The following is a 57,671-nucleotide window of genomic DNA, read 5'->3' on the forward strand; positions in this document are numbered from 1 at the left end:
ATTAGGGCCCAAAAAAGAGAGCAGAACGAGAATCATCTCTCGTCCTACTCGGGGTGTCGTTTTTTAGCCGATGTTTATCATAACATGAAAAAAAACTGCTTAGTAGTCTAGATTTTTTTTTCTTAAGCTATCACAGCATTTTTCGCTCTCTACTGTTTCTTCTATTTCAACATCCGCGCCGATCTCTTCTAAAACCGCCTTCAAAGCAGTGATAATTGACGCTTCTCTGATTAATTCTTTTCCGTTCACAATGATACTTGTTCCGTATTCATAGCAAGAATCATCTTCGCAAATTTCTTCCCAATGATTCACGATCACTTTATGCTTCATGTTTTCACCCTCTGTTTGATCTGTGTCTGTATTTAGTTTAGCGGCTGGCATCCGCTTTGTAAATTCGAATGCTTGTGAATTTTATTCAAGCTCATCATCCGCGTATTCTTTCTTCAGCTTTACCTCATTGCGGGACTCATTATACTCATAAATTTTGATATAGCCGTCCTCCATAACGCCAAAATGGTTATGTTCAAGTGGAAACGAGGTGGGCTGAGGCGTTTCATAGTCTGAATTGCCGCTGTCTGTTTCAATAATGGTATCTTGATTCCCGCACGCCCCGAACAGTAAAAAGACAGCTATCCATACAAGTGCAATCCTGATTCGTCTCAGTTCTGCTTCACTTTCAAACAAGGTCGATCACCCCCAAATTCATTTTATACATAATATACCATTTTTACTTCCGTATGTTGTTCTCATAAAAAAAGACCGTGCCTTGGCATGGTCAGCTTACACAAAAAGCTTGGAGCAAAAGTGGATTCATGTTAAAAATGGCCGCCGGGAACCCCCGGCAGCCTTTCCTCATGTCTTGACATGGCATTTTTTGATCTATTCGAGTTCAAGCTGGACGTTTTTTTGCGGCGCAAACGTTGAGATCGCATGTTTATATATAAGCTGCTGCTTACCTTCCGATTCCAACAATACGGTAAAGTTATCAAAGCCTTTCACCTGGCCCCGCAACTGAAAGCCGTTCAGCAAAAAAACAGTGACATACGTATTTTCTTTCCGGATTTGATTCAAAAACTGATCCTGAATATTAATCGGTTTCATGTTTCGTCCTCCTTGATTCTCTATATCATACAGTTTCGATTAAAGTTCGAGTTTTCCTGCTATATGTGTGAAAATTTCCTTTTTTTTCAGCTCCATATCAACAGGCGGTGTCATATCGAACCATGTGACCTGCATTTTGTTGCGAAACCACGTCAGCTGGCGTTTCGCATACCGCCTCGAGTTCTGCTTTAGCTGTTCGACAGCATCGGAAAGTGTCACAAAACCGTCAAAATATGCATACAGCTCTTTATAGCCTATCGCCTGTATTGATTGACAGTCTCTCACGTTCTTGTCGTATAAGCGTTTCACTTCCGGAAGAAGGCCTGACTGCATCATCATATCGACCCGCTGATTAATTCTTTCGTAAAGCGTGTCTCTATCCATTGTCAGGCCAATTAACACTGCATTGTACAGAAGTTCTCGTTTTTGTTCCTTCAAATGCTGGGACATCGTTTTTCCGGACGTATGTAAAATTTCCAGTGCGCGAATGACTCTTCTCGTATTATTCGGATGAATCGCAGCTGCTGCCTCGGGATCTGCTGCAGCAAGTTTGGCATGAAGAAAGTCAGCGCCTTCCCGCTCAGCGGCCATTTGCATGCTCTCTCGAAACACGGGATCATTTGCCTCTTCCGTAAATGTATAATCGTAAAGCACAGATTGTATATAAAGCCCTGTACCGCCGACAATCATCGGAAGCTTTCCTCTATTTGCAATCTCGCTGATTTTATTTCTTACTAAGCTTTGATAATCGGCAGTAGAGAAAGAGTCTTTGGGATCTAAAATGTCAATCAGATGATGGGGCACTCCCTCCATCTCCTGTTCGGTAATTTTAGCTGTTCCAATATCCATCCCTTTATAAATCTGCATCGAATCTCCGCTGATAATTTCTGCGTTTAAGGATTTGGCTAGCTGAATACTTAAATTGGTTTTCCCCACTGCCGTCGGTCCGACTAAAATGACAACGGGCTGCTTCGTATTATTCAATATGTATCACTCTCTTTTATAAATCTCCCCCCATTATAGCATTCAACATGGACAACCACCTATCCATTTTGCCCTTTTTTTGCATCGGTAAACATCCTTCTACCAGCCGAGCGGCTCATTGCCGACAATTTCCCTTGTCTTTCCTTTCAGGGTATGACGATGCGTTTTTCTTCTGTCATCTCCGGGATCGTACACAACCCCTCCGTACTGGATCTCAATCGGCTCGTTATAGGCCAGATATGTCGTTTCTTCGATTTCATGATAATGTGTGCCATCTGCTAAGGGAATCGCTGGCCCTGAGATTCCGTAATACCGATGAAAATGGCCGTTTTCAAATGAAGTGATCCCTGTATAGTAATGTGTATGCTGATCGGTATTTGATCCGTTTGCCGGCTGAGTAAACCCTTCAATGAGATGATAATGGCCCTGTTCTCTCGTTGTTTTGACATGATAAGCATGTGCGTGGGGCGGTGCTTTTGACCAGTCAGACTGATACAGGCCCAATGTGTTCACATCCTCCTTTTTCCTCGATTCGCCCAATCAAATCCGGGCAGGGTGAATACACTGCATCATCTACACTTTATTACAGGAGGAAAGAAAACATGAACGAGTTAGAGCATTTCAGCCCTGAAGATACAAGAATATTTGGAAGACCTTTCGGATTCGGGAGACCATTTGGGTTTGGAAGACCTTTCGGATTCGGTTACGGGTTTGGAAGACCCGGATTTGGCTATGGATTTGGGTTTGGCCGGCCATTCGGATTTTTTGGAGGACCGTTTATCGGCGGCCTTGCAGGCGGGCTTATAGGAAGCGCTTTATTTAATCCTTATTTGTATGGCGGATACCCCTATTATCCGTATGCCCCGTTCCCTTATTATTATTAAACGCAAAAGGCCCCTTAAAAAGGGGTCTTTTTAAGTGTGTGAAAATGAATCTCTTGACTCATACATAGGCATACACTAATATTTTTCTAGCTGAAGTTTTTTTCTAATCTAAAAATATAGTGAGGAGAATTCATGATGTTGATAGGATATATATTCCTCACGATTGCCATATGTTCGGAATCGATAGGAGCAGCCATGCTGAAGGTATCTGATGGCTTCAAAAAGTGGAAGCCAAGTGCTTTGGTCGTTATTGGCTATTCCCTCGCCTTTTATATGCTGTCCCTGACTTTAAACCATATTCCCCTGAGCCTCTCCTATGCGACTTGGAGCGGGGCGGGCACGGTGCTGACGACAGTGATCGGAGTAAAATGGTTCAAGGAAGATCTGAATGCCAAAGGGCTTCTCGGAATTCTTTTATTACTATCAGGAGTCGTGTTACTTAATTGGCAGTAAAGGAGTGATGAAGATGAGAGGATTGCTTTATTTGGCTCTCGCCATTGTATCTGAAGTGTTTGGGAGCACGATGCTGAAGCTTTCAGAAGGATTTACACAAGCCTGGCCCATTGCCGGAGTCATAGTCGGATTTCTTTCTGCTTTTACGTTTCTAAGCTTTTCTTTAAAAACAATTGACTTATCAAGCGCGTATGCAACATGGTCGGGCGTTGGTACCGCGCTTACAGCAATTGTCGGGTTTTTGCTTTTTGGCGAAACCATCAGTTTAAAAGGTGTAATAGGTCTCACGCTTGTCATTGCAGGCGTGGTCGTGCTAAATCAATCGAAAGCCCACGCTGAAGATAAAAAACAGACGGTCTGTGAGTGACCGTCTGTTTTCTTTATTCTCCACCCAGTTTCACAGAGGCTTCAAGCTGCAGCTCGACATTTCCTTGAATTGCACGCGAAATCATGCATGACGACTCCGCTTTTTTACAAAGCTTGTGCGCCAATGCGACGTCGTCTTGTGAAGCATCATGTTTAAGCACGACAGAGGGACGGTGAATGATCTTTTTGTATGTAAAGACTCCTTTTGTGACGTCGACAATGCCTTCTGACTCCATCTGTAAGTCTTCTTTTTCCAGCCCGCTTCTCTCCATCATCGCTGCAAGTGTAATAATGTAACAGGTCGCTGCCGCCCCGAGAAGCATTTCATCTGGGTTGGTCCCTTCTCCCGGGCCATCCATTTCTTTAGGAATGGAAATCGATGTAATCAGGTTTCCGCTTTCAATCGTACCGACATCATTGCGGTTACCCGGCCAATTCGCTTTTAAATAAAAATGATGATCTGCCATTGTTTCGCCTCCTTTTTTATCCTATTTCAGTCTACTGATCTTCTCTTATTTTGTCTTCTGATCTGCTTGTTACGAATACTCTTTTTCCAGGACACCTTTGATCGCACTGACATAAGCATAAAATTCACTGTTCTTTGTGTATTTTCTATTTTTATAATAAAAATCATCAAAAAATGCTTCTCTCTGCTCACGGCTGATTTCCAGCTGGATACTTAGCCCCGTTTCCCCTTGGTTATTAATGTTTTCGGCATTCAATCCAGCAAGACCGCTTTTAGACGACGCTAACTCAGCGGAAAACCCTCTCCGCTCAAGGGCTCTCACAATCATTTTCGCCCGCTTTCGGTCTGTTCCCCCTACAAGCGTATTCTTGTTCTCTCCTTTATATCCGTGAAAAGCCACCACATATTGATGCTCCTTGATTTTCTTTTTTGCCAATGGCTCATCAAAGTTGGTGCTTGTAATGTGCAGTGTTTGGTTATCATGGGACTTCAACCCTTCAAACAGGTATGTAGAGTATTCATTATTGAAATAACGCACAAGCTCACTTACTCCGCCTTCAATTCTTCCGCCATGCGGAGACATAATTAAGACTTTGCTTCCTTTTTTCTCATTATATGAAATATCGTAATCGGCTGGGCTCTCATTCTCTGCCAAGCTGCTGAAATTTGAATATGTATCTGGCTGATTTGATGGTTCTGGTTCCAATGAGTAATGAACATATCTCAAGAACAAGACAATGGCTAAGACTAATATGACATTTAGTAAAAATCTTCTCATGTTTAACTCCTTTCATAAGAATGGCGCGGTTCATTATATGAGGTTTAGCCAATAGGTTTTATCTTACCATTGTATACACAATATCATCAGTGAAAAAGTTCCCGGTTTCAAAAAATCAATTGATTGTCACGGTTATTAGCGGTTCATTTCAAATAAGAGTGAAAAAAGGTTGAGAGGAAAGACAAAAAAGGTAGGAACAACCTCACTTGGCAAATAAATGTATATAGGTTTAAGGAGGGTTTTAGTAACAGGCTGCCCGGTTGCTGAGACGGACAGCTGTTACCGGCCTGCAGAATAGAGATTTTGCTTATTTGTTCTCACAAAATCACAGGAGAGGATAGAGTCCAATAAAAATGTTCTGATCTGTTGTTTCGAAAAACAAAATGCTTTGATTTTCGTTTTGCTTTTCTGTCTCACAATAATCGTTCTTTTACTAATCGTTCCGTCTTTCTTCATATATATAATGCTGATTGGCATTTGGCTTTCCAAAGAACGGTGCAAGTAGAAATTCATACGGTTGCTCTCCCCTTCCCAGTTTGATATGATCACATTATAATACGAACAAACGTTCTTTTTCAATCCCCAATGATTTCCTCAGCTTCTGAATCTATCGTATCTAATGCGAAAGATTCAGAAAAACAAACTCTTGTCTGTCTCTTACAGAGGACAAACAAACTTACCAAACCTATCATCTGTTCATAGAGTATACAGAGAACCTTATAATAGGAGGAAAATACATGTTTGGGTACTCTATGGTACAAATGGTGAGAGCAAATGCTCACAAGCTAGATTGGCCGTTACGGGAAACCGTATTGCAGCTTTACAAGCCCTTCAAATGGACTCCTTGCTTCTTGCATAAATTTTTCGAAACCAAATTGCAAAACAGAAAAAAAATGTCAGTCATTATCGAATTTGAGGAAGGCTGTCACGAGACCGGCTTTCAAATGGCTGGAGATGTGCTGCAAAAAGAAAAACGCAGCAAGCTAAAAAGCCGCTTCAACAAAATCAACTGCTGCAGCGCCGAGGTTACTCCTTCAGCATTACATTCCCTTCTCTCTGAATGCAGCAATATCCGTAAAGTGTATTTAAACCGCGAAGTCAAAGCGCTTTTAGACACGGCAACCGAAGCAAGCCATGCGAAGGAAGTCGTCAGAAACGGGCAAACCCTGACAGGAAAAGGTGTTACTGTCGCTGTTGTCGATACAGGAATCTACCCGCATCCTGATCTAGAAGGCAGAATTATCGGATTCGCGGATATGGTCAATCAAAAAACAGAGCCGTACGATGATAATGGTCATGGCACACACTGTGCAGGTGATGTCGCAAGCAGCGGCGCATCCTCTTCCGGTCAATACCGCGGACCTGCACCGGAAGCCAATCTCATCGGCGTAAAGGTATTAAACAAGCAGGGTTCAGGAACGTTAGCAGATATTATAGAGGGTGTTGAGTGGTGTATTCAATACAATGAGGACAACCCCGATGAACCGATTGATATTATTAGCATGTCGCTCGGGGGCGATGCCCTTAGATATGATCATGAACAGGAAGATCCGTTAGTCAGAGCGGTTGAAGAAGCGTGGAACGCAGGGATTGTCGTCTGTGTCGCTGCCGGAAACTCAGGCCCTGATTCGCAGACCATTGCAAGCCCGGGCGTGAGCGAAAAGGTGATTACAGTAGGTGCGCTTGACGATAACAATACTGCAAGCAGCGATGATGATACTGTCGCTTCCTTCTCAAGCCGCGGCCCGACAGTATACGGGAAAGAAAAGCCCGATATTTTAGCGCCGGGTGTTAATATTATTTCCCTTCGCTCTCCGAATTCTTATATTGATAAGCTCCAAAAGTCAAGCCGTGTAGGGTCTCAGTACTTTACAATGTCAGGAACCTCAATGGCAACACCGATTTGCGCAGGAATCGCAGCTTTAATTCTTCAGCACAACCCGGATCTTACCCCTGATGAAGTAAAAGAGCTTTTGAAAAACGGCACGGACAAATGGAAAGATGAAGATCCGAATGTGTACGGAGCGGGCGCTGTCAACGCAGAAAATTCCGTTCCCGGCCAATAAACATCATCAAAAGCCGGCAATTCTCTCTCAGCAGAACTGCCGGTTTTTTGTTTGAATATTCATAATCATAAGGTAAAATAATGGAAAATAGATGAAGGAAGTGAAGAAAGTGCCATATTATATCTGCAACACATGCGGTGTGCAACATGCACAGACTGTAGATCCGCCCAACTCGTGTCTGATTTGCGAGGATGAAAGGCAGTATATTCATCCCGATGGACAAAGTTGGACAACCCTTGAAGACATGCGTGAGAAAGGAAACCTTCAAAACAACCTTAAAAAGGAAGAAGAGCATCTTTACAGCATCAAAACTGAACCAGAGTTTGCGATTGGACAAACAGCCCATCTTATCCAGCATAAGGGCTTCAATGTGCTGTGGGATTGCATGACATATCTTGACCAAAAGACAATTGACCAAATCAACGAATTAGGCGGTATTCAAGCCATCGCCTTGTCTCATCCACATTATTACTCTACTCAAGTTGAGTGGGCTGAAGCGTTTCAGGCGCCGATCTATATCCATGAGGATGATAAAGAATGGGTGACAAGGCCAAGCAATCACATTCACTTCTGGTCAGGGGAAACGCTCAACGTGAAGCCGGGACTGGACCTTTACCGACTGGGCGGACATTTTAAAGGCGGTGCTGTTTTGCATTGGAGCAAGGGCAATGAAGGGAAAGGCTGTCTATTGACCGGAGATATCATTACGGTTGCGGCGGACCGAAACTGGGTCAGCTTTATGTACAGCTACCCAAATCTCATTCCCCTTCCCGCCTCCAAAGTTGAAGAAATAGCAGCCAAAGTAAAACCGCTTCAATTCAACCGGCTTTACAATGCTTTTTCTAAAGTTGTCAAAGAAAATGCCGGCGAAGCGGTCCAGCGTTCTGCCGTACGCTATATCAAGGCTCTCAACAGCGAATTGTTTCATACATAAAGAGTGAGGCGGCTCTTTTCCGTGTAAAAGATACAGCAATTGGGAATAGTATCGTGTAGATCAAAAGGAGGAATATTGATGGCACACACGAATACACAGCTTTCTCAATGGCTGGAATCAAAAGTCGGCCAGACGCTTGATATTAGAAAAGGTGAATTGACCCATGATGAAGAGATATCAGACTTGGATCAGATTGTTCTCCACCTTCAAAAAGTGGCTATACGCAGTACGAATCATCCTGATGATTATGTTGCGAAAGAAGAGCTTGTTTTAGAAGGCGAAGGAACAACATTCACTGAGGACGGAAACGTACCGCTTCCGCAAAATGCCTATGAGATTCCTTTATTAGGTGACATTCATATTCACCAAGAAAACGAAGGATTGAAGGTCGTAACAGATCGTGCAGTATATACAATTGATATCCAGCACAGCTGACAGCCACTTTCATCAAAATAATACAGCGTAGCGCCTTTGAGCTTTCGTTCAAAGGCGCTGCTTTATATCGAGCCGTTTTTTCACTTTTTTCGTTCTTCACCCTATTGAATGACGCCTAAAATAGATATATAGTTTTTAGAGACAGGATTACATTTCAAATCATTCTGTTTTTTGTAAACTAATTCAGCAATTTGATTCATCTATTTACCCTATTAGGCGAGGAGAATGCAAATGGAAAAATTGATGTTTCATCCGCATGGTAAAGAGTTTCATCACAATCCTTTTTCAGTTTTAGGACGATTTAGAGAGGAAGAGCCCATTCACCGATTTGAATTAAAACGGTTCGGAGCCACATATCCGGCCTGGTTAATTACCCGATACGATGATTGTATGGCCTTTTTAAAAGACAATCGAATTACAAGAGACGTAAAAAATGTGATGAACCAAGAACAAATCAAAATGCTCAACGTTAGTGAAGATATCGATTTTGTATCCGATCATATGCTGGCAAAAGACACACCTGACCATACCCGCCTGAGATCACTTGTTCATCAAGCATTTACTCCCCGAACCATTGAAAATCTGCGCGGCAGCATTGAACAAATTGCTGAACAGCTTTTAGATGAAATGGAAAAAGAAAATAAAGCGGATATCATGAAATCCTTCGCTTCCCCTTTGCCTTTTATTGTTATATCTGAATTGATGGGAATCCCAAAAGAAGATCGGTCACAGTTTCAAATCTGGACCAATGCGATGGTTGATACCTCTGAAGGTAACAGAGAGCGGACAAATCAGGCCCTTCGTGAATTTAAAGATTATATCGCCAAGCTGATCCATGACAGAAGGATAAAGCCAAAAGACGATTTAATCAGCAAACTTGTGCATGCTGAGGAAAACGGCAGCAAGTTAAGCGAAAAAGAGCTCTATTCGATGCTGTTCTTGCTCGTTGTAGCCGGCCTTGAGACGACTGTTAACTTACTCGGCTCAGGCACACTCGCATTGCTGCAGCACAAGAAGGAATGTGAGAAGCTCAAGCAGCATCCTGAAATGATCGCTACAGCGGTTGAAGAATTGCTGCGATACACCTCACCTGTCGTTATGATGGCAAATCGGTGGGCCATCGAAGACTTTACATATAAGGGGCATTCGATCAAAAGAGGAGACATGATTTTTATAGGGATCGGATCTGCCAATCGCGACCCGAATTTTTTTGAGAACCCCGAAATATTAAATATAAATCGGTCGCCTAACAGACATATTTCTTTCGGTTTTGGCATTCATTTCTGCTTAGGAGCGCCTCTTGCCAGGCTGGAAGGCCACATTGCATTTAACGCACTTCTGAAGAGATTTCCTGATATTGAACTTGCGGTTGCACCTGATGACATTCAATGGAGAAAAAATGTCTTTTTAAGAGGATTAGAAAGTCTCCCTGTTTCACTTTCAAAATAACATTCAAAACGCCCCCTTTTAAAAGAGGGGGCGTTTGTGTTTTCTCAGCGCTTCACCAATTCATCTGTTTCTTTTTCTTCCCTCGCTTCATGTTTCTTCCGGAAAGCCTTAAGGAAATTCGCATTCACTACTCCCCTGTTTGAATAAAGCTTTTCGCAAAATTCTAACATGGCTGTTGACGCTTTCGGTTCGGTTAGTATCATGAAGTGGTTGCTAGAATCGACATCCACCAGGTGGAAATGGGGAATTTGCCGCTCCCATTCCTCCCAATAGGCAGCTTGATCAAACGGTTCTTTTTCATTTGATAAAGTGAAATAAGTGTCTAAATCACCAAAGAAAGACCTGCTTTTGTTGCGGAAATAATAACATTTTACCGTCTCAGGATCAGGGAGAGGCTTAACAGTGTACGACTCCAAATCATAGGCGCGCTGTGTTTTCATCATTTGCTGAGCCTGCGCACGTATTTGTTTATCTGGTTTGTTTAGCCCTCGTTCTTTTGCCAAGTCAATCAACTCAGACAGGAATTCTTCATCCTCTAAGCTTATGTCCACCTCTTCACGGCTGATGAGAACATCCGTAAGCTTTTCCCGTTTCGCAATCGATGCCAGCATCGTATTAATTGTTTGCAGCATTGACGTTTTCATAGATGCCTCATTCTCTTTTGTCTCAGAACGATATGGGGAGTCAATCATCATCATGCTTTTGACAGCAAGGCCTTGGCTTTGCAGCTGGCGAGTGACTTCATATGCAATCATCCCGCCTAAGGAATATCCGCCTACATCATAAGGACCTTCAGGCTGTATGGATCGAATGATCTCTATATAATAGGAAGCCATTTGTTCAATTCCGTGCAAAGGAGCAGAATCAGTCATGAATCCTCTGGCTTGAATGCCGTAAAAAGGGCGCTGGCTCTTTTGTGCAAATTGCTGATAGATTTCAACTCCTCCTACTCCGCCATGGAACCAAAAGACAGGGCGCCCCCGCTTGCCGTCATTTAACGGTATCAATTCCGGAAACGTGCGAGCTTGATCATTTTGTAAGGATGTATCCTCCTTTTTCTTTGCGATCAAGTCCATCATGTCCTGAACAGTATGGCATGCTTGAAGCTCCGTCAAGGCAATGAGAGGGTCCACCTTTGATTGCAATTGCTGTAATAACTGTATGCAAGAAATTGAATCAAATCCATACTGCTGCAATGGCTTATGAGGCTGCAGTTCATCCGGAGCCATCCCTAGTACATTTGCTAATATGTGATGATCGCTGCTGTTGTTGATACGCTCATCCTGTGAAACAGAAGGCGTATTCTCTACTGCTTGAAAGCCGTTCCAGCAGCTTCTCTTTTCAAATGGATAGGTTGGCAACGGTATTCTGCGGGCACCTTTTCCTTGATAAAGCTTTTCCCATGGGATTTGCACCCCTTTTGTCCAGCAAAACGCGATCTTTTCAAGGTTGTTTTCAGACAACAAAGTCTCGATCACCATTTCTCTTAATGGACCATCCAGCAAGGCTTCGAGATCTGACGAGCCATTTTCTGCATTTCCGCTAAAGACAGGTACAGAACTCTTCAGCTTATCGCCTTTTTCTGCTAAGCAGGCTTGCAAGCCGATTACCAGTTCTTCTTTACTGCGGACGACGAGCGCCAGGCGGTCTTCCATTTCCTCTCGGCCGGTTTGAAGTGTATAAGCATAATCTTGTAATGACAGTTCTTGTTGTTTATTCACATAGTCAAGCTGCTGTTGAGCAATTGCTTTTAGCCTGTCTTGATTCTTTGCAGAAAGAACTACAATGTGGGCACCATTCTCACTCATACTAACCGGTGGTTTTGGTAAAGGAATATATTCTTCTAAAATGACGTGCGCATTTACGCCTCCAAAGCTATAGCTGTTGATACTCGCTCTGCGCGGAATTTTTTTGCCTGCATCGTCACTTAAATCCCTCCATTGCTGATTCTCGGCAGTCACTCGGAAACGGGTGCCCTTTAATGACACCTGGTCATTCAAAGACGAAAATCCGGATATGCCTGGTATTGTTTGATGCTTCATCGCCATGCTGACCTTCATAAGAGCAGCCATGCCTGAGACGAGTTCACCGTGTCCGATGCTCGGCTTTAAGCTGCTGATATAACATGGCGCTTCCTCCCGTACTTCCTGTGGAAGTTCCAATTCGAGCTGACTGCAGCCTGACTTTAACGCCTCTATTTCTATCGCGTCTGCCAATGGAGAGGCGATCCCATGCGCTTCTATATAGGTCACCGTTTTGGGATCAATTTGCGCTCCTTGATAAGCCTTCAGCATTGCATCCTTCATGCCGGCCGGATTTGGCGCGTGAAGTGACATTCCCCTGCCGCCATGCGATACACCTGAACCTTTAATAACCGAATAAATATGATCAGAATCTTCAATGGCTTTTTGCAATGGTTTAATGATGAGAACTCCTGCTCCTTCACTTCTGACAAAGCCATTTGCATCTGCTTGAAAGGATTTGGCCTGTCCTTTCTCACTCAAATAGCCCATTGAGTCGAAGCCAATAAAGCCTTTTGGTGAAAGCAGCAAATTCACAGCCCCGACAATGGCTTGCTCACATTCGCCGTTTCGAATGGATTGTACAGCTCTGTGCAAAGCCACTAGAGCTGAGGAACAGGCAGCTTCATAATATTCACTTGGACCTTTTACATCAAGTGCATAGGATATACGGTTTGGAATTAGGGAAGGAACTACAGCTGTATCCGTATTGCCGGCTGCGACAAATACTCCTGTCGGGCGGCTGGATACAACCTGCCCTGTTAAGCCTGCATCTTCCATCGCCTTCCATGCATGTATCAAGAGCAGAAATTCCTGTGGGTCCATATGCGCCGCTTCTTTAGGCGATATGCCAAAAAACAGGGGATCAAACTCACCTATTCCTTCTATAAAACCGCCCCATTGAAGACTTGATTGCCCTTCCTTATCAGCTGCGGCATGTTTGCGCCAGTCCCAGCGTTCTTTCGGCACTTCAGAGACACAGTTCTTTCCTTGGATAAGGTTATCCCAAAATTCCGTTACGCTGTTTGCTTTCGGAAACTGTCCCGACATGCCGATAATGGCTATGCCGTCTGCCGCGTGTTCGATTGTTTTATCCGTGTTCGTCTCGTATGCCGGAATCTGTTTCATTTGGTTTTCGATTTGAGCTAGGCGTTCTTCCTGCTGATGAGCTTCACCAAACAGCTGAGCAAAAGATGCTTCATGTTTGTCCGCAAAAAAGTCGATTAGCTCTTGAATAGTCGGATACTCAAAAAACAGAGTCGGATTTAATTCGATCTTTGTCTCTGCTTCCATCTCCCTTGTCAGTGCAACCAATTGAGAAGAATCGATTCCAAAATCCATGATATGCGCTTTTGCAAGAGACAATTTTGACGGATCGGCCATGTTTACTGCCAGTTTATCTGTTACATAGCTTCTGATACGAGCTTTCAGATCGCTGGCTTTGATGGCCTTATTTTCATTTCCTCTTTGATTCGAAATACGAAGCTGTTTAAGCGAGTAGCCCGAGTAGTGCAGCACTGTTTCTGACGACTCATTGATCACATCTACATCAAACAGCAACATGTCACCTGTATTCTTAACCAATGTAATCAAAAGCCAGCAATCCCCTTTTATCGTTTGCTTTGTAAACTGGATATCATTGATTCCAAACGGCAGGAAGCCGCCTGTCATGTCAAACTGCTCTAAGAAACTGAGGATAGCCAAGTACGCGCTGTTTGTCATCAATGGGCTTACAGTGTAATGGTGCCCGTTTGCCAGCCCGCTTTGGGGCAGGCGAATTTTTGCCAGTATAGACTTGTGATCTCTGTAGAGATGAGTAATTGTCTTAAATAACTCTCCCCATTCAGGACCGTTTCCGGTTTTATACATCTGATCGATGTGATGAAGCTTAGTTAATGAATGCTTAACGTTCTCGATATTGACTTTTTTGGGCTCAAAAGAACCGATTCCGCATTGTCCGATTGCGGCAGGCTTCCACAAACCAGAGGACGGCTCGCGATACATGATTTGCAGTTCTATGACTTGATCTTTTTGCAGCGGCTTTGCCTGAAGTTCAATGGTCTCGCCTTGTTTGATGACAATTGGACTGATATAACTTAATTTGCTGATACGGCCGCTGTTTTCCTCAGGGAACAGGTTAAAAAATGCTTCAATGGCCAGACTGCCATATGTGGCACCGACAAGCACCCGTTCATTGTTGAAGACGTGTCCTTGAACGTAAGGCTCATCATAAGTGAATTGATCTTGAATGACCGGCTGATTGATATTGTCTTCAACATCTGACGATTTCTCATTGATAGACGATACATCGAAATGAAATGATGTATTATGGTCAAATGCATAGTGAGGCAGATAAACCCAGCCTGTTCGGTTCCCTATATCAGCTTCTTTAAAAGCAATCGATGCCCCTTGTGCCCATTGCTCTGCTGCGTTTATTTCTCTATCCCTAGATGCTGATTCCGCACATGGCTGTAAATCGAATGATGTATAGATGCCTTGCTGGAGTGAGCTTTCTCTTGATGTTCGGAACACCTTTAGTTTTTCGATCAGCTCTTGAGTCGATGCCACTGTAAATGCAGCCCTATGCTCTAAATTATGGTTTCTCCTGTGTAAAGCCTGTACAACGGGTTCAATATCCAGAGAAGCTTCCTTCTCTAAAAACAATTGCATATTTTCTAGATAGCTAAGCAGGCTCCATTTTGTTTTGGCTGAAAAAACGGCAGTGAATTCCTGCTGGCGGAGAGCGATATGTTCTTTCTCAGGGGCCGTCTCCATATATTCTTCTATAATAAGATTGGCATAGGCTCCCCCCGCTCCGAAGGAATTGATCATGCTTCTGCGAGGCAATTGTTTTCCAGTTTCAGGATCATTCAAGCGATGCCATGGCTTTGTTTGTTCCTGAAGATAGAAAGCCGTGTGCTCCAGCTTAATATTTGGATTGACAGGCAGCGCGTTAATTGTCGGCACCAGCGTCCCTTTCTTCATCTGCAGCAGCACTTTTGTCAGCTGAGAAATGCCGGAAGCCGCCTCTAAATGCCCCAGATTGGATTTGACAGAGCCTATCGCACAAAACTGTTTCTTGTTTGTATATTGTTGAAACGCGTTTGTTAAGGCAATTACTTCAATAGGATCGCCCAGCGCCGAACCATTTGCCGCCGATTCAATATAGCCGATAGTCTCTGGATCAATGCCCGACTGCTGAATCGACTTGACAATTAACTTTGCTTGCTGTTTCGGGTCCGGAGCTGTATACATCTGTCTTCCGCCGCTATGGTTGGCAAAACTGCTTTTGATCACAGCGTAAATATGATCCTGATCTTCCATTGCCTTCGAAAGCGGTTTTAACAGGACAGCTCCAATGCCTTCCCCGGGAATAAGCCCGTTTCCTGTGCCAAAACTTTTGCTTTGATTGCCGCTTCCCAGCAGATTGGCACGCTCCAAAGAATCATATTTAGAGAGATCGAGTGTTAAATTGACACCCCCAGCAATCGCCATTGAGCAGTTTTTCAATTTCAGGCTTTCACACGCAAGATGTATGGCGTTTAATGAACTAGAGCATGCTGAGCTGACAGCGATACTCGGTCCGGTCAGGTTAAAAAAGTGGGAAACTCGATTTGCAATGTGCCAGTCTCCCCCATTTGAGCTGAGGACTGCCTGCTCTAAAGATGGGATATTCCAAAAATACTGGTTATACATATTCCCTATAAAAACACCTACTCCGTCATCATCCCGCAATTTATCCAGCCGGGTTCGCGTATAGCCGCCGTCCTCAAACGTTTCCCAGACGGTTTCTAAACATAAACGGAGTTCAGGTGTCATTTCCATCACCCGGTTTTGCTCCACCTCAAAAAGCTGATGGTCAAATGCCTCTATATCTTGTAAAAATCCGCCATAGCGTTTCTTATTTGCCGGCTTTTTTGGATCTTTTGATAATGTTTTCAATAAAGATGTGCGCCATCTGGATTCCGGTGCCTCTGTAATACAATTGTCTCCGGCGATTAAATGCCCCCAAAGCTCTTCTAAACTGTTAGACATCGGATAGCGCCCGCTCACCCCGATTATTGCGATATCTTCTCTACTAGAATCATTAAAATGTGTTCTTTGCAAATTACTTGTCTTTTCTTTTTTTAGTGGTTCGGTATTTGCTAGCTGAGTTTCAGTGACTTCCTGCTCTGTAACAAAGCGGCGTGTATGAAAAGTAAATGGCTTATTAGGATCTGTACGCTCTGTTTGAAGTGGAGCTTCATTTTTTGCAGGCTTCGTTTTTTCCTTTAACAATGCTGTCCGGAGCTTATTTTCATGCCCCTTTACTAAATATTCGACGAGTTCTTTTGTGTTGTTATGTTCAAATAAAATGGTTTTTGGAAGCTCTCCCGTCACTTTTTCTAATTCACGAATGAAATTCACCTGCAAAATCGAATCAATTCCATACTTCTCAAATGTCGTATCTTCGTGAATACGTTCTGGTGATAGTTTGATTGATTTTGCCAGCGTATGCTTCACAAATTGTGCCGTTTGTTCGATGAGAGAATCGCTTTCCTGTGAATGATCGATTTCAGCATTCATTTGTATATGGCTTGGATCTTCTTCTGCCTCCGTTCTCTTCTTTTGACGGACGACTCCGTTACTTTCAGCGGCAATGATCTGCTGGCCGAGCTGATGCGATTGTTCAGCCATAAAGGAAACATAGCGAAATCCTTCACTCTCAAGCACCGTTTTCCAAGTATCCGGATACAGGCCCGGGCAGCCCGGTATGCGGAGATCAGGATCCTCATACAGCCACCAGCCCTCTAAAAGGCCGAACGTCAAATGCGAATATATATTATGATTACTTATTTCATTTAAAAGGAGCAGCCCGTTCTTTTTCAAAACTGCTTTTGCATTTCGCAATGTTTGCCGGATATTTTTTGTGGCATGAAGCACATTTGCCGCGATGACCACGTCGTAGCCTCCCGCATCAATATGCTGTTCAGACGCCGGCTCCTCGACATTAAATCGTTTATATGTCAAATATGGATTGTCAGGACCATACTTATTTTCTGCATGCATTAAAAAAGCTTTAGACAGATCTGTATAACAATATTCTTTTATATGTGTCTGCCATGCTTTCAATTTTTGAAAAACAGCCGCGCTTGTCCCGCCGGTCCCGGCTCCGATTTCTAATATTCGAATCTTCGCCTCAGGCTCTTGCTTCAGACGTTCTTGCAGATAGGCTGTTAACGTATCTGCAAGAACATCATTAAAATAGTCTGCGACTTGATTGTTTTTATAGATCCCTTCTACTAAATCCATAGATGAATTCGGAAACAGGATATCGGTGGCTGACGCCTTGCCGGTCAGAATCTCCGGCAAGGCTTTAAGTGCTGTCTCCACCAATGTCACCATGGCTTTCATATTATTGTCTTGAAGCAGGTCAGATTTTTGTTCATTCCATTCTTTCCACAGCTCGCTCATGGTGCCTATTGAGCGTGTTGGAACATATCCGTTCTCCGTTCGCTTCAAAAATTGCTGCCGTTCTAAAATTGATTGGCTTTCTTCGAACCATCTGCCATAGAAATTCTCCAATACCGGCTGGGATTTACTTTCTGTGAAAAACCCTATGGACTGTAATTGTGCGAAAAGCATTTTACAGAGAATGTCTTCTGTGTTCAGCATTGGCGCTTCCCCTCCTATAACAGTTGTTGAATCTTTGTGCTGTCACCCGGGTGATAGCTTCGCAGCTTTTGCATGGCGGAGCCGTGAGTTTCCGGGTACACTTCAATCGTTTCTTCTGTCTGTTCCGCTTCATCATTCGTTTCGTTTGCCATTTTCATCATTACTAGCTGCTTCAGCGGTCCCCCGAGCAGCAATTCCAAAGCTTCCATTGCTTCAGGGGCTTCAATTGAGCCTATGCCTGCCTGAGCCATTCTCTTTTGGTAATCCGGTGATGAAACAACACCAATGCTTCCCCAATAACTCCAATTCATCACGGCTACTGTACAAGGCCATACTTGAGACAGCCGCTGTGCAAAAGCATCCTTAAAACTGCAACCCGCAGCGTAATTGCTTTGTCCGGAAGCTCTTGCAAACGATTGTACGGAAGAGAAAAACAAAACAAAATCCAGTGGTTCATGCCGGAAAACTTGGGCCATTCGCACGCTTACATCAACCTTTGCAGCAAGAACGTTTCTGAAACATTCCTCACTCATATTCATCAGGCTTCGGTCTTGTAAGACAATCGCAGAATGGATGATGCCGTTGATTTCATGATGCGTTTGTTTCATTGTTTCATACGCGCGTTCTAATTCCTCTCGGTTAGCCGCATCTGCTTGAATGTAATACGGGGCTGGCCCTAGACGTGCAAGTCTGTCCAGCTTGCTTTGAATGGCTGCATCCTTTTTCCTTCTGCCAATCCAAACGATCTGCGCCTGATATGTTCTGATCATATATTCACTCCACGCCTCACCAATACCGCCAGCTCCGCCTATGACAACATAAACGCCTCCGTGCTTATACTTCGTGTGCACCGGTTGATTGTTGTGTACTGGAATTAGACGAAGCTTATGCCAAATCTTGTTTCGATAGGCCCACGTATTCCCTTCTTGATCGGCAGGCAAGGAAAGGAGTTGAGATAACGGCAGGTCTTCGTATTTTTTAACATCGATCAGCTTTGTCTGCCAATTTGGATATTCTTTTGACATTGAACCGATCAGGCCGTGTACCCCGGCATCGACCGGGTCGACAATATCATGCTGATCAACATATTGTGTGTTCACCGTCACGACCGTCCAGCTTATCTCCTTCTGTCCATAGCCTAAAGAAAGCATTGCCTTAATGAGCCTATACATTTGAATGACGCCTTGATCTTGGGCTTCAATCATTTCATCGCCGACTTCGCACTCTGTCACACGAGAAGGAGACATCCACACGATGTGGTCAAACGATCCGAGTGCTTCAAGCTGGCCTGTAATTCTATGAATTGATGCGTTCGGCTCAATGTACAGCTCCTTGGCAAACGGAAACTCCCTTTGAACAGCTTTTCTGCTGTTGTCATCCCCTCCGAGGATGACAACACGCTCATCAGCAGGCGAAATGCTCCTCTTCTCCAGCTGCACTCGATCCCATATCGGCGCCATAAGAAGCGCTCCGTTAAGAGTTGCTTTGGAGTTTCCTAGTGATGTCGGCCCGTCTGGCGGTTGTATGCCTTCTTCCAGCAGCCTTGAGGTAATCCCCTTGATTCTTACACACACTCGGCCTTGTTCATCACACAAATCAATATCCAGTCTCTGTATTTTGTCCTCATTAGGACGAGATGTCACAGACACCCACATTTTATTTGTACACGGGCTGAATATTTCTAGCTCTTGCAGCGCAAAAGGCAGAGAAAGCTGCTCGTCACCGGAATTCAGCTTTAGCCCGATCGACGCTTGTAAAGCAGAATCGGCCATACTTGGATGAAGAACGAATTCATTCAGTGTGTGAGTTACACCAGCAGGCAGAGAAAGCTCTGCCAAGGCTTGATTGCGGCCGATGTAAAGCCGATCTATCCCTTGAAAACCAGGTCCGTAGTCAATGCCGATCGCCTTAAACAATTCATAACATTGGTCGTGTGAGAGTGTGCTTAAACTGCATTGGTCTTGAAGCACGCTGATATCCTGGACCGGAATGTCTCCTGCCCCGCGGATTGAAGCACTGCCTTGACAATGTATCTTTCGATCATTGTGTGCAGCCTCTGTATAGACGTTAAAAGCAATCTCGCCGTCCTGCTGGGGATTTAGACTGATATCCACTTGAACAGGCTGGCCGTCCGCCACAATCGGCTGCACCCACACAACATTTTTGATGTGAATAACAGATTGTTGATCTTCGGTTCTTCTCACTGCTCTTATAACGGCAGCATGAACCATCTCAAGATATGCCACGCCCGGCATAACCGGTTTTCCCTTCACCTTATGATCGGCGAAAAAGAACTCAGCACCTGTAAAGGCCGAGCTGAAACGCTGCTCTGACAAATCAGATGTGTTGACATGTATCAATGGATGCAAAGCTGCTGATTCGACTGTTTTTAAAGCTGTTTGATGGGCGGCTGCCTCCTCTTTCGTATCCGTTATCCAGTAGCGTTCTTTCGCAAATGGATAGGTAGGGAGGCTGATGCGTTTCGGCTGTTTGCCGTCATACAGTTTGCTCCAGCCTATTTCCATGCCTTTTACCCATAAATCAAGAAGTCTTTCATATATGTGAGGCTCCCAGCTATTGTTGAGCGTTTTCTGTACTTCGTCATCTGATCTCAATGTTTGTGCGATACCTTTTTCTGCTCTGCCTCTGTACATGTACTTCGCATTGGTGCCCCCTTCTATAAAGAGGTTCAGTTTTTCCAGCAAGTCCCCAGTCGAGACAGCGATAATCCCTAATCTCTCCTCCATTGCATCACGCCCCTCTTGGAGTGTATAAGCAATATCAGTGAGGTCACGAGCAGTGATAGATCGCTTGCTGATAAAGTCTGCTAATTGCCGGGCTTGGTCTTTCAGACGATCTTCATCCTTTGCCGACAAAATAAAGATGCCCGGGTGCTGTGCTGTCACAGCTGGTGCTGTTGCAGGATGGGTTGTTTCTTTCGGAATATATTCCTCAATGACCACGTGGGCATTGACGCCGCCTATCCCGAACGAACTGATGCCTGCGCGGCGCGGCAGCTCTCGGCCGGCTTCATCCCGAAGCGCCTGCCACTCTCTCGATTCCTGCACAATATAAAACGGGCTGTCATCCAGTTTGATATATGGATTAACAGTTTCACTGTACAGACTTTTGACAAGCGTTTTATGCTTGAGCTGCAATAACACTTTAATGACACCCGCCACACCGGCCGCCAGTGATAAGTGACCGATGTTTGTTTTCGCTGATCCAAGTCCGCAATGGCTGCCATGAACAGCCGGGTCCCCCGTTTTTTCATACAGCTCTTTAAATGCCGCTTTTAAGCCGTTGATTTCTACTGGATCGCCCAGCTTGGTTCCAGTCCCATGCGCTTCAATATAAGTTACGGTTCTTGGATCAATTCCCGCTTTTTCATATGCTGTTTTTACGACATCCGCCTGAGCTTTCGGATTAGGAGTCGTTAGAGAATTTGCACGGCCACCGTGGTTTACCGCACTTCCTTTAATGACACCGTAAATATGATCACCGTCTCGTTCAGCCGCTGTCAGCTTTTTTAGAAAGAGAATGCCGGCACCTTCACTGACTGCGAATCCATCGGCTTTGTCAGAAAATGTTTTGCATCTTCCTTCTTTGCTCAGCGCCCCGGCTTTATCATAGGCGATATGGCCTTGCGGAGTTACGACCGTGTTGACCCCTCCCGCAATCGCCATTTCACAGTTTCCATTTTCAATGGCGCAAACCGCATGATGAATGGCGACCAAAGAGCTTGAGCACGCAGTGTCGATCGGTTCACTCGGTCCATGAATGTTCAGGAAATAACTGACTCTATTCGGTCCTGCAGAAGGACTCATATTCGCAGCCGCTGAGCCTTCGATGTCTACATTTGACAGAAGTGAACTGTACCCTGTGTTTCCTGTCCCGATGAAGATGCCCGTTTTGGTTCCTGCCAGGCTTCTCGCTGAGTGTCCCGCTTCTTCTACCGCCTTCCACGCATAGGTCATTAACAGGCGCTGCTGAGGCTCCATCTGCTCAGCCTCCAGCGGAGATATGCCGAAGAACAATGGATCAAAGTCAGCTACTTCATCAATAAAACCGCCCCATTTGACGTTTGTTTTATTCGCTTCTTTCAGAGGGTCTCCGTAATACTCCTGCCAATCCCAGCGGTCTTTTGGAACCTCTGTAATACAATCTGTGCCCGATGACAGGTTCTTCCAATATTCCTCAACGTCTTTTGCCTTTGGGAAAACGCCGCTCATTCCCACAATCGCAATAGGCTCAGGCTTGGGATCAGCTTCCTTTTGCATTGGTGTTACCGAAGGTTTTACAAAGCGGTTTTCAGTCGAAAACGTCATATTTTTTATATTCTGTTCGACAGGCTGCATTAGCACCCCAGCTTTGGCAGGCGTTTGAGCTGTAAAAGCATTTGGATATTCTTCTGACAGATACCCTGCAAATGCATAAACAGTTGCGTGCTCAAAGAAGATCGTAGGCGTAAGATCCAGCTTGTACTTCTCATTCAGTGTATTTGCGAATTCAGTTAACGTAATCGAATCAAATCCATATTGATTAAACTCCATGTCCGGGTCAATCTCTTCAGGTTTGATTTTGAGCAATTGAGAGATTGTTTGCTTTAAAACTTCTTGAATGTGGTCGCACATATTTCCTTGATCCATTCTTGCTTCAGATGTCACCGGTACTTGCACTGTTTTCATTGGTACATCATCAGAAGACGGCTTTTGAGTCAGCTTTTCCCTCATCATGTCTTTGATTCCTTCCATGACGATGACTTGATCTTTGCCAAATGCCAAAGCTTTATACAGCGCTTGAATGCCGGTCTCGGTCCGCATTGGAGTCACACCTGTGTTTTTCAACGTCATGTTTTCAATTTCTTTATTCGCGCGCATGCCGCCTTCTTTCCAGAGCGGCCAATTGATTGACAACGTTTGTCCGTGCCTGTACATGGCGGTTACAAGCGCATTTCGATAAGCTGCATAACTGTCCATAAATGCATTAGCCATTGCATAATCGGCCTGTCCCGCGCTGCCGGCAACACTTGATATTGAAGAAAAGAGGATAAAGAAATCTAACGCAAGATGCTCGGTTGCCTCATCCACATTCACAAGCCCTTTCACCTTAGGAGCGAGAACTTGTGTCAGCTCTTCATTGGTTTTGCTCATAAGATAGTTATCTTTAATCAGCCCAGCGCTGTGAATGACACCATTCAAGTCTTCGTAATCAGACGTAATGCTTGTGATAAGCTCGGAGGCTGCTTCCGTTTGTGTCACGTCAACCTGCCTGTATTCTGCGCGAGCCCCTAATTGCTGAAGTTCGTTAAGCTCCGCCTGCTGATCCGCATTCAACGCGGATCTGCCTGTCAGAATGAGCACAGGCTGTTCGGCTTGGCGAGCAATCTCTTTTGCAAAAATAAACCCAAGTCCTCCTGCGCCGCCCGTGATGAGGTATACACCTTTATCTCTCCACGGCATGCTTATTTCCCGATCATCTATTTGCATTTCATCCAGATCATTGATGTACCGTTTGCCTTTTTCATATTTGATGTGCTGATCTTCTGTGTGCCTTTTATTCTCTTTCAGTTTTTCTATTACACTTTCAACATTTTCATGTGAATCGATTTCAATCGTCTGGCCGATTAGTTTTTTATTCTCCAGGCCGGCGGTTTTAAGGAGCGCCGATAGCCCTGAGAATGAGTACTGCTTTCTTTGTGCAGAGGTAAGCAGCTGGATCAGAACATTGCCCTGAGGTCTGCTTTTGAGAAGACCCTGGACCGTCTCAAGCGCTTGTTCGGCATAATCTTGGAACCTCTCTGCAAGTCCTTCGCGGAATGACTCCAAAACGATGCATTCCGCTCCTGTCATTCTTGATTCAATGCGATCTTTTGAGAGGCCATTCATGTCGCAAAGCATGACAATGTGCCGTTCGTAATGAGGCTCAGGACTTTCTTTTTTAAAATCCTTGGGCACCCATTTTTCTTCAAACATCAGGGTTGCCAGCGTTTGATCAGATTCCGCCGATCCAGAGCCGCCTTCTGCTGCTCTGAAAGATAATCCTTTCATCCGTACGCAAACATTGCCGCTCTCATCTAAAATATCAATATCGCGCTTTTGCACCTTATCAGTTGCCTTGCTGCCTTGGCTGTATCTTGCGTATACCCACATTTCTGACGAACATGCTCCGAAGACTTCAAGCTCCTGGACCGCAAAAGGCAGTGTCAGCTGGTTATCCCCGGCTCCTGTCAAAATGCTTGACGCCTGCAAAGCAGAATCCATCAGCCCAGGGTGCATTTTGTATTGGCTGAGCGTATCTGCAGCTGACGGATGCAATGACAATTTTGCCAAAACAAATTGTTCAGCTGTATAGATTTTTTTCACTCCGCGATAAGCAGGACCATATTCAAATCCAATCATTTGATAGGTGTCGTATACTTCGTTTACGCTGAAATGACTTTCCTGACACTGCTCCCGCAGAGATTGCAAATCAACCGTGGGCAGATTTTCAGCAGGATTCAATATCGCGCTGCCTTGACTGTAGACGATTGACTGTTCGCCAGTAACGTCTGAATGACCATAGATTTCATAAGAGATCTCACCATTTTCTCCCGGTAAAAGCCTAATGTGTACTTGCTGCGGCTGATCCTCTACAACAATAGGCCGCACCCACACCGCATTCTTTAGCTTCATGATGCGCGGTACATCTTGTACCTCTGCGGCCTGCTCAACAGCTGCCCGCGCCAATTCAAGATGAGCCACTCCCGGCAAAATCCGTTGGCCTTTCACAACATGATCAGCAAGGAAAAACTCTTCTCCCGTATAAATAGAGCTAAACCTTTGTTCCGAGAGATTCGATGTGTTTTGATGCATTAATGGATGCAGCATGGCTCCGCCAAGGCGGGAGGCTGCTTGATTTGCATCAATGCTGCCGCTTTTTTCAATATGATCAGAGATCCAATAACGGTCTTTTGCGAAAGGATACGTCGGCAAGCTGATGCGCTTTGGCAGATTCTCGCCATACAATTTCGTCCAGTCTACATCAAGCCCTTTTACCCATAATTCAAGCAATTTTGCATACTTTCCCCGTTCCATCCATTTCTCGACGGCTTCTTGAATCTCTTCGTCCTCTGTCAGCATTTGGAGTGTGCCTTTATCAATCCTGCCTTTAAATACATCCTCCACACCGCTTTTGCCTGCTGCAAAGTCTTTTAACTTTTGCTGTACATCCTCAATGGAACCGGAAATAATCCCGAGACGTTCTTCCATCGCATCCCGTCCGGCTTGCAGTGTATAAGCGATTCGGGCGAGATTTACGTCACTATATGATTGCTTATCAAGCGCATCTGCCAGCTGCTGTGCATGTTCTTTTAGCCGCGCTTCATTTTTAGCCGATAAAACGAAGATACCCGGATGTTCCGGCGTGATGGATGGTATATTCTCATCGGATGCTTCCGGAATATATTCCTCGATAATCACGTGGGCGTTTACCCCGCCGATTCCAAATGAACTGACACCTGCCCGGCGAGGAAGCTCTTCTCCCCGTTCATTTTTCAGCGCTTTCCATTCTTCCGTTTCCCGTACGATATAGAACGGACTGTTTTTCAGCTGAATGTATGGATTCACGTTTTCGCAATGCAGACTTTTCACTAAGGTTTTATGCTTAAGCTGCAATAATATTTTAATAACTCCTGCTGCACCGGCTGCCAGCGATAAGTGGCCGATATTTGTCTTTACAGACCCTAATCCGCAGTAAGGATTGGCTGATGTGTCTCCTTCATTTACACCCAATGCTTTAAAAGCTGATTTCAAACCGTTAATTTCAACCGGGTCTCCAAGCTCCGTCCCGGTTCCGTGGGCTTCAATGTAGGTCACGGTTTTCGGATCGATTCCCGCTTTTTGATATGCCGACTGAATAACATCTGCCTGCGCCTTCGGATTGGGAGTCGTTAAAGAGGCTGCACGGCCGCCGTGATTGATTGCACTGCCTTTTATGACTCCGTAAATGTGGTCTCCCGCTTCTTCAGCCGCTTTTAATTTTTTCAGGAACAGTATGCCGGCACCTTCCCCATGCGCAAAACCATCGGCTTGATTTGAAAACGTCTTGCATTTTCCTTCTTTGCTCAGTGCTCCCGCCTTATCAAAGCTGATATACACCTCAGGAAGGATAATCGTATTTACACCGCCGGCTAATGCCATGTCACAAGTGCCTTCCTCAATTGAAGAGATGGCATGGTGGATCGCCACTAGTGAACTTGAGCACGCTGTATCAATCGGTTCGCTCGGCCCGTGCAGATTAAGGAAATAACTGACCCGGTTCGGACCGACCGATGGGCTCGTATTGGCTGCCGCTGATCCTTCTATTGCCGAGTTCGCTTTAGATAGAAGAGAGCTGTATCCTGTATTTCCCGTTCCGATGAAGACGCCGGTCTTTGTGCCTGACAACCTTTTCGCCGAATATCCTGCATCTTCGATCGCTTTCCAGGCGTAAGTCAGCAGTAAGCGCTGCTGAGGTTCCATTTGTTCAGCTTCACGCGGGGAAATGCCAAAGAATAATGGATCAAAATCTGCAATACCGTCAATAAAACCGCCCCATTTCACGTTCGTTTTATTGACTTCCTTCGCCGGATCACCTTCATATTCACGCCAATCCCAGCGATCTTTCGGGATTTCCGTCATGCAGTCTTTGCCCTCTTTTAAGATGTTCCAGTACGCCTCAACGTCTTTCGCCATAGGGAAAATCCCGCTTATGCCCACAATGGCAATTGGCTCAGGCCCAGCATCACTCTGTATGGCGTTTGGCAGCATGACTTGCTGCTTTCTGCGTCTTTTAGCTTTGGCACGCACGGCTTGTTCCTGTTTCGCGGCAGGCTGAATCTGAGCCGATACAGCGCGCACAGCAAATGTCTTCGCAAATACCGATTGATATTCTTCTGACAAATGCTTGCCAAACGCATGAATCGTCGGGTGGTCAAAAAATACGGTTGGCGTCAGCTCTAACTGATAGGCGCGATTGATATGGTTGGTGAATTCAGTCATGGAGATAGAATCAAAACCATACACCGTCATCTCGGCATGATCATCAATCGTTTCAAGCTTGACCTTTAACAGCTTGGCGATCTCTCGCTTTAACATCGCCTTTACTTTATCCAGCAAACTGTCTGCATCAATGCTATTTATTTGTTCAGTCATGTGTTCTGCTTCCTTCTTTTCCATAGGTGCTGAGGCGTTTTTGGCCAGCATGTTTTGTTTTATTTTCTGCACATCGCCTTCGATCACCATTACTTGGTTTGCCTCTGAATGAAGTGCTTGATATAATGCCTGAATTCCTTTTTCCGCCCTCATAGGAACAATACCGGCAAGTTGCACAAGCCTTTTCTCAGTTTCTTGATCGACCTGCATGCCTCCATCTCTCCATAAAGGCCAGTTTACAGAAAGCGTCTGCCCATGCCGCTGGCTGAGGTCGGCAAGCCTATTTCGATAGCCTGCATACATATCCATAAATACATTGGCTGCCGCATAGTCAGACTGACCAATGCTCCCTAAACTTCCTGAAAGAGATGAAAAGAGAATAAAGAAGTCTAAAGGCAAATCCTTACTCGCTTCGTCTAGATAAACAAGCCCTTTTACTTTAGGCGCCAGTACATCGTGCAGATCTTTTGCCTGTTTATTAACCAGGTAGCTGTCCTTGATGATTCCGGCACTATGAAGAATACCGTTCAGACGGCCATATCTTTTTTGAATGTCGTCAATGAGCTGATAGACTTCAATTTTATTGGTAACATCTGTTTGCCGGTAGGTGATGTCAGCCCCCTTGCTATGAAGCTCTTTCAGCTTTTTGCTTTTGCTTTCGCTAAGAGGTGAGCGGCCCGCCAGAATGACTGTCGCATTTTTCGTTTGTTCCGCAATTTCCTTTGCAAAAATATGACCTAGTCCGCCGGCACCTCCTGTAATGAGATAAACGCCATTGTCTTTCCACGGTTTGCTGCCGTCTCCTTTTGCCTGTTTGATTTCACGCCAATCAGCAATATACCGTGTCCCGTTTTGATATTTGACATATGAATCGCTGCTCATTTGATTTTCTAACAGTTTGCCAGCAATGCTTTCTCCACTTTCTTCACTGCTGACTTCAATCATTTGGCCGGTTAGTTTGGCATTTTCCTGACAAGCTGTTTTCAGCAGTCCTGTCAACCCTGAAAACAATTGCTGTTCTCCCTCGGCAGAGGTCACGATCTGAACGAGAATGCCGTCTTTCGGTTTCGTACGAATGATCTCTTGTACCTTTTTAAACACTTGTTCTGTATAAGAATGGAAACGCCCATCTACTGAAGAAGGCCTTGCTTCCAGGCTGTATACATGGACATCCTCGATGGCTGCTTCAATTTGTTTTCTCGTCTCATGATCATATTCACATAGGAATACGAGATGCTCTGCATATTTTTTTGCAGCTAAGCTGTTAGCAGCCTTTTGTTCTTGCCAAACGGGCTGAAGCAATAAAGTTTCAGCGTTGATTTTTGATGGTTCGGTTTGTATATCTGCCTCCATCACTCTCGTCGAAAATCCTTTCAGCCGCACACAGATCATGCCATGCTCATCACATAGGTGAATATCGACTTTCTGTATCAAATCTCCTGGTTTGTTTTTCGAGTTGAATTGAACATAAACCCACATGTCAGAAACGCACTGACGAAAAACCTCAAGTTCCTCCAGTGCAAATGGCAGTGCTGCCTTAAAGTCTTCAGTGTCTGAAAGTTCCGCTCTGACGACATTTTGCAAATATTCAGCCGCCTGTAACGCCCCGTCCATTACACTTGGATGAAGAACATAATCGCCCAACGTATGTGCAACAGATTCTGGCAGTGATAATTTGGCAAGCAGCTGGCCGTCGCCTTTATATACGGCCTCTACACTCTTGTAACCTGGACCGTAATCGGCGCCGATCATCCCTTCATAAAACGAGGCAGCATCCATTTTGCTTTGATCACATTGTTTCTTGATCTTAGAAAGATCCAGTGCTTTTTCTCGCTTTAACTGAATCAATTCCGCTTTACCTTGGTTATATACAACTGGTTCTGCATCAGCGTATTCCGGATCACCATACATCCGATAAGCAATATGTCCGCCATCTTCATCGTAAAGTCCGATATTTACCTGAACCGGCTCACTTCCTGCTACAACCGGGCGAACCCACACGACATTTTTCAGCCTGATTCCAGTTTCATGATCCTCCAATCCGCCAATTCCTTGTTCTATAGCGGCTCTTGCCATTTCAAGCGTGACCGCCGCCGGCAAAATCGCCATGCCTTTAATGATATGCTCAGCAATAAAATACTCTTGTCCTGTGAAAATGGAGCTGAAACGCTGCTCTGACAGAACCGATGTATTATGGTGCACCAAAGGATGCAAACGAGATGGTTCAATTGTTGTGATAGCGCCGGTGCTGCTTTCAGGCCAGTATCGTTCTTCGGCAAAAGGGTATGTCGGCAAGCTGATGCGGCGTGGCTTTATATTTGGATAGAGCCTGCGCCATTCAACGTGAAAGCCATTTGCCCACATCTCGGCAAGCTTTCTCAATTCTTCTTTTGATATCCGCGATGAAGCCATATCATCTGCTTCAGCATTTCCAAGCAGCTGTTCAGCGGATGTCATTCTCGTTTTTTCTCCTTGAATACAGCCTTCTGCGAGCGGCTTTCCAGTCACAAAAGCTTCCAGCTGATGTTTCCACTCTTCCAGATCGTTCACTATAAAAACGATCCTGTTATCCATTGCTTCACGGCCGACTTGGAAGGTATATGCAATATCTCTTAAAGAGAAATGCCTTTGCTCGTCTTGACTGATATAGGACAGCATTTCCTTCGCGTATACTTGGAGCCGTTCACTATTTTTTGCTGATATAGGAATGATGTAAGGCTGATTGCCTTCGTTTTCGGTACCTGCATCAGAAATGTTTTCATATTGCTCAAATATTGCATGGGCGTTAGTTCCGCCAAGGCCGAATGAGCTCAGAGCCGCCCGATGGACACCTGCGTGTTTCTCTAACGATTTTCGTTCACGGACAACATAAAAAGGAGAGCTTTCAAACTTTATATCCGGATTCGGCTCCGTACAGTTGATGGTCGGTGCAAGTTCATTATGGTATAAACTCATCGCAACTTTAATGCATCCGGCTAACCCCGCAGCTGTATCCAAATGGCCAATATTCGTTTTCACTGAACCAATTCCGCAAAATTGTGTTTTGTCTGTGTATTGCTTGTACACTTTATTTAGCGCAGACATTTCAATAGGATCGCCTAATTTCGTTCCCGTCCCGTGCGCTTCAATATAACTGACCGTTCCAGGATGAACCTTGGTTGTATCCAATACATGCTGTATCACCTCTGTTTGGCCTTTTACACTTGGCGCATAGAAGCCGGCTTTTTCTGCCCCATCATTATTGATGCCTATTCCGCGCATAATCGCATAAATATGGTCTCCGTCTTTTACGGCATCCACAGCTTTTTTCAGCAGGATGACCGCTACGCCTTCGCCCCCGGCCATTCCGTCCGCCGAAGCATCGAACGCCTTTACATGCCCGTCGCTTGAAAAATTCAACCCGTTTTGGTGCACGTAGCCGATCGCTGATTGTGCGTGCAATGTTGCGCCTCCGACAAGCGCATATTGTGATTCGCCCGATGTCAGGCTTTTGTATGCTTGATATAAACCGACTAGTGATGAAGAACAGTTAGAATGAACAAAATAGCTTGGCCCTTTTAATCCGAGCTTATGTGAGATCATTGTGGGAATGGTTCCGCTTTGGGCTAAAACCCATGAGACATAGCCATCCGGTGATTCATGTCCTTCTGTTGTCTCCTTCGGCAATAACGTTCTATATGAATTGCTGCTTGCAGACATATATACACTTGTTGCCGGAATCTCCTTAGCCACATATCCTGCATCTTCAATCGCTTTCCAGGAGTGCAGCAATAAGAGGCGGAGCTGAGGGTCCATATACTCAGCATCTTTTGGCGAGATTTGAAAGAAACCGGGATCGAATAAGTCTTTCCCTTCGATCACAGATTGCACAGGCACATAGTCAGGATGCTGTATCAATTCTTCGGGAACTCCATTTGCGCGAAGCTCTTCTTCAGAAAAGAATCGTATGCTTTCTTTGCCTTCTTTGATGTGGTTCCAGAAGTCATGATGATTTTTCGCACCCGGGAACTGGCAAGATATCCCCACAATCGCAACACTGTCGTCAAAATAAGGGGGAATCTTCTGTTTCGGGTATTTTCCATCTTTTTTGTCATCATGATCATCTTCATTTTGTGTCCCGGCTAGATCTGAGTTTTTCATCTCCAAAATGTATTCACTGATTGCACGGATCGTGGAATACTCAAACAGCTCAGTAACATGAAACTCACAATCGAATTCTTTTTTGATTCGTTCAGCCACAGCTACAGCCAGAAGCGAATCGCCGCCCGCATCGAAAAATCCGTCATCCGGCCCAAATCCGCTGACCTTGAGCGTTTCCTCCCAAATGCGCAGCACCTGATCCTCTATTTCCGTTAATTGCAAGTGATTTGGTTTCCTTCTGTTGAACACGATCTCGCGTTTTTCTAATTCTTTACGGTTCACTTTTCCGCTGGGCGATAATGGAAGCTCATCTAAGCGGATAAAGTGTGAAGGTATCATATATTCGGGCAGACTCGATTTTAGATGAAGGCGCAAATCTTTTGGATTGGCAGAGGCATGTCCGCTTTCCTCTGTATAATAAGCAGCGAGCTGTTGATGGCCCTCAAGCTGCTTCACCACTACCGCCTGATCTAAAATGCCCGGAAATTCACCCAGCTTTGTTTCTATTGCGCCCAGCTCGACGCGAAAACCGCGTATTTTGACTTGGCTGTCAATCCGTCCCAAGTATTCTATGTTGCCGTCAGGAAGCCACCTTGCTGAATCACCCGATTTATATAGCTTCGTCCCTGGTTCAAAGGGATTATCAATAAATTTTTCAGCCGTAAGCCCCGGCTTTTTAAAGTAGCCTCTTGCTAAGCCGGCTCCAGCGATGCAAAGCTCACCTGGCTTTCCGATCGGGACAGGCTTCAAATGCTGGTCCACAATATAAATTTTCGTGTTGGAAACAGGCTTTCCAATCGGTGTATGGTGACTTGCGATATCTCCTTTTCCGCATCCGAAATACGCAGCGTAAATGGAGGCTTCCGTCGGTCCGTATATATTTTCAACACGGCAGTTTGTAAAGAGCGATACCGCCTTTTTCACTAATTCTTTAGGGAAGGCTTCACCTGCAACCATCATATACTTCAGCGGACCATCCTCTGTGAATCGCTTGTTGTCTTTCGCCATTTCTAAAAAAACATGCAGCATGGCCGGCACAAAATTAATGTGAGTCACTTTATATGTTTCAATATAATCCATGCAAAGCTGCGGTGATTTCTCCCCATTAGGCGGAAGAATCACAAGACGGCCGTCTCCAATAAACCATCCGAATAATTCTGAGATCGATACATCAAACACATAGTTCGTCTTCAATAAATATGCATCCTCAGCCGTTACAGGATAGTGAGATTCTAGAAAATTCAGGGTATTCATAATGCTCCGATGCTCTACCATAACCCCTTTAGGCTCTCCAGTGCTTCCCGATGTATAAATAATATAAGCGAGGTGTTCCGGTTTTACTTCCCGCTTTAAACCGCTGCTTTGCTGGTCTGTATAATCGTTTCGGCAAGCTAACTCGATATTGATCGCTTTTACATGGCTGCCAGTTAATCCGCTGATCCTATCATGAACGTTAGGTTGGCTGAGGACAATGGATGCCTGACTGTCTTTGAGCATGTACTCTAATCGTTCTTGCGGAAAACTTGGATCTAACGGCACATACGCTCCGCCAGCTTTCAGTATTCCTAAAATTCCGATGATCATATCAAACGAACGCTCTGCACAAATGCCAACGGGCTGTTCAGGTCCAACACCCTGATGTTGAAGGTAGACTGCAACAGATGTGCTTTTTTCATCTACTTCTTTATATGTAAGTGATCTGTCTTCAAACATCACAGCAACCGCATCGGGGGTTTGTTTCGCTTTTTCCTCAAACACCTCATGTATACACTTGTCATTTGCGATGTTTGTCCCTGTCGCATTCCATTGTTCCAGCAAACTAGTTTGTTCTTGATTTAATTGCAAAGAGTAGGCTTCAAGCGGCAAAGACGGGTCCTCCATCATGTGCTGCGCGAGCTTCATATAGTTCTCCATCATGCTTTCAATGGAGGACAGTTCGTACAAATCAGGGTTGTACAGAAGATGAAGCACTGTTTCATTTTCTTGCTCATATATTTCGAGCGCCAGCTCAAATTCACCCTCTTGCCGAATGTCTTCAATATATTCGATGCCAAGCGTTTGATACGGTTCAAGCACTTTTTGCAAGCCTGTTGCCTGAAAAAAGTTTTGGTACAGAAAAGCTGTTTGAAAAACCGGAGAATCCGCGGCCGAGCGGTCTACATTCAGCTCTCTTACCAATGCAGGGAACGGAAACGCCGCATGATCCAGGCCGTCAGCCACTGTCAGCTGCAGTTCCCGAATAAATGCTGTTAATGGCTGAGATCCGATATTCTTGCTCCGAACAGCCATCATATTGATAAAATAACCGATTAGGGTTTCAAATCTGTCTTCTTGCCGACCCATTGTCGGAACGCCAACAATGATATCCTTTTGTTTTGTATAATGATGCAGCAGTACTTTGTAAATGGAGAGAAACACAACCGATTCATTCACATGATTGGTGCGGGCAAACGATTTAATTTGATTTCTCAGGTGATGGGGGAGCAAGCTTTTATAAGCTTGCCCCTTGAATTTTCGTGATGAAGACCGCGGACGGTCAGCAGGCAAATCAAGAACTGGCAGACTCCCAGACAACTGTTCTTTCCAGTAAGCGAGATGCTCTTCCCCTTCTCTGCCAGTCAGCATCCGTTTTTCCCAATTGACAAAATCGTAATAATCAGCTGTTAATGGCTGCTGCAAGGGCTCAATCCCATTCAGCAATTGTTGATACGCTTCGAATAGCGCCGATATCAATGTCAGCATCGACACACCATCAAATATGATATGGTGAATTGTTATAAGAACAATGCATTCTTCTAACAGATGAAAAAGGTGTGTGCGCCATAACGGACCAGCTTCCAACTGGAAAGGTTCTTTTGCTTTTTCTTTTAGAAAAGGAAAGATATCTGCTGATTTCATTGCTGATATATCCTCTTCCACAAAATAAAGATCCTTTGATAACTGAACCGATTGAAATGGAATGCCATTTTCTTCTTGAATCACACTGGCTAAGATCGGATATTGTCTCTGTACAAACAGAAGGGCTTTCTTGAACGTCTCTGCATGTATTGGTTTGCTGAAGCGAAAGCATAAAGGAATATTATATGCACTCATCCCAGGAGACATTTTTTGAAGCATCCACAGCCCTTTTTGCCCTTCTGAAAGCGGGCTTTTCAACTGCCGCTTCATGCCTTTAAGATGTTCTTCCACCTCAGAAATGGTTAATTCTCCTGATCTGAAGGCATCGAGAATTTCTTTATGATTCATACGATTTACTCCCTTCTATGATGTTTTGCACACTCTTAAAATCCAATTTCCCTAGCGCCACCTCTTGCATCAATCCGATGATTTGCTCGTCTGTATACGTGCCCTTTATGTGATGTGCTGCTGCGCTATAATTTTGTTTTTCCGCTTTTAAGGCCAAATGGTCAGATAGAGTTTGGACTGTCTGACATTCAAGGATTTCCCGGCCGGCCATCTTCAGCTGCGTGGTTTTTTCGATATGCCGCATCAATTTTCGGCCAAGAATTGAATCCATCCCATAATCCAGGAAGTTTCTTTTGAAATTGATTCGATCCTCAGATATGCCCAATTCTCGTGCTAAAAATTGAACAATGATCTTTTGAATATGGGTTTTGCCATTCGGCTCGTCAATCTCTGTTTTCATATCTTGTGAATGCTGTTTAACGGCCTCTGATTGCTGAGTGCCTGACGAAATCCAATACCGTTCCCTTGCAAATGGATAACCAGGTAAAGAAACCATCCGAACGTGATCGCCATCATGAAGGAGTTCCCAAGGAATCTGATATCCTTTCACCCAGCATTCCGCGATGTTTTCCAAATTTCTTTCTTTTGCGAGAGCTTGCAGAACTGCTTCATCTTGTTCTTCTAAAATCCCTTCTGTATATCCTGAATAAAGGGATCTCTGTTGGCCTGATACCCCACCATTCTTCATTGCTTCCACATATTCCTTCAATTTTCGCACCAATTGCTTCTGATTGTTTGCAACGAGCGCGAGCCTTGCTTCCATGGCTTTTCTCCCAACCTGAAGCGTATATGCCACATCAGGTAAAGAAAGGTTATGATTCTGCTCCAGATACGCAATCATGCGGCAGGCAGCATCCTGAAGCCGATCGTCATTTTGGGCTGAAAGCACAATGATCTGCGGTGACCCTTGATGCCGCTGTGTGGACGGCTGATCATCCGGAATGTATTCTTCAATGACTGCATGTGCATTGGTGCCGCTGATTCCAGTCGTGCTGATCGTTCCCATCCTCGGCTTCTGATTTTTCCTGATCCACGAACGGTTTTCTTTGCAAAGCACAAATGGGCTTTCTTTAAACGGAATATACGGGTTTTCCGATTCACAGTGATGAGTGGCCGGAATGATCTGTTTTTTCATAGCCATCAGCATACTGATTAAAGCAACCGTTCCTGACGCTGCAAATGTATGTCCGATTAAAGGTTTAATTGAGCTGATCATACAGAATTGCTTCTGCTTCGTATATTTGCTGAACACGCTCGTTAACGCTTGGACCTCAAGCGGATCACCAAGATTCGAGCCGGTACTGTGCGCCATCACATATTGAATATCGAGCGGATTGATTTCATTTTTTTCATAAATGTTTTCGATCAATTCTGCCTGGCTAAAAGGATTTGGCGCAGTAATGCCGTTGGTTTTGCCATCGTAATTCACGCCGCTGGCCTTGATGCAGCCATAAATATGATCTTTATCTTCAATTGCCTTTGATAATGGTTTCAAGAGAACAGCAGCCACCGCTTCACCTGGCACAAGGCCATTGGCATCCTGGTCAAACACTTTGCATTGTCCGTTCGGAGACAGCATTTCGGCCCTTGTCAGCGCCTCAAAAGACATGTGAGAAATATTCAAGCTGACGCCGCCGGCTAAAGCCATTTCACAATCCCCCTGACGCAGAGCTGAACATGCCTGGTGAATCGCCACCAGTCCAGATGAACATGCTGCTGTCAAAGCCATATTAGGCCCTTTTAAATCCAATGCGTATGCGATTCTCGCAGACAATGTGGCGTTTTGTGTTCCGTTAATGTAATCCGTATCTCCGGTTAGATGCGCATATTCCCCTTCTTCCACACCTACATAAACACCGCAGGATTTTCCTTTTATCCGATCTCCCATATAGCCGGCGTCTTCAAACGTGTGCCATGCTTCCTCTAGAAAAATGCGCTGGCGCGGATCCATGCTTTCGGCTTCTTTAGGCGATATTTGAAAAAACAGCGGATCAAACCGGTCTATGTCCTTCAAAAATGCCCCCCACCTTGGCACTGCTTTTTCTGGATCTCTGTTAGCTCTCCCCCAGTCCCGGCGTTCGCCCGGAATGTCAGAGATACACGATTTACCGTTTTTCAGATTATCCCACAGCTCATGGACCGAATCAGCTTGAGGGAACCTGCCGCTCATGCCGATAATGGCAATAGGCTCATCGTGAACCTGCCGAATGCTTTTTTTACTGGCTTCTGGTTCTAAAGCTACAGGAATTGCTGCATAAGCTTCAGGGGGCTTTTGCGCCTCTGATGCATCATCCCGGTAAAATGCTTCAATCAGCTCTTTATGATCGGTTAAGAAAAAGCCGATCAATTCTTGTAAAGTCGAATAGCCGAAAAATAAAGCCGGTGTCACTTCGATGTTGAAATGCTTTGATAACACATTCGAAAATTTAGCCAAATAGATTGAATCAAATCCGAAGTCGGCCCAATTTTTGTTCAAATTCAGCTTGTCCTTTGAAATCTTAAGCAATGTGTGAATATGCTCTTTCAAGTCGTGTTCTAAACGCTTTTCAATGCTTAGTGTTTTTACCTCATCCTTGTTTTCTTGTGCTAGAGGGGATTGAGTGGCCGGTTCTGGAATAGCTGGTTCAGTCATTCCTAAAAATCTGCTGACACGGCTGGGCTGACCGGCTATCACGAGATGCTGAGCATCCTGCTGAGCTAGGATGTGCTCAAACATACGGATGCCTTCCTCGGCTTCTAGGAAGCGTTGGCCGCTTGATTTTAGGTATATATCCGTTGTTTCTTCATCACCGATCTTCATTCCGCCATCCTTCCATACAGGCCAGTTGATGACAAACGTTTTACCGTTATGCAGCTCATTTCTGTATTGTGCGTAAGCCATCTGAAACCTGTTGCCAATCGCATAATCACAACATCCAAAATCCCCTAAAACCGCAGAAGAAGAAGAAAAATAACACATAAAATCAAGGTCTTCATTTTTAAGCCATTCATCAAGCGCTATCGTGCCGTTGATTTTCGGTTCAATGATGCGCTGGAAGCTTTCGATCTTTTTGTCAAAAATAGCAGAGTCGCTCTCGATTCCGGCTGCATGAATAACACCGTTGATGGCACCGAATCGGTCTTTCCCTCTTTTTACGCAGTCTCCCATTGCGATAGGATCAGACACATCTGCTTCTGCATACATCGCTTCGCCGCCTAGATCCTTTAATTCTTTTATTTGCTTTTGCTTCTCATCATTAAAAGGCGACCGCCCTGTCAAAATCAGGTTTGCGGCATAGTTTTTGGCCAAATGCTTGGCAAATAAATAACCAAGCCCTCCTACACCGCCTGTAATCAGGTAAGTACCGCCAGACTTCAATTTGCTGTCGTCCGGTTGTATCGTTGTCTGTTCAATGTGATTTACATATCGTTTCGCATTCTGATACAAAACCGTTTGTTCAGTTGAAGCCTGTAATTCTGCCCATATATTACGTGTCCAATCATCCATCGATCCTTGTTCCGCCGGCTGAAAGATTCCAGTCACTTTTGTGTGCGGAAGGACAAGCCCGAGTGAACGTTCGAAGCCAATCCATGATTCCAGATAGCTTCTGTCAAGACCATCTTCAAAACATCCTGCCAGCAGCAGCCGTGAAGGATGAAGCTTTGCTGCGGACATACCTTGTAATAGGTAAACAATACAGGAATGGTCCTTTATACAGCGCTTGTCTTCCATAGGCCACATATAGAGGAATGCTTCTGGCTCTCCAAGTTCTTCTTTAATGCTTTGGAAGGCCTTTTCAAAAGTAACGGGTTCTTGCCGCACAACCTGGTAGCTATATTCAGACTGTTTGCTGTACACTTCGCCCTGTGATATAAAAATGACCTTGGTGTCTTGATCAACGTTTTTCAGGACTGAAGCAAATGCGTTTTGCTTTTCTCTTTCAGTCAGAAAACAGATGAGCGTTTTGATACGTTTCGATGTGAGAGTCGCCGGCTCTTCTTTCCACACTTCTTGAAAAGTCATAACCTTGAAAGGTTCTTCTGTTTGCTGATCATGATCCTGTTCTATAGACGCCGGAGCCTTTGCCGCGCCTGGTGCCCAGTAACGTTCTTTTGCAAATGGATATGCCGGAAGACTGATCCGGACAGGCGTTTGGGTGCCGTACAGCATGCCCCAGTCGAAAGACAAGCCTTTCACCCAAAGATCCAGCAGTTTCGTGTATTTCCCTTTGCTTATCCATGCTTCTATGATTTTTTCCGTATCCTCATCCGCTGATAAGACTGCTAACGCTTTTTTGTTATCATCGATGCGATCCAGATACAGGCTGTCTGCTTTGTTTTCGATAAAATCGTTCAGCTTTCTCTCAAGATCCTCTAGTGATTCCGCTATAAAGGCCAGCCGTTCCTCCATTGCTTCACGGCCTGTTTGCAAGGTATAGGCAATCCTGATCAGGTCTGTTTCGCGGTACCTTTTTTGTTTGATGGCTGTAAGCAGCTGTTCCGCTTTTTCTTGCAAGCGTTCCATGTTTTTGGCCGACAGCACAATCAGCGCTGGAGGATGGTCTTTCGGCGTTTGCGCCCCCGTCCTTGGAATATATTCTTCCAGGATGATATGGGCATTGGATCCTCCGGCGCCAAAACTGCTCAAGCCAGCGCGCCTAGGCACCTCTTGCCCGCCAATCACCGGGCGTTTCCATTCACCAAGTTGCTGCTGAACGACAAATGGCGTATGGCTGAACTCGATGTTCGGATTCAACCGCTGAGCATGCAATGATGGTGCAATTTGGCCATATTTAAACTGAAAAAGTATTTTTGTCAGCCCTGCAATTCCGGCTGCACTTTCACAATGACCGATATTTGATTTGCTGGAGCCGATCGCACAAAACTGTTTCTCCTGCGTATCTTTCTCAAATGCTTTTGTTAACCCCGCTATCTCAATCGGATCTCCTAATGCAGTGCCTGTTCCATGCGCCTCTAAATAACTGATGGTTCGGGCAGGAATGTCGGCGCGCTCCATTGCTTCTTTAATTACCTGTGCCTGTGCATGAGGATTTGGAACCGTGTATCCATTTGTTTTTCCTCCGCTATTAATGGCACTTGCCTTTATCACACCGTAAATATGGTCACCGTCTGCTATTGCTTGCTGCAGCGGCTTTAACACAATGGCGCCTACGCCTTCACCGTCGACAAATCCATCTGCATCATCGCCGAATGATTTACATGTATCACTAGCGGAGAGCATATTCATGACAGATAAATTCTGATAGTGAACCGGGTCGACAACTAAATTGACACCGCCGGCAATGGCACAATCACTCGATCCGCTATAAATGCTTTCCAGCGCTAAATGAATCGCTGTCAGGGAGGATGAGCAGGCTGTATCGACTGCAAGACTCGGACCTTGGAAATTCAGTAAATAGGATATTCTGTTGGCGATAGACCAATAGCCGTAGCCGGTCGAATAATTTTTGTTCATGACTCCGGCAAAGACGCCGATTTTTCTGCTTGAACAGAGCGAGTCAGGCGTGTATCCCGCGTCTTCAATACTTGCATAAGCGGTTTGCAGAAATAATCGCTCCTGAGGGTCCATTCTTTCTGCCTCAAGCGGAGAAATCTGAAAGAATAATGGGTCAAACTTGTCCATATCCTTGATAAATCCGCCCCATTTCGTATAAATTGATCCTTCTTTTCCTTTTTCTTTATCGTAATAAGCTTTCCAATCCCAGCGATCTTTCGGAATTTCCTCAATACAATTTCTTCCTTCTTTTAGGTTGTTCCAAAAGTCTTCTGCTGTTTCCGCCTGAGGATAGCGTCCAGAAATGCCGATAATGGCAACGTCACGGCTTGCAAGAGTGTTAGTCGGTGTTTCTTTCTCCCCGCTGAAGCCAAGCTTGCGATAGCGCCGTGTTCTTTTAGCGGCCTGATCAGGTTTCTGTGAGGATTGGGTTCTGCTTTCGGCCGGTGTCTGTTGTTGAACTTGACGGTCAAGACCTGTTAATTTCATCAGCGCTTCTGTTTTTGTTTTGATGAAATGATCCACTAATGCGTCAATGGTCTGGTACTCGAAAAATAAAGTGCTGCTTACATGGTCAAATTCTTTACGCAATGTATTTGTCAGCTGGACAACGACGATAGAATCAATCCCGTACTTTTCAAGCGGTTCAGATGACTCAATTTTGCTTGCAGGAATTTTCAACGTTTCCCCGATTAGTTTTTTCATATATTCTGTGCTTTTTTCTCTTAGGAGAGCATGTTTTGATTGTCCAGCTTCCTCTGAATCTATGGTATGAATGTAGGCTGGCTCCTGATTAGACGCTTGTAAAACAACCTTCTCCGGCAAGATCACATTTTTCATCATACGGCGAACCAGCCCGTTGCTTGAGGCTGCGACGATTTGGTGACTCAGATCATGTGCCGCCTCGGCCGGGAAAAAGACAGATTCAAAGCCTTCGCTTTCAAGTGCCGCTTTCCAGCTGTCAGGATGTAAGCCTGGACAGCCGGGAATCCGCACTGCAGGATCTTCATACAGCCACCAGCCTTCCAAAAGACCAAAGGTGATGTGAGGGAACAGGCTGTTTCCCGCCATTTCATTCAGCAGCAGCATTCCGTTGTTTTTCATTACCGCTTTTGTATGCCGCAGTGTTTGACGGATATTTTTTGTTGCGTGAAGGACATTAGCGGCAATGACGACATCATAGCCTCCCGCTTCAAATTCCTGCTGGTCAATCGGTTTTTCCACATCAAAAAGCTGATATGTCAGGTACGGATTTTCCGCCCCATATTCCTTTTCTGCATGCAGCAAAAATGCTTTAGACAGATCTGTATAGCAATATTCATTGATGTGCTTTTGATATGGTTTCAGTTTTTCAAAGATTCCGGCACTCGTGCCGCCTGTGCCTGCGCCTATTTCCATAATGCGAATCGATGCCTCAGGGTCGTGCTTCAGACGTTCATCCAGATAAGCTAATAATGTATCGGCAAGCACTTTATTAAAATAGTCTGCCACTTGGTTATGCTTATAAATGCCTTCCACCAGTTCCATCGAGGAATGCGGGAACATGATATCTGTTGCAGGGACTTTCCCTGTCAAAATATCCGGTAATGCTTTCAGCATGGCCTCTGCTAATACAACCATCGCCTTTGTCTCGCTGTCTTTAAGCCACTTTTCTTTTTTCGCATTCCATTCTTGCCAAAGCAGCTCGATATCCTCTGCTTGGTCCTTCCTCACCAATGAATCTCCAACTTTCTTAAGATAGCCATGCTGCAAGAGAAATTCGCTGCTTTGCCGAATCCATTTTCCATAAAATTCACGAGTCTTATATTGTTGAAGACGTTCAACCGATAATGTATAACCTTCAAACAGCCCGGCCGTTTGCAGCTGTCCTAACAACAGCCTGTAAAGAAGATCATCAAGCTCTTCATGTGTCACTCTTTGAAATCGTGCCGTAGTCGGCAGACGCTCCATCAGGCTCTCTGCATCTGCTGAAGGTTGCTCTGGATAAAGAGTGATGAATTCATTCTGATTCACGCCTTCGACTGCTACAGGCTTTGTCGTATGAATGAAAGCTGTTTGGCTGACTGGCCCAGAAAGCAGGGCTTCCAGCGCCTTCATAGCCTCCTCAGGCTCAATTAAACCTAAGCCGATTTGATTCATGAGCTGTACATAATGTTCATCCTCAGCCGCTTCACTATTCCCCCAATATCCCCAGTTCATGACTTTTACAGGGCATGCCCAGCTCTGAGAAAGCTGGTGAGCAAAAGCATCTGCAAATGTACAGCCAGAGGCATAATGGCTTTGCTTCACATTTTTGATATGGGCTACAAGCGAAGAGAAGAATAAAACAAAATCTACATTCTCCTGACGGAACACTTGGGCCATCCGCATACTGACATCGATCTTCGCCGCCAGTCCAGCGGTGAATTCTTCCGGCTTCATTTTTTCCAGGCTTTGCTCAAATAAAACCATCGCAGAGTGAACAATCCCGTGAATATGAGGATGACGTTTTTTCACTTGATCATAAGCCTGCTGCAATGAATGCTTATCGGCTGCATCGGCTGCAATGTAGAAAGGCTCAGGGCCAAGCGCCGAAAGTCGGTCTATTTTTGACTGGATGGCAGCATTAAGTTGACTTCGCCCAATCCAAACGATTTGCGCCTGGTAGCGGCGGATCATGTACTCACTCCATGCCTCTCCGATATACCCGGCTCCTCCGATGACCACATAGACTCCGCCTTTCCGATATAGCGTGTCGCCAGACAGTGAGTGCCGATATGGGATCAATTGCTGCTGATGCCATTGCTGATTACGATAGGCCCAAGCATGGCCAAGGCGGTCAGCTGGGAGCGCAAACATGTGATTTACCGGCCATGTGCAGCCTTTTTCAAGATCGAGAAGACGGATTTTCCAGTGTGGATATTCCTTTGCCATTGTGCCGGCAAGTCCATGAATGCTTGCATGAGCGGGTTGTACTGCCTCATGTTGCGTAACCGGCTGCGCTTGGATTGTCACAAGAGACCATTCAAGTTGTTTCTCGCCATAGCCTAATTGCAGGCAAGCTTTCACGAACTTAAATAAGTTAAGAACAGCTTCTCCTTGTCTATCACTATTCTCCAGGTCTGACGGGGCAATCCACAAGACATGGTCAATGCTTCCGTACGCTTGCAGTTTGTCCGCTATTGCCTCAATGTCATCTGCAGGGCGGATATCGACAAAGGAAATTTGCGGATAATGATGCTTTATGAAAGTCCGATCAGCTTCAGCAGCTCCGCATAAAACAGCTCTTTTACCAGCAAACGAAGCATTATCCTCCGCTTCTAGAGAGACTGGTTCCCAGACGGGGATCATCATCGTATGCCCGGTCAGCTGAGAATCAGTTACTAGTTGAGACCTTGAATGCCGCTCTCCATCAAGTGCCCGCATCGAAGCACCCTTCATTCGCACACAAACATGTCCGTTCTCATCACATAAATCAATATCATACTTTCTGACTTTGTCCTCCGCTTTACTGTCTGAACTGTATCGAATATAAGACCATATCTTCTCTGGACATGGGCTGAAAATATCAACCTCCTGTAACGCAAATGGAAGAGACAGCGTCTGAGCTTGTCCAGCGGCATTGACTGAGCTAACGATAAAACCGACTGTGGCATGGAACGCGGAATCCATCAAACTCGGGTGGAGCGCAAAATGCTGCTTGTCGTTTTTTAGAAAAGCGGGTAACGAGATTTTTGCAAGCAATTGATCTTTGCCGACATAGACTTTTTCAATCCCTTGATAGCCCTCTCCATAGTCAAGCCCAATCTTTCGAAACGCTGCATAGCATTGTTCTGACGTCACTGTGTCCAGGCTGCATTCTGTCTGTATTGATGAAAGGTTTAAAATGGAAGTGTCCGCTTCATCTGAAATGACAGCGCGGCCTTGGCAGTGTATCGTCAGGGCTTCTTCTTTATGTTCAGAGCTGCTATAAATGTCAAAGGAAATGTCCCCGTTATCCTCAGGAAAAAGGCCAATATGTATTTCTTTTGGTTCACTTTCTATCGTGATAGGACGCACCCACACAATGTCTTTAAGCGACACCACTCTTTGTTCGCCGTCCAGATCGCCTGCAGCTTTTTCCGCTGCTTCCCTTGCCATTTCTAAATAGGCAACGCCCGGCAAAATCTTCTGTCCCTGTACAACATGATCTGACAGGAAAAATTCCGTGCCTGTAAATACAGAGCTAAAGCGCTGCTCAGTAAAGTCTGATGTATTGCGGTGCACCAGCGGATGTAAGATATGATTCACAGTGCTGGTTTTCATTTCAGGAACCGGGATCCAGTAGCGCTCCCTTGCAAACGGATAGGTCGGAACACTGATCTTAAGCGGCTTGCGATCGCCGTATAGGTCGTCCCAGGTGACCCGCTTTCCTTGAACCCATGCTTTCGCCATTTCCATCATTTCACTGTCTGTTATCAAATTGTTATTCAGCGCATTTACCGATGCTAGCCCAGCCGCCTCCTGATTCTCCTTGGCTCGTCCGGTCCAGCAGCCCTCGATCTCTTCTTCTCCATTGGCAAACGCCCGAAGTTTAGCCGTTAAATCTTTTATGTCTTTTACAATGAAGGCCGCACGCTCCTCCATTTCAACCCGTCCTGCCTGCATGGTATAAGCTAACGCTAAAAGATTGACGTCCTCGCTAAGAAAATCAAGAAGTTTAAGAGCGTAAGCCTGCAGACGATCTTTGTTTCTCGCAGACAAAGGTATCACTATTTCTTCATTTTTCGTTAAAATCGTCTCTGAATGGCTCTCTGCTGGAATATATTCTTCCAAAATAAGATGCGCATTTGATCCTGAAGCGCCAAACGAACTTAAACCGGCACGGCGGGGATATGTGACGTCCACCCCGTTTTCTGTAAAAGATGGCTGCTCCCATTCCTTTGTTTCATGCTGGACAAAAAATGGGGTTTGATCAAGCTTCAAATAAGGATTCAGCTCTTCTGAATGTAATGACGGCACCAAGGTTTTATGATGCAGCTGCAGGACAGTCTTCGTTAAGCCGCTAATGCCGGCTGCAGCTTCAGCATGGCCAATATTTGATTTCACAGAACCGATTGAACAGAATTGCTTGTCCTGCGTATTGCGGCTGAAAGCTTTTACTAACCCCTGTACTTCAATCGGATCTCCCAATGAGGTGCCAGTGCCATGGGCTTCAACATAGCTGATGGTGCGCGGATCAATTCCTGTTTTTTCTAGACATGCTTCGATTACATCAGCTTGAGCTACAGGGCTCGGTACTGTAATTCCGCTTACTTTTCCTACATGATTTATCGCACTGCCTTTGATGACAGCATAGATTCGGTCACCGTCCTGTTCAGCTTTTCGCAGCGGTTTTAGCAATACTGTGCCGACACCTTCTCCAGATACGTAGCCATCCCCGCCTTTGCCGAAAGTATGGCAATAGCCGTCACTTGAGTGCATCCCTACACTGCCATAGCTGATATATTTAGCCGGATGCAGTGACAAATTGACGCCTCCGGCAAGCGCGGCCTCGCATTCTCCATTCCGGATGCTCTCTATTGCCAGATGAACCGCAGTTAATGAGGAAGAGCAGACCGTGTCCACCGCCATGCTTGGGCCGTGGAAATTACAATAGTAAGAGACCCTGTTGGCGATTTGCGCATAATTCAGCGATAAAGGAAATGGATTGTGTTCTGATAGAGCTTCAGCCCCTATAAGGGAATAGTCCTTATGCATTACGCCGGCAAACACACCGACATGCTGTCTTTTATTTTCTCCCTGCGGTGCAGCAATTGTCTCTGGTGTATAACCCGCATCTTCAATAGCTTCCCAGCATGTCTCTAAAAATAACCGTTCCTGAGGGTCCATCATTTCCGCTTCACGCGGAGAGATTCTGAAAAATTGAGGATCAAAGCAATCAGCCTCCTCGATAAACCCGCCCCATTTCGAGAGTGGCTTGCCTGCAGGTGAATCCAGTCCATTGTTTTCTTTCCATTCCCAGCGTGAGTTTGGAATCTCTGTGATGCAGTCGGTACCCGCTTTAAGATGTTCCCAAAATTCCTGTATGTTTTTTGCCTTAGGATAGCGTCCCGCCATTCCGATAATGGCAATGTCCTCACCGATCTCTGGTGAAGAGGTAACACCATCAGGAGAATCCTTCATTGGTGAAGGAGATTGGCGGACAGCATCGTCCGCCTCTCCAATTGAATATTGATCAGCAAGATGAGCAGCTAGTTCTGCAATTGTTGTAAATTCAAACAGCAGTGTCGGAGCAAGATCCGCTCCAACCTTATCTCCAATTTCCTGAACCACGGTAAGCAATGACGGAGAATCCAAGCCTAGCTCATAGTACCCAGCGTGGATATCCATTTGTTCTGCCGGCCTTTCAAGCTGCTTAGCAAGCAGCTGACGCAAATACATTTCAAATGCGGGATAGTCCCGACTGATGTTCTGAGAGACAGCAGCTCTTTTTTCTTGAATTTCTTTTGGAGAATGAAAGGCTGACATATTCCGTACAGACTTGCCTGCAAATTGTTTCAGCTCGGCCACTTTTTGTCCTGATGAATTAAAATATTCAATCGTCATATAAGTGAGTTCTTTCTTTTGGCGCACAGATGAGGAGAGGATCCGTGCTGTACATCCTTTTTGCAATCGTTCTGAAGCAGAAAACGATTCATAATACAATGGCAGGTACATCGTTTGATCTGAGATCAGGCAGCTTGAACCTATGCCGCTGCCGTCAATAAGCGTCGGATGAAACAGAAAAGCATCAGAATGACGCAACGCTTCCTGTCCGACTGCTAAATCAATTAAAGCCCCCTCTTTGGCTTCATAAATCTGTCCTTCCGCCTTCATCATGCCGGTATGCACTAACTCTTGAGATCGGCATTGTTCATAGATTTCATCTAAATTCAGAATCCTGTCAGCTGTATTTTTCCACTGATTAAGGTCTATTGATTCGGCAAAAGCGGTTTGCTCTTTACGATGCATGTCAGCAGTCACATATTGTCTCTTGTCAGATAGTGATTCTCCATGCTGTTTTTGTCCGTCGATGATGATGGACCATGTCCCTTCCTTTCTTTCAGACACGTGAATGGTCAGGGCAATGTCATATGACTCATCTGCGATCAAAGGGTAAAAAATGGTCAGGTTTTTTAATTCAAGCTCTTGGTATGCATAACCATGTTCCTGGAATACTTGGTAGATTAAATCTATATAAGCAAGGCCGGGTAATAACGCTTGTCCATATACCTTGTGGTTGGACATGATTGGATTATTTAATGAAATGTGCAGTTGTTCAGTTATCATTTTCCCACTCCTCTCTTATTTGAAAGTTTTCCAAAACATATCTTTAGAAGCCCCTGTGTCTGAATGCACTTTTTCCTGCACGTTTTGAGCTGATGGTTTGATTAAAACGGGCTGCCTATTTAATTCCGGCAAAGGCAGAGGTTTTCTTCTAATTGGACGAGCAACCGATTCATTCCAGGCTTCTATAATGAGATGGGCGTTCGTTCCGCCATCTGCAAAACAATTAATTGCCGCAGCCGGCGTTGTCTCCTTCCACTCGGCTTGCGATCTGCTGAAATACAAATCTGTTTTTTCTATATCAAAATACGGCATATTTTCATTACCTGACAGGAACGGAACCAATTGTCTATGCTTCAGCATTAAAGCTACTTTAATCAGGCTCGCAATCCCCTCTGCACATAATGGATGGCCGATGTTAGGTTTCACCGATCCCAGCCCTAACGGAGCCTTTGATTCAGAACGGTAAATGGACTGGATTGCCTTTAATTCAAGTAAATCTGTTACTGCCGACCCCGATCCGTTCGCTTCGAGATAGCTGATCTCTTCAGTCTTTTTGCCGCTTTTTTCAAGCGCTGACAGCATGACGTCCTTTTGTGCCTCGAGATTCGGAGATGATGGGCCTGCCGTTCTTCCGTCATTATTAATCGCAGCGGCTTTAATGACTGCATATATGGAATCTCCGTCTTCAACCGCTTGGCTGACGGTTTTGACGAGAACCATGCCCACGCCTTCTCCTAAAATGACACCGTCTGCCCGCTTATCAAAAATATGGAATGACGGTTTGTCACATAAAAGTCCGCGCTCATGAAACATTCGATGCGCATCAGCATCAAGCAAACTGACGCCGCCTACAACCGCTGCCTCAATATCTCCGCTTCGCAGAGCCTGAATGGCCATATTCAGCCCCACCAGTGCAGAGGAACAAGCGGTATCCAGGACAATACTCGGTCCCTTCAAGTCAAAAAATTGTGAGATGTTAGCCGCTAAATAGTTTTGTCCACCAGCGACTATCGGATTTTTTGCTTTTGAAAGACTGGCCGGATCAGGCTTGTGCTGGCTGCGGCCTCCTATATAAACACCAGCCCTCATGCCTTTCACTTCTTTCTCTGTATAACCCGCGTGATACCATAGCTTCAGGCTTTCCTCCAATACAGCCAAAGCTTGAGGGTCCATCGCTCTGACATCGCTTTCGGACATCATGAAGAAATCATGATCAAATCGGTTCATTTCATCAATGAGGCCCGCGTAATTCGAGCTGGAGTTCCCGAATCGTTCAGGCGGAACAGGCGCAATCGCAGACCGTCCATCACGTATTAAATCCCAGTATTCCTCTGGGGTTTCTGCTCCCGGGAACCTGCAACTAAGACCGATGATAGCGATGTCCTCAGCAAGAAGTGCCGTTTTTTCATGGCTTATCTGTTGCGGCCGCTGTTCTGGCACCAGCTTCTGTTTCATTGCTGATTGCGGCTTGAGAGGTGTCTGTTTCTCAGGAACAGATGGCTGTAAAACAGCTGATATGTCATATTTCGAAATGAGCCAGTGTGCAAAGGATTCTATTGTCGGGTATTCAAACAAGATTGACGGATCAATATCTCCATTTAATTGTTGGTTCATCTGCTGTACCAGCTGGGCCAATATAATCGAGTCGATTCCGTATTCTTGGAAAGGTTCATCCGTTTCAAAGTCTTCTGCAGCTATTTTCAGTTCATCTGAAAAAAGAGTTACGAGCCAGTCGACTGTTTCAGGGAACAGGTTGCGAGTGCTGGTTTGCTCTTTCATCTCAGGATGCGAGAGAGCTTCGACAGGCAATGACGGCTGCATCAGCTTATCCGGCTTCCAAACGTTTGTATCTGGTACTGCCGGCAGCACGACAGCATACTGTCTGTTTGATAGAATCTGGTCAAGCAGCTGTAATCCCTCGTCGTTTGTCAAACTGATCAATCCAGTTTGTTCTAAAGCTTTGCTTCGCACCTCGCCTAAACCGGTCTCCTTCCAGTTAGGCCACTGAATGCTTACAATGGGACATTTATCTTGATGAGCCTCCGCAAAATAATCCATAAAAGCATTTGCCATCGCGTAATCAGCTTGTCCTGCTGCTAGTGCAGGGATGGCCGCTGATACTGATGAAAACAAGGTGAAAAACGCCAATGGTTCATCCTGAAGCAGGTCAAACAACGTTTGCAGACCTTCGACTTTCGGTTCAAGCACCTGTCCGATCTCTTCTAGTGATTTTCTGATAAAAGCCGGGTTTTGTTTGTTCACCATCCCGGCACAATGGATGACTCCGCCAATCGCCCCCATTGTTTCGTGTATTGTCTTCAGGCTCTGTTCGACAGCAACCCTGTCTGTGAGATCCAGAGACAGCACCTGAACTTGCGCACCCATGTCTTCTAGCTCTTGAACGGCTTTTATTTTCTCGGCAAGCGAGGAAACTTTTACCAAATTCCACTGGTCACGCGGTGGAAGCTCTTCACGGCCGATAAGGACCAGCCGCTTAACGCCGTATGTTTTCACAAAATGCCGCGCACACAGCAAGCCGAGACCTCTTGTCCCGCCTGTAATAAGCAGGACTTTGTCTGTTGAAAACGATACTTGCTTATGACTTAGAGCGGCTTCTGCTGGCTGCTCTGTCAAATATGCGCGATATCGCTGTCCGTTTCGATAACAGACTTCTGATTCTGTGCTCTTGGCATAATATTCAACTGCAATCAGTCTGGCCAGCTCCTCATGAGAGGCTTCGCATTCCATATCTGCATGTCTTGAAGTAAGATGGCTGTACTCACTTTGAAGCATGCGGTATAAACCGGCCCGTGAAGCACCAGACAAAAGAACACCTTCATTTGCGTAGGCCTCCAGCCCCTTTGTTACACCCAAGACCGTCAAATGATGCTTGCTTGTACGTCCTTGCTCGATCAGCTTTTGGAGCCAGTTTATCCAGCCCATAGAATGCTCATGGCTCGTTCCGCACCCGATCAGATCGATTGCTCCAGCAACGTGTTCATAGTCAGCAGCAGATATCCGCTCCAGCTCTTGACTGTCAAATATACGGTATGTCGAGAAATACGTCGAAAGCTCTTCCGCTAATGCCATTGTCTCCTCATTTGCCAAAATGGCGACGGTTTGATTCGTCATTTCTGCCTGTTCAATCGGACAAGGCTGCCACTGTTTACGCAGAAAGCAGCGCTTTGGCACCAGTTCGGAATGAGGGAGTGCTGTAGCAATGGTTTCGGGTTCACCTTCTTGAGTTGGCAGCCAGTAATACTCTTCCGCGAACGGATAAGCAGGCAGGCTGATTCGACGAGGCGTGTATTCTCCATAAAGCTCATTCCAATCTATCTGCAGCCCTTTCACCCATAGTTCCGCTACTTTCTCCAGCCTTTTTTTCTCTATCCATGTTTGCAGCAATGCTTTGGCATCATGATCCGTTTCAAACAGCTTGATTTCGCTCTTCTTCGTTTTCACGTGAGCAGCAAATATGCTGCCGTTCGGCATTTCAGCCAAATAATCATCTAAAGTTTCGATCAGCATTTCTCTCGAATCCGCCAAAAACGCCAGCCGATAATCCATTGCTTCCCGGCCCGTCTGAAGTGTGTATGCCATATCCTTCAGATCGATATCTTCATTGGAAGTTACGAAATCTTTCATTGCTTCCGCATAGGCCTTCAATTGCTTCTCTTTTTTCGCTGAAAGTACAAATAATGCTGAGCTGTGCTGCTTTGTTAATGGATCGTACCTCTTGTCAGGCTGATATTCCTCTATCACAATATGGGCATTCGTTCCGCTATATCCGAAAGAGCTCACACATGCTCTCCGCGGTTTTCCATCACCCGTTTCCCAAGGCTTAAGCTCCGTATTTACGTATAAAGGAGAATGCTCAAATTCAAAATGCTCATTCGGTGTCGTGAAGTTCAATGTCGGCACAAGTGTTTTATGATTCATGCACAATAACACTTTTTGAACCCCGGCTACTCCTGCCGCCGCGGATGTATGGCCAATATTGCTTTTGACGGAACCGATTGCGCAAAACTGCTTTTTGTCTGTTTTTTCTTGAAATACGGTGGACAGAGCTTCTAATTCAATTGGATCGCCTTGTTTTGTTCCTGTGCCGTGCATCTCGACATAACTGATACTCTCAGGATGTATGCCGTATGTTTCATATATGTCTCTTTCCAGATCCATTTGGCTTTTCGCACTCGGTGCCGTGATTCCGTTTGTTTTCCCGTCCTGATTAATACCCGAGCCAATGATGATGCCATAAATATGGTCACGGTCCGCTTCCGCATCTTTCAGCCTTTTCAATACCAGCGCACCCGCACCCTCGCCGGGCACAAAACCATTCGCGCCATTGTCAAATGCTTTACATTGTCCATCAGGTGAAAGCATGCCGGCCTCACACATACTCATGTAAGATTCCGGCGTCAGGTATAAGCTGACCCCGCCGACCAGCGCCATATCAATTTCTTTGTTTATAAGTGCCTGGCGCGCTAAATGAGTGCCGACCAATGAAGATGAACATGCGGTATCAATAGGAATCGCTGGCCCTTTTAAATTTAGAAAATACGGAATACGCGCCGCTGCGATCGCAAAGCTGTTTCCGGTGGCATTTGCTCTTGACTGCCGATTCAGCATGACCCCGTATTCATTGCTCATAATGCCGAGATATACACCGCATTTTTTCTCATTTAAAGTTCGGGCGTTGTACCCAGCGTCCTCAAAGGCTTTATAGCCTTCCTGCAAAAAGATTCGATGCTGCGGGTCCATCAGTTCAGCTTCTGACGGCGGAATATTAAAAAACAACGGATCAAAATGTTCAATATCATCAAGCATCCCCATTGATTTGCAATAGACTTTACCTTTTTTGTTGAGGACAGGATCATAGTATTTGTCAACATCCCACCGTGATGTTGGAATGTCCCGAATGGCATTTCTCGCATGAACCAGGTTATCCCAGTACTCTCTTACATTACGAGCGCCCGGGTATCTTCCCGACATCCCGACAATCGCTATCGCATCCTCCGGGCGGTCTTGAAGAACAGGAACCGTTTTCTTCTCATGTTCTTTCTTTATTGGATGTTGAACAGGCTGTAGCGGCCGTTCTGCCGGCTTTGGATGAGATGATGCTGCTGGCTTTTGCTGGGCTGCTTCGAAAGAGTCAGTATGCTCTATCTTTCTATCAAGATGAGTTCCAAGCTCGGACTTTAGCATTTCGGCAAAATCACGTATCGTTGGATAATCATATACTCTGGTTACCGTAAAAGACGTTCCGTATTGCTTGTTCACCGCTTTTATCCATTCGAGTCCGGTAATCGAGTCCATTCCGATATCTATGAACGCTTCGTCAATATCCACCTCGTATGGCTCCATGTATAACACGTCTGCTATGCTTTCCCTCAAGTTTTCATGCAGCGTTTCAATTGCTACAGTATATTGTCTTGATGCAGATATTTCTGCCGCTGCATATTGAATCGTTTCTTCAGCTTCCTCTTGCACTGGCTGATGATGTTCTAACGGCTGCAGAGATATATTAGCCGGTTTTGCAGCAGGTACCGCTGTTTTTTGTCTGATCGGCGTGTACGTCTCCGTTTGTTTTTTCTCCCCAGCTTGTGTGCTTAACTCGTGTGATAAGTAAACAGCGAAATCACGTGTTGTCGGATAATCATATACCTTTGTGACATTTAGTGATGTGCCATACTGTTTATTTATTGCTTTTATCCATTCGAGCCCGGTAATCGAGTCCATACCGATATCTATGAATGCTTCGTCTGGATCAATCTCGTTTTGGTCCATGTACAGCACTTCCGCTAAGCCCGCTGTTAGTTCATCGCACAAGGCTTCCGCCGTGATCGTCTCTGTTTCTGTATCTGATGGAACACGCTCTAAACGATCCTGATTGGTCATTAAAGGCTGTAACGTAATATTGGCAGGCTTGCTGCTGGCTTCTCTGGTTACAGACGGCTTTGGAAGGACGGGCTGTACCGGAGCGAATGGCTCCTCCGTTCTTTTTTCCTCAGCCTTTGCATTTACGTCTATCCAATAGCGATCTCTTGAGAAAGGATAGGCAGGTAAACTGATGCGCCGCGGTTTTTGATCCTGATATAGCGTGCTCCAGTCGATTCGCAAACCTCTTACCCACAGGTCTAAAACCTTCGCATATTTGCCTTTTTGCAGCCATGCCTCAATTGTTTTTGACATATCCTCATCAGCAGCAAAAGCAGCAATGGCTTCTTTGTTGCTCTTTACTTGTCCGCGATAGACATATTCACGATTTTCTGTTCCGGAGATACATTCATACAGCTTTTCTTCAAGCTCCTGCATCGTTTCCGCAACGAACGCCAGCCGTTCGTTCATCGCTTCCCGGCCGACTTGCAGCGTATAGGCAATTCGGTGTAAATCTGCTTCAACATATGTTTGTTCACGAATGGCATGCAGCAATCGCTCCGCGCGTTTCTGAAGTCTTTCCTCATTTTTTGCTGAGAGCACAATGACAGCCGGCTGTTTCCTCGCTGGTAAACGTTCCTCCACAGGTTCCGGAGCATACTCTTCTATTAAAATATGGGCGTTCACACCCCCGGCACCAAATGAAGAGACTCCTGCGATTCTCGGTAATTCGATGTCTTTGCCATTGACACTGATGATCGGCCTCTTCCACTCTTCTAGCTCTTGCTGTACTTTAAACGGCGAGTTAAGGAAATCAATATTCGGGTTCAGCACGTTTGAATGCAGGGAAGGCGCAAGCTGCCTGTATTTCATTTGGAGCAATACCTTCGTTACTCCTGCGATACCTGCCGCACTCTCACAGTGCCCGATATTTGATTTGGCTGACCCTATTGCACAAAATTGTTTGTCATCGGTTTCTTGCGTAAACACTTTGGACAGCCCTGTGATTTCAATAGGATCACCGAGAGAGGTTCCCGTGCCGTGGGCTTCGATGTAACTGACTGTCCGCGGATCAACCTTCGCTTCCACAAACGCCTTTTTGATGACATCTGCTTGGGCATTCGGATTGGGCACTGAGTACCCGTTTGTTTTTCCCCCGTGGTTAATGGCAGTCCCCTTAATGATTCCATAAATGTGATCACCATCTTCAACTGCTTTAGACAATGGCTTCAGAAGCACTGCTCCAACGCCTTCCCCCGGCACATAGCCGTCTCCGCCCTGTCCGAAGCTTTCACACCGGCCTTTGCTGGACATAAATTTGTTCTGCCCGAGCATCAAATATTTATTTGGATGGATTGACACATTCACGCCGCCCGCGAATGCCGCCTCACACTCTCCGCGCTGCAGGCTTTGGCAGGCCAAGTGGATAGCCGTTAAAGAAGAAGAACACATGGTGTCTAATGCAATACTCGGTCCGTGAAAATCAAAATAATAAGATACCCGGTTCGCGATGGATGATGGATTTCCCGTTAAAGCCAGAGACCTTCCCCGCACCTGCTCTTGTGCCCCGTACAGCTGATATTCTTCGTACATGACACCGACGTAAACACCGACGCTTCCGCCAAGCTCAGCATCACGCTTACGGCCGAGGTGCTCTCTTGTATAGCCTGCGTCTTCCATCGTTTCATACACGCACTGCAAAAATAAACGCTCTTGCGGGTCCATTAATTTTGCCTCACGCGGCGAAATATGGAAAAACTGAGGATCAAACTTGTCTACATCCTTCAAGAAGCCTCCCCACTTGCTGTAGGTTTTTCCAGGCTTGTCTTTATCTTCATCATAATAAAGACTGTGATCCCAGCGGTCTGCAGGAATTTCAGTAATACAGTCTCGACCGTCTCTCAGGTTTTCCCACAATTCATCAATGTTGTCTGCCTGTGGATAGCGACCTGAGATACCGATGATCGCGATTTCTTCCGTTTCCTTCTCTCTTAACTGCTTCTGCTCTTTATCTCGCAAAGGAAGAAATCCAGACTTTCTTAGGGTAACTGGGATTTCTTGTTTTTCAGGTTCTGATTTTCTTTCAACAGAAGGTTTTCCTGTTTCAATTCCCAAGATGTCCAGCAGTTTTTCTCTGCGGGAATCAATAAAATACCGTGTTAATGAGCGAATATCCTGATATTCAAAGAACAACGTCTTGGACAAAGAACCGAATACTTTTTCTAATTGACCCGTTACATGCATGATCATGATAGAATCGATCCCGTAATCCTCGAGAGGAGCTTCAGCATCAATCTGGCCGGCTGGCAGCTTAATCACCGAAGAAAGCACCTGTTTAAAATAGTTCTCCGCTTTTTCTCTTAGTATCTCTTCATCAATTTCCCCGATCATGTCTGCTTTTTCTGCCTCCTGATTGAGACTGCTTTTTTTGATATCGTGAGATTGGCCTTTGCCATGTCCCGTTTCATGTAAAAATGCACGAATCCGATCAGTAACACCGGAAGCAACTAACACTTGCGGCTTTCCTGACGTCCAGCCATGATATAGCGCCTGAATCCCACGATCTGTTTCCATGGCCACCATGCCTGTTTCTCTTTTCAGCATCCTTGCAGTTTCCGCATCAATTTGCATGCCCCCGTCTTTCCACAGCGGCCAGCACACTGAAAGAGTTTTTCCGTAACGCTTGTGCAGCTCTGCTTGGCCATTGCGATATTCGCTGAATGCATTCATAAATGCATTGGCCATTGCATAATCAGCCTGTCCCGCGCTTCCTACTGCTCCGGCACCTGAGGAAAAAAGGATAAAGAAATCGAGCGGAATATCTTTCGTTGCTTCGTCAAGGTGAATCAGTCCTGCTACCTTTGGAGCAAGAACGGTTTGAACCTCTTCTTTCTTTTTCTTCATAATGAAATTATCTTTTATTAAACCGGCGCTGTGAATGATGCCATCTAAGTCTCCGTAAACGTTTTGGGTTTCTTTTAATAAGGCATCAACCGTTTGTTTGTCAGCCAGATCAGCTTGCCTGTAAATCGCTTGGATGCCAAGTTTCTGTAAGGCTTTAAGCTTCTTCTTCTTCCTTTCATCAAGCGGAGAGCGTCCTGTCAGGATCACAACCGCGTCATTCGTTTGGTTCGCAATTTCAGTTGCAAAGATGAATCCAAGACCGCCCGCACCGCCTGTGATCAGATACACGCCTTTATCCTTCCATGGCATGTCAGCACTTAGGTGCTCACCAGACACTTCTTTCCACTTGCTTACAAATCGCTTCCCTTGCCAGTGGCGGATATGCGTGTCACGCGGATAGCGTCTGTTTTCCTCCAATATTTCGAATAGGTCACCAGCTGACATCCCGGTCTCTATTTCGATCAACTGTCCTGTCAGTTTTGGATTTTCCAGTTCAGCCGTTTTGAGCAATCCAGTTAAGCCGCTTAATAGCTGAGGCTCGTCCAACGCAGGCACCGCCACTTGAATGAATGTATGTCCCCCTGTTTTTGAGTGCATTAGCTGTTTGATTTCTTCAAATAACTGTATGGCATAACCTTCAAACCGTTCATCAATTGTCTCTGTATCATGCTGCAGAACTGTACAGTCAAGATAATTTTGGAGGCTTTCCATTTGTTCTCCAACATCACAGACAACGATTTTATGTGTGTCGTACTCTATGAGCTCTTGCCTCTCTGCAGCACGTTCTTCCCAAATATGTTCGAACAATAGCGTGTCAGTCGCTTCAGAAGGACCTTCTTGATCTGTTTCTAACACTCTTGCAGAATAGCCCGTCAATCGCACGCAAACCTGCCCCTCTTCATTGCATAAATCGATATCAAGCTTCTGCATACGATCCCCAGCTGTACTGCCCTCGCTATATGTGATCCGCGCCCACATAGATGCCTCGCAGCCTTTGAAGATTTGGACATCCTGTATGGCAAAAGGCAGCATTGCCTTTCTGTCTTCTAAACTCGTAGCTCCTCCCAGCCTCAAACCGATAGATGCTTGAAATGCCGAATCTATCATGCTCGGATGCAGAATATAATGGTCTTCTGTATCAGAGATTACAGGAGGCATCGTCAATTTCACTAGAACTCCGTTTTCGCCGGCATATAGGCTGTCGATCGCTCTGTGGCTGTCACCATAATGAATACCCATTTCTGTATAAGCCTCGTAGCAATCAAAAGGTGACAGCGTCCGGCCATTATAGCTTGCCTTCAATTCTTCAATGTTGATAACCGGATTTTCACCAGCCTCACAAAGCACTGCACTCCCTTGCCCATATACAATCGGCGACTCCTCTGCGCTTTCAGGGTCCCGGCAGATTTCAAATGTAATCTCACCATTTTCCTCAGGATATAGACGTACATCTATATCTTTCTGCTGTTCCGTGACGGCGAACGGCCGGACCCAGACGATATTCCGGAGCCGGAATCCTGTCGGGAACTGATCCACAGCTGCCCTTTCCACAGCTGCCCGAACCATCTCCAATAAAGCTGCGCCAGGTAAAACGTGTTCGCCCTTTATGACATGATCCTTCAAGAAAAATTCACGTCCTGTAAACGCTGAACGGAAGCGGACACCCGATATGTCGGACACATTTTGATGCAGAAGAGGATGCAGGATGTGCCGCTCCTGTTTTGAACGATCAGTCTTTTTCTCCGATTTCGGCACCCAATAACGCACCCTCTCAAATGGGTAAGTCGGCAGGCTGATCCGCTTTGGTTTGCTTCCCTCGTAAAGCAGCTTCCAGTCAACACCAGATCCGTTCGCCCACTGCTCCGCAATCTGATCGAGTTTTCTTTGCTCCAGCAATTTATGTACCGATTCGGCGGGACGCGATGGTTCGCTTCCTCTCGACACGCGGCCCTTCC

The 57,671-nt window shown here is 45.4% G+C and carries 19 protein-coding genes (1 of these 19 running past the window's edge); 7 read left to right on the forward strand and 12 right to left on the reverse strand.

The window, feature by feature from the left end:
- Positions 1–99: 99 nt before the first annotated feature.
- The 5 genes from RAC86_RS01920 to RAC86_RS01940 form a co-directional block, all read right to left on the reverse strand.
- Positions 100–330, reverse strand: coding sequence for a hypothetical protein (locus RAC86_RS01920; protein ID WP_003245262.1), 231 nt, complete (start codon positions 328–330; stop codon positions 100–102).
- Positions 331–411: 81 nt separating this feature from the next.
- A complete protein-coding gene (locus RAC86_RS01925) occupies positions 412–684 on the reverse strand; it encodes a YmzC family protein (protein ID WP_014479841.1) in 273 nt (90 codons plus the stop codon).
- Positions 685–879: 195 nt separating this feature from the next.
- Entirely contained in the window at positions 880–1,101 is a 222-nt protein-coding gene (gene hfq / locus RAC86_RS01930; protein WP_003221097.1) for an RNA chaperone Hfq, read from the reverse strand.
- Positions 1,102–1,140: 39 nt separating this feature from the next.
- Positions 1,141–2,085, reverse strand: a complete 945-nt coding sequence (miaA, locus tag RAC86_RS01935) for a tRNA (adenosine(37)-N6)-dimethylallyltransferase MiaA (RefSeq protein ID WP_187956208.1) — start codon at positions 2,083–2,085, stop codon at positions 1,141–1,143.
- Between the two features lie 99 nt (positions 2,086–2,184).
- Complete coding sequence (locus RAC86_RS01940; protein WP_003231769.1) at positions 2,185–2,598, reverse strand: YmaF family protein; 414 nt, start codon at positions 2,596–2,598, stop codon at positions 2,185–2,187.
- Positions 2,599–2,687: 89 nt separating this feature from the next.
- Between RAC86_RS01940 and RAC86_RS01945 the strand changes: the two genes are divergently transcribed.
- From RAC86_RS01945 to ebrB, 3 genes are all read left to right on the forward strand, one after another.
- Positions 2,688–2,969 (forward strand): hypothetical protein, encoded by a 282-nt coding sequence (locus tag RAC86_RS01945; protein WP_015715926.1) that lies wholly within the window; start codon positions 2,688–2,690, stop codon positions 2,967–2,969.
- 135 nt (positions 2,970–3,104) lie between these two features.
- Positions 3,105–3,422 (forward strand): multidrug efflux SMR transporter subunit EbrA, encoded by a 318-nt coding sequence (gene ebrA, locus RAC86_RS01950; RefSeq protein ID WP_015715925.1) that lies wholly within the window; start codon positions 3,105–3,107, stop codon positions 3,420–3,422.
- A gap of 13 nt (positions 3,423–3,435) precedes the next feature.
- Positions 3,436–3,789 carry a multidrug efflux SMR transporter subunit EbrB gene (ebrB, locus tag RAC86_RS01955; RefSeq protein ID WP_046381046.1) on the forward strand — a complete coding sequence of 118 codons (354 nt, stop codon included), beginning with the start codon at positions 3,436–3,438 and terminating at the stop codon, positions 3,787–3,789.
- A gap of 13 nt (positions 3,790–3,802) precedes the next feature.
- On the opposite strand, the gene RAC86_RS01960 is transcribed toward ebrB, so the two are convergent.
- The 3 genes from RAC86_RS01960 to RAC86_RS01970 all read right to left on the reverse strand — a co-directional run bounded on the left by RAC86_RS01960 (position 3,803) and on the right by RAC86_RS01970 (position 5,545).
- On the reverse strand, positions 3,803–4,255 hold the full coding sequence (locus RAC86_RS01960; RefSeq protein ID WP_003231775.1) for an OsmC family protein: 453 nt from the start codon (positions 4,253–4,255) through the stop codon (positions 3,803–3,805).
- Positions 4,256–4,324: 69 nt separating this feature from the next.
- Positions 4,325–5,032: a poly-gamma-glutamate hydrolase family protein gene (locus RAC86_RS01965; RefSeq protein ID WP_003245758.1), complete on the reverse strand. Its 708-nt coding sequence runs from the start codon at positions 5,030–5,032 to the stop codon at positions 4,325–4,327.
- A gap of 279 nt (positions 5,033–5,311) precedes the next feature.
- Positions 5,312–5,545 (reverse strand): hypothetical protein, encoded by a 234-nt coding sequence (locus RAC86_RS01970; protein WP_014476869.1) that lies wholly within the window; start codon positions 5,543–5,545, stop codon positions 5,312–5,314.
- Between the two features lie 224 nt (positions 5,546–5,769).
- Between RAC86_RS01970 and aprX the strand changes: the two genes are divergently transcribed.
- From aprX to RAC86_RS01990, 4 genes are all read left to right on the forward strand, one after another.
- Complete coding sequence (aprX, locus tag RAC86_RS01975; RefSeq protein WP_377885350.1) at positions 5,770–7,098, forward strand: serine protease AprX; 1,329 nt, start codon at positions 5,770–5,772, stop codon at positions 7,096–7,098.
- 109 nt (positions 7,099–7,207) lie between these two features.
- The gene (locus RAC86_RS01980; RefSeq protein WP_377885351.1) at positions 7,208–8,032 is read left to right on the forward strand and encodes an MBL fold metallo-hydrolase; all 825 of its coding nucleotides are present in this window, start codon (positions 7,208–7,210) and stop codon (positions 8,030–8,032) included.
- A gap of 78 nt (positions 8,033–8,110) precedes the next feature.
- Entirely contained in the window at positions 8,111–8,467 is a 357-nt protein-coding gene (gene ymzB / locus RAC86_RS01985) for a protein YmzB (protein ID WP_003231786.1), read from the forward strand.
- A gap of 231 nt (positions 8,468–8,698) precedes the next feature.
- Positions 8,699–9,916, forward strand: a complete 1,218-nt coding sequence (locus RAC86_RS01990; protein ID WP_377885352.1) for a cytochrome P450 family protein — start codon at positions 8,699–8,701, stop codon at positions 9,914–9,916.
- Positions 9,917–9,960: 44 nt separating this feature from the next.
- Here RAC86_RS01990 and RAC86_RS01995 read toward each other — a convergent pair whose 3' ends face one another.
- The 4 genes from RAC86_RS01995 to pksL form a co-directional block, all read right to left on the reverse strand.
- On the reverse strand, positions 9,961–17,592 hold the full coding sequence (locus RAC86_RS01995; RefSeq protein WP_377885353.1) for a beta-ketoacyl synthase N-terminal-like domain-containing protein: 7,632 nt from the start codon (positions 17,590–17,592) through the stop codon (positions 9,961–9,963).
- Between the two features lie 14 nt (positions 17,593–17,606).
- On the reverse strand, positions 17,607–34,073 hold the full coding sequence (locus tag RAC86_RS02000) for a non-ribosomal peptide synthetase (protein WP_377885363.1): 16,467 nt from the start codon (positions 34,071–34,073) through the stop codon (positions 17,607–17,609).
- Between the two features lie 67 nt (positions 34,074–34,140).
- Entirely contained in the window at positions 34,141–46,935 is a 12,795-nt protein-coding gene (pksM, locus tag RAC86_RS02005; protein ID WP_377885355.1) for a polyketide synthase PksM, read from the reverse strand.
- A gap of 15 nt (positions 46,936–46,950) precedes the next feature.
- Positions 46,951–57,671: the 3' portion of a polyketide synthase PksL gene (gene pksL, locus RAC86_RS02010; protein ID WP_377885356.1), read on the reverse strand. The gene runs 2,902 nt beyond the window's last position; only the last 10,721 of its 13,623 coding nucleotides appear in the window; its start codon lies beyond the right edge, outside the window; the stop codon is at positions 46,951–46,953.

Source organism: Bacillus sp. LR_5 (assembly GCF_042709275.1).

Excerpts from the sequence above, each read along its gene's own strand:
- RAC86_RS01920 (WP_003245262.1), bottom strand. The coding sequence starts at position 330 with ATGAAGCATAAAGTGATCGTGAATCATTGGGAAGAAATTTGCGAAGAT.
- hfq (WP_003221097.1), bottom strand. The coding sequence starts at position 1,101 with ATGAAACCGATTAATATTCAGGATCAGTTTTTGAATCAAATCCGGAAA.
- RAC86_RS01945 (WP_015715926.1), top strand. The coding sequence starts at position 2,688 with ATGAACGAGTTAGAGCATTTCAGCCCTGAAGATACAAGAATATTTGGA.
- ebrA (WP_015715925.1), top strand. The coding sequence starts at position 3,105 with ATGTTGATAGGATATATATTCCTCACGATTGCCATATGTTCGGAATCG.
- ebrB (WP_046381046.1), top strand. The coding sequence starts at position 3,436 with ATGAGAGGATTGCTTTATTTGGCTCTCGCCATTGTATCTGAAGTGTTT.
- RAC86_RS01960 (WP_003231775.1), bottom strand. The coding sequence starts at position 4,255 with ATGGCAGATCATCATTTTTATTTAAAAGCGAATTGGCCGGGTAACCGC.
- RAC86_RS01965 (WP_003245758.1), bottom strand. The coding sequence starts at position 5,032 with ATGAGAAGATTTTTACTAAATGTCATATTAGTCTTAGCCATTGTCTTG.
- RAC86_RS01970 (WP_014476869.1), bottom strand. The coding sequence starts at position 5,545 with ATGAATTTCTACTTGCACCGTTCTTTGGAAAGCCAAATGCCAATCAGC.
- aprX (WP_377885350.1), top strand. The coding sequence starts at position 5,770 with ATGTTTGGGTACTCTATGGTACAAATGGTGAGAGCAAATGCTCACAAG.
- ymzB (WP_003231786.1), top strand. The coding sequence starts at position 8,111 with ATGGCACACACGAATACACAGCTTTCTCAATGGCTGGAATCAAAAGTC.
- RAC86_RS01990 (WP_377885352.1), top strand. The coding sequence starts at position 8,699 with ATGGAAAAATTGATGTTTCATCCGCATGGTAAAGAGTTTCATCACAAT.
- RAC86_RS01995 (WP_377885353.1), bottom strand. The coding sequence starts at position 17,592 with ATGCTGAACACAGAAGACATTCTCTGTAAAATGCTTTTCGCACAATTA.
- RAC86_RS02000 (WP_377885363.1), bottom strand. The coding sequence starts at position 34,073 with ATGAAGCGGCAGTTGAAAAGCCCGCTTTCAGAAGGGCAAAAAGGGCTG.
- pksM (WP_377885355.1), bottom strand. The coding sequence starts at position 46,935 with ATGATAACTGAACAACTGCACATTTCATTAAATAATCCAATCATGTCC.